Annotated in this window: 48 protein-coding genes, 1 tRNA gene and 2 pseudogenes (1 of these 51 running past the window's edge); 21 read left to right on the top strand and 30 right to left on the bottom strand. The window is 49.4% G+C overall.

Going from position 1 to position 57671, the window contains the following annotated elements:
• Positions 1-707: the 3' portion of a pseudouridine synthase gene (locus BGX12_RS00830; protein WP_109734194.1), read on the top strand. It extends 64 nt beyond the left edge of the window; only the last 707 of its 771 coding nucleotides appear in the window; the start codon falls outside the window, past its left edge; it ends in the stop codon at positions 705-707.
• Positions 708-767: 60 nt separating this feature from the next.
• Here BGX12_RS00830 and BGX12_RS00825 read toward each other — a convergent pair whose 3' ends face one another.
• The 6 genes from BGX12_RS00825 to BGX12_RS00800 all read right to left on the bottom strand — a co-directional run bounded on the left by BGX12_RS00825 (position 768) and on the right by BGX12_RS00800 (position 7182).
• Complete coding sequence (locus tag BGX12_RS00825; RefSeq protein WP_109734193.1) at positions 768-1457, bottom strand: hypothetical protein; 690 nt, start codon at positions 1455-1457, stop codon at positions 768-770.
• A gap of 19 nt (positions 1458-1476) precedes the next feature.
• A complete protein-coding gene (locus BGX12_RS00820; protein ID WP_109734192.1) occupies positions 1477-2607 on the bottom strand; it encodes a glycosyltransferase in 1131 nt (376 codons plus the stop codon).
• Positions 2589-5156 carry an NPCBM/NEW2 domain-containing protein gene (locus BGX12_RS00815; RefSeq protein WP_109734261.1) on the bottom strand — a complete coding sequence of 856 codons (2568 nt, stop codon included), beginning with the start codon at positions 5154-5156 and terminating at the stop codon, positions 2589-2591. The genes BGX12_RS00820 and BGX12_RS00815 overlap by 19 nt, the downstream gene beginning before the upstream one ends.
• Positions 5157-5245: 89 nt before the next feature.
• On the bottom strand, positions 5246-5842 hold the full coding sequence (locus tag BGX12_RS00810; protein WP_109734191.1) for a hypothetical protein: 597 nt from the start codon (positions 5840-5842) through the stop codon (positions 5246-5248).
• An 85-nt stretch (positions 5843-5927) separates the two neighbouring features.
• Entirely contained in the window at positions 5928-6755 is an 828-nt protein-coding gene (locus BGX12_RS00805) for an HAD family hydrolase (RefSeq protein ID WP_109734190.1), read from the bottom strand.
• A 22-nt stretch (positions 6756-6777) separates the two neighbouring features.
• Complete coding sequence (locus BGX12_RS00800; protein ID WP_109734189.1) at positions 6778-7182, bottom strand: hypothetical protein; 405 nt, start codon at positions 7180-7182, stop codon at positions 6778-6780.
• 138 nt (positions 7183-7320) lie between these two features.
• Here BGX12_RS00800 and BGX12_RS00795 point away from each other — a divergent pair, with 138 nt between their 5' ends.
• The 3 genes from BGX12_RS00795 to BGX12_RS00785 are packed head-to-tail and all read left to right on the top strand — an operon-like array spanning position 7321 to position 10707.
• Positions 7321-8469: a phospho-N-acetylmuramoyl-pentapeptide-transferase gene (locus tag BGX12_RS00795; RefSeq protein ID WP_109734188.1), complete on the top strand. Its 1149-nt coding sequence runs from the start codon at positions 7321-7323 to the stop codon at positions 8467-8469.
• A 4-nt stretch (positions 8470-8473) separates the two neighbouring features.
• Positions 8474-9805, top strand: coding sequence for a UTP--glucose-1-phosphate uridylyltransferase (locus tag BGX12_RS00790; RefSeq protein ID WP_109734187.1), 1332 nt, complete (start codon positions 8474-8476; stop codon positions 9803-9805).
• A 23-nt stretch (positions 9806-9828) separates the two neighbouring features.
• Entirely contained in the window at positions 9829-10707 is an 879-nt protein-coding gene (locus BGX12_RS00785) for a lauroyl acyltransferase (RefSeq protein WP_233246196.1), read from the top strand.
• A gap of 3 nt (positions 10708-10710) precedes the next feature.
• Here BGX12_RS00785 and BGX12_RS00780 read toward each other — a convergent pair whose 3' ends face one another.
• The 3 genes from BGX12_RS00780 to BGX12_RS00770 form a co-directional block, all read right to left on the bottom strand.
• Positions 10711-12780, bottom strand: coding sequence for a hypothetical protein (locus BGX12_RS00780; RefSeq protein WP_109734186.1), 2070 nt, complete (start codon positions 12778-12780; stop codon positions 10711-10713).
• A 67-nt stretch (positions 12781-12847) separates the two neighbouring features.
• Positions 12848-16504, bottom strand: a complete 3657-nt coding sequence (locus tag BGX12_RS00775) for a homocysteine S-methyltransferase family protein (protein WP_109734185.1) — start codon at positions 16502-16504, stop codon at positions 12848-12850.
• An 82-nt stretch (positions 16505-16586) separates the two neighbouring features.
• Entirely contained in the window at positions 16587-18641 is a 2055-nt protein-coding gene (locus BGX12_RS00770; protein WP_109734184.1) for a glycoside hydrolase family 3 N-terminal domain-containing protein, read from the bottom strand.
• A gap of 126 nt (positions 18642-18767) precedes the next feature.
• On the opposite strand from BGX12_RS00770, the gene BGX12_RS00765 reads away from it, so the two are divergent.
• Positions 18768-20693: a M6 family metalloprotease domain-containing protein gene (locus BGX12_RS00765; RefSeq protein ID WP_109734183.1), complete on the top strand. Its 1926-nt coding sequence runs from the start codon at positions 18768-18770 to the stop codon at positions 20691-20693.
• Positions 20694-20756: 63 nt separating this feature from the next.
• Here the strand turns inward: BGX12_RS00765 and BGX12_RS00760 are convergent, their stop codons facing one another.
• The 3 genes from BGX12_RS00760 to BGX12_RS00750 form a co-directional block, all read right to left on the bottom strand.
• Positions 20757-21500: an amino acid ABC transporter ATP-binding protein gene (locus tag BGX12_RS00760; protein ID WP_109734182.1), complete on the bottom strand. Its 744-nt coding sequence runs from the start codon at positions 21498-21500 to the stop codon at positions 20757-20759.
• A gap of 10 nt (positions 21501-21510) precedes the next feature.
• Positions 21511-23733: an ABC transporter permease subunit gene (locus BGX12_RS00755; RefSeq protein WP_158278125.1), complete on the bottom strand. Its 2223-nt coding sequence runs from the start codon at positions 23731-23733 to the stop codon at positions 21511-21513.
• A gap of 88 nt (positions 23734-23821) precedes the next feature.
• On the bottom strand, positions 23822-24202 hold the full coding sequence (locus BGX12_RS00750; RefSeq protein ID WP_146196207.1) for a hypothetical protein: 381 nt from the start codon (positions 24200-24202) through the stop codon (positions 23822-23824).
• Positions 24203-24305: 103 nt separating this feature from the next.
• Between BGX12_RS00750 and BGX12_RS00745 the strand changes: the two genes are divergently transcribed.
• Positions 24306-24785: a Smr/MutS family protein gene (locus BGX12_RS00745; protein WP_109734179.1), complete on the top strand. Its 480-nt coding sequence runs from the start codon at positions 24306-24308 to the stop codon at positions 24783-24785.
• 82 nt (positions 24786-24867) lie between these two features.
• Positions 24868-24941 (top strand) — tRNA-Pro (locus tag BGX12_RS00740).
• A 317-nt stretch (positions 24942-25258) separates the two neighbouring features.
• Here BGX12_RS00740 and BGX12_RS00730 read toward each other — a convergent pair.
• The 3 genes from BGX12_RS00730 to efp form a co-directional block, all read right to left on the bottom strand.
• The gene (locus BGX12_RS00730; RefSeq protein WP_146196206.1) at positions 25259-25798 is read right to left on the bottom strand and encodes a hypothetical protein; all 540 of its coding nucleotides are present in this window, start codon (positions 25796-25798) and stop codon (positions 25259-25261) included.
• A gap of 63 nt (positions 25799-25861) precedes the next feature.
• Entirely contained in the window at positions 25862-26248 is a 387-nt protein-coding gene (locus BGX12_RS00725; protein WP_109734176.1) for an RDD family protein, read from the bottom strand.
• 168 nt (positions 26249-26416) lie between these two features.
• Complete coding sequence (gene efp / locus BGX12_RS00720) at positions 26417-26983, bottom strand: elongation factor P (RefSeq protein WP_109734175.1); 567 nt, start codon at positions 26981-26983, stop codon at positions 26417-26419.
• 44 nt (positions 26984-27027) lie between these two features.
• Here efp and BGX12_RS00715 point away from each other — a divergent pair, with 44 nt between their 5' ends.
• Entirely contained in the window at positions 27028-28002 is a 975-nt protein-coding gene (locus BGX12_RS00715) for a KamA family radical SAM protein (RefSeq protein WP_109734174.1), read from the top strand.
• Positions 28003-28084: 82 nt separating this feature from the next.
• Here BGX12_RS00715 and BGX12_RS00710 read toward each other — a convergent pair whose 3' ends face one another.
• Complete coding sequence (locus BGX12_RS00710) at positions 28085-28672, bottom strand: hypothetical protein (protein WP_109734173.1); 588 nt, start codon at positions 28670-28672, stop codon at positions 28085-28087.
• 135 nt (positions 28673-28807) lie between these two features.
• On the opposite strand from BGX12_RS00710, the gene BGX12_RS00705 reads away from it, so the two are divergent.
• Complete coding sequence (locus tag BGX12_RS00705) at positions 28808-29479, top strand: hypothetical protein (protein ID WP_146196205.1); 672 nt, start codon at positions 28808-28810, stop codon at positions 29477-29479.
• A gap of 23 nt (positions 29480-29502) precedes the next feature.
• On the opposite strand, the gene BGX12_RS00700 is transcribed toward BGX12_RS00705, so the two are convergent.
• From BGX12_RS00700 to BGX12_RS00685, 4 genes are all read right to left on the bottom strand, one after another.
• The gene (locus BGX12_RS00700; protein WP_158278124.1) at positions 29503-30402 is read right to left on the bottom strand and encodes an FISUMP domain-containing protein; all 900 of its coding nucleotides are present in this window, start codon (positions 30400-30402) and stop codon (positions 29503-29505) included.
• A gap of 23 nt (positions 30403-30425) precedes the next feature.
• Positions 30426-31370, bottom strand: coding sequence for an FISUMP domain-containing protein (locus tag BGX12_RS00695; protein ID WP_158278123.1), 945 nt, complete (start codon positions 31368-31370; stop codon positions 30426-30428).
• Between the two features lie 34 nt (positions 31371-31404).
• Entirely contained in the window at positions 31405-31992 is a 588-nt protein-coding gene (locus tag BGX12_RS00690) for a hypothetical protein (protein WP_109734169.1), read from the bottom strand.
• A 202-nt stretch (positions 31993-32194) separates the two neighbouring features.
• Positions 32195-33436 carry a hypothetical protein gene (locus tag BGX12_RS00685; protein ID WP_146196204.1) on the bottom strand — a complete coding sequence of 414 codons (1242 nt, stop codon included), beginning with the start codon at positions 33434-33436 and terminating at the stop codon, positions 32195-32197.
• A 207-nt stretch (positions 33437-33643) separates the two neighbouring features.
• Between BGX12_RS00685 and BGX12_RS00680 the strand changes: the two genes are divergently transcribed.
• The gene (locus BGX12_RS00680; RefSeq protein WP_109734167.1) at positions 33644-34459 is read left to right on the top strand and encodes a TIGR02147 family protein; all 816 of its coding nucleotides are present in this window, start codon (positions 33644-33646) and stop codon (positions 34457-34459) included.
• A 10-nt stretch (positions 34460-34469) separates the two neighbouring features.
• On the opposite strand, the gene BGX12_RS15255 is transcribed toward BGX12_RS00680, so the two are convergent.
• The 7 genes and pseudogenes from BGX12_RS15255 to rpsT form a co-directional block, all read right to left on the bottom strand.
• A complete protein-coding gene (locus BGX12_RS15255) occupies positions 34470-35621 on the bottom strand; it encodes a hypothetical protein (protein WP_146196203.1) in 1152 nt (383 codons plus the stop codon).
• Positions 35622-35910: 289 nt separating this feature from the next.
• Positions 35911-37284 carry a BamA/TamA family outer membrane protein gene (locus tag BGX12_RS00665; protein ID WP_109734164.1) on the bottom strand — a complete coding sequence of 458 codons (1374 nt, stop codon included), beginning with the start codon at positions 37282-37284 and terminating at the stop codon, positions 35911-35913.
• Complete coding sequence (locus tag BGX12_RS00660) at positions 37284-40151, bottom strand: hypothetical protein (protein WP_109734163.1); 2868 nt, start codon at positions 40149-40151, stop codon at positions 37284-37286. The genes BGX12_RS00665 and BGX12_RS00660 overlap by 1 nt, the downstream gene beginning before the upstream one ends.
• Positions 40152-40155: 4 nt before the next feature.
• Entirely contained in the window at positions 40156-40590 is a 435-nt protein-coding gene (locus tag BGX12_RS00655; protein ID WP_233246195.1) for a hypothetical protein, read from the bottom strand.
• Positions 40591-40624: 34 nt separating this feature from the next.
• A complete protein-coding gene (locus BGX12_RS00650; RefSeq protein ID WP_073230454.1) occupies positions 40625-41044 on the bottom strand; it encodes a roadblock/LC7 domain-containing protein in 420 nt (139 codons plus the stop codon).
• 403 nt (positions 41045-41447) lie between these two features.
• Positions 41448-42011, bottom strand: a pseudogene (locus BGX12_RS16055) (ATP/GTP-binding protein); the annotation flags it as partial.
• A gap of 228 nt (positions 42012-42239) precedes the next feature.
• Positions 42240-42500 (bottom strand): 30S ribosomal protein S20, encoded by a 261-nt coding sequence (gene rpsT / locus BGX12_RS00640; RefSeq protein WP_109734160.1) that lies wholly within the window; start codon positions 42498-42500, stop codon positions 42240-42242.
• A gap of 102 nt (positions 42501-42602) precedes the next feature.
• Between rpsT and BGX12_RS00635 the strand changes: the two genes are divergently transcribed.
• Genes BGX12_RS00635 through BGX12_RS00615 form a run of 5 tightly spaced genes read left to right on the top strand, consistent with a single transcriptional unit; the run spans position 42603 to position 49077 of the window.
• Positions 42603-43727: a DegT/DnrJ/EryC1/StrS aminotransferase family protein gene (locus BGX12_RS00635; RefSeq protein ID WP_109734159.1), complete on the top strand. Its 1125-nt coding sequence runs from the start codon at positions 42603-42605 to the stop codon at positions 43725-43727.
• A gap of 41 nt (positions 43728-43768) precedes the next feature.
• Positions 43769-45103: an MATE family efflux transporter gene (locus BGX12_RS00630; RefSeq protein WP_109734158.1), complete on the top strand. Its 1335-nt coding sequence runs from the start codon at positions 43769-43771 to the stop codon at positions 45101-45103.
• 57 nt (positions 45104-45160) lie between these two features.
• Positions 45161-47284 (top strand): DNA primase, encoded by a 2124-nt coding sequence (gene dnaG / locus BGX12_RS00625; protein WP_109734157.1) that lies wholly within the window; start codon positions 45161-45163, stop codon positions 47282-47284.
• A gap of 27 nt (positions 47285-47311) precedes the next feature.
• On the top strand, positions 47312-48058 hold the full coding sequence (gene sufC / locus BGX12_RS00620) for a Fe-S cluster assembly ATPase SufC (RefSeq protein ID WP_109734156.1): 747 nt from the start codon (positions 47312-47314) through the stop codon (positions 48056-48058).
• Positions 48059-48069: 11 nt separating this feature from the next.
• The gene (locus BGX12_RS00615) at positions 48070-49077 is read left to right on the top strand and encodes a SufD family Fe-S cluster assembly protein (RefSeq protein WP_109734155.1); all 1008 of its coding nucleotides are present in this window, start codon (positions 48070-48072) and stop codon (positions 49075-49077) included.
• A 97-nt stretch (positions 49078-49174) separates the two neighbouring features.
• Here BGX12_RS00615 and BGX12_RS00610 read toward each other — a convergent pair whose 3' ends face one another.
• Positions 49175-49966, bottom strand: coding sequence for a fibrobacter succinogenes major paralogous domain-containing protein (locus BGX12_RS00610; RefSeq protein ID WP_146196202.1), 792 nt, complete (start codon positions 49964-49966; stop codon positions 49175-49177).
• A 231-nt stretch (positions 49967-50197) separates the two neighbouring features.
• Here BGX12_RS00610 and BGX12_RS00605 point away from each other — a divergent pair, with 231 nt between their 5' ends.
• The 6 genes from BGX12_RS00605 (at position 50198) to BGX12_RS00580 (ending at position 55313) form a co-directional block, all read left to right on the top strand.
• Positions 50198-50404, top strand: a complete 207-nt coding sequence (locus BGX12_RS00605; protein ID WP_109734259.1) for a helix-turn-helix transcriptional regulator — start codon at positions 50198-50200, stop codon at positions 50402-50404.
• Complete coding sequence (locus BGX12_RS00600; protein WP_109734153.1) at positions 50397-50717, top strand: HipA N-terminal domain-containing protein; 321 nt, start codon at positions 50397-50399, stop codon at positions 50715-50717. Before BGX12_RS00605 ends, BGX12_RS00600 begins: the two co-directional genes overlap by 8 nt.
• The gene (locus BGX12_RS00595; RefSeq protein ID WP_233246194.1) at positions 50714-51742 is read left to right on the top strand and encodes a HipA domain-containing protein; all 1029 of its coding nucleotides are present in this window, start codon (positions 50714-50716) and stop codon (positions 51740-51742) included. The genes BGX12_RS00600 and BGX12_RS00595 overlap by 4 nt, the downstream gene beginning before the upstream one ends.
• Positions 51743-51853: 111 nt before the next feature.
• Complete coding sequence (locus BGX12_RS00590) at positions 51854-53431, top strand: nodulation protein NfeD (protein WP_109734152.1); 1578 nt, start codon at positions 51854-51856, stop codon at positions 53429-53431.
• Positions 53432-53481: 50 nt separating this feature from the next.
• Positions 53482-54453, top strand: a complete 972-nt coding sequence (gene floA, locus BGX12_RS00585) for a flotillin-like protein FloA (RefSeq protein WP_109734151.1) — start codon at positions 53482-53484, stop codon at positions 54451-54453.
• 20 nt (positions 54454-54473) lie between these two features.
• Entirely contained in the window at positions 54474-55313 is an 840-nt protein-coding gene (locus tag BGX12_RS00580) for a hypothetical protein (RefSeq protein WP_109734150.1), read from the top strand.
• Between the two features lie 53 nt (positions 55314-55366).
• Here BGX12_RS00580 and BGX12_RS00575 read toward each other — a convergent pair whose 3' ends face one another.
• The gene (locus BGX12_RS00575) at positions 55367-56491 is read right to left on the bottom strand and encodes a type IV pilus twitching motility protein PilT (protein WP_109734149.1); all 1125 of its coding nucleotides are present in this window, start codon (positions 56489-56491) and stop codon (positions 55367-55369) included.
• A pseudogene (locus BGX12_RS15400) lies at positions 56491-57671 on the bottom strand (hypothetical protein); the annotation flags it as partial. The gene BGX12_RS00575 and the pseudogene BGX12_RS15400, both read right to left, overlap by 1 nt.

Below are 57671 nucleotides of genomic sequence, written 5' to 3'. Positions count from 1 at the left end.
GGGGCTTTTGCAGCCGTAGCAAGGCAGAGGCTCTTGTTCGTGAAGGATGCGTAAAACTGAATGGGCGCCAGGTACTTGATCCCGACGCCCCCGCCCGAGAACAGGACGAAATTACCGTCAACGGCCAGAAAGTCGAGGCTAATCAGAAAATCTATTTCATGATGAACAAGCCCCGCGGCGTGGTGACTACCGCAAACGATGAAAAAGGTCGCAAGACCGTCATGGAAGTTTTTGCAGAACAGTACATCAAGATGTATCCTGGAAAAAGTGTTCCCCACACTTCCCCTGTAGGTCGTCTTGACGCCGCCAGCGAAGGCTTGCTGCTTTTTACCAACGATACGGAATGGGCCAACAGCATTATGGAGCCTAGGCAGGACCGACCTGCAGAACATTTAAAAGTTTATCGGGTGCAGACATCGGGAAAACCCTCTCCCGACGACTTAAGAAAAATGGAGGACGGTTTTACCGTCCCCCCGAGAGTCTTTGGAGAACAAGCGGAATTCATGCATGCGGTATCAGCAAAGATGCACCAGGAAGGCGAAAAGAATTGCTGGCTGGAAATCGTGCTGGACGAAGGCAAGAATCGTCAAATCCGCAGAATGCTGGCTCACTTAGGTTTTGAAGTCCAGCGTCTTGTCCGCATTCAAATTGACCAATTCATACTAGGCGATTTAAAACCCGGCCATATTCGTTTAATAGAACTTTAGGTCTGGATCCTTCGCGGCTTCGCCGCTCAGGATGACGTTGGGTTTTTACTCAGGATAGCTTTACTTCTTCTTGTTCAGGCGGAGAATGCCGCCCTTGTTGAATTCCGGAGAATCCTTGGGGAACGGGATCTTGGTTTCGGAACGAAGCACATAAACTTCGTCATCACCCAGATCCACTTCGGAACCGGACTTGGCAGGAATACCATCGCCAAACAGGCTATCAGCAGCCAGAAGCAAGGCTTCCTGGGCTTCTTCAATGGAAGAGGAAATGCTCAAATCAGGCAGGGCAAAGCAGGCAAGGCCCAAGGTATAAATCAGGTCACCGTGTTCCACAAAGTTAATCCACGGATCCATGGGATATTCCCCATCGCCCAGTTCATCGCGGAATCCATCCACGCTCCAGGCGGCGCCGGACTGCTGCATATACACGCCCTGTGCGCCAGCAGAGAACAGCTTGAGGATGGCCATATTTACCTGAGTCACATCTTCGATGGACTTGGCTTCGCCCAGCAGGAACAATAAGGATTTGTGCTGTTCAATAGCAGCGGCGGCTTCGGCAGAAATATCCTGGTGTTCCTTGAAAATATCCAGCAACTGAGGGACCGCATCCTTACGGACCACATTAAACATCACGCCGCAACCGGGAATCATGACGGATTTTGCGTCGGCCGCAATGGAAACGTTTTCGTTAATCACAATATTGTCGGCAACGCCAACATTCATAGGAAATGCGAGAATAAACTGAGGCATGATTTTTCCTTTTCTCTAATTAAACTTTCTTTTTTCTAAAAGATTGGACGACGGCTGTTTTAAGCAAGTCATTATTTTGTGCGGCAGGAATCTGGACATCACATTCGTCAACAGAATCCAGCAAGGAATCCTTATTCAGTTCCTCTTCCCCAAGGGTAACCGCCTGATGGGACTTGCTAAGATCTCTCGCAAGAACCACTTGTTCATACTGTCCCGGCGTAGGTACAAGCACGCATTTCGCGCCTAGTACAGCCATATCCATAATGGTACTGTAACCGCCACGGGAAACTATCCATTTCGCGGACTTGATCACATTCGCAAACTGATCATCAGGCAAATGGGTGAAATAATCCGTATTGCCTTCCGTCCACGTCTTGATACCCGCAGAGGGACGCCCCTGGATAATGGCGTGCCTTCCAGGAATACTTCCAAAAATATCCGCAAGACGTTTTTCGAAACGGCCTCTCGCAGGTTCCACTCCGGAGACCACTGCCACGAACTGGTAAGGCCCCTTAGGCTCGTTCACAGAAACCGTTTCCAGAGGGTTGGCCGTTTGACGTGCATCCTGGAATCGGGACAAAAGCCCCACGTACTTTACAGGCCTGGGGCAGAATTTCACATGGGACATGTTCCCTGCATAACCGGGTGCGCCAGGAATATCAGGAACCCAGACCTCATCAAAATGACGCATAATGGAACAGTGCCACATAATGCCCATCGACTCGAAAGCGGAAAGCATAGGCGGGAACGCAATGCGTCGCTGGTGAGTCATGTAGATGGACTTTGCCTTATGGCTGTAAAAGCCAAAGCGATTGTCCGACACCAGCACGTCATAATGGTGACGTTCCACCATCTCTTCCGCAAAGCGATGCTCAAATCGAATGACCTTATTCAGGTGGGCGCCATTTTTGACAAGCCACAATCCCATATTGTATCCATGCTTGGGATACACAATATTGTAGGAAGGAACTAGACGTTGACGCAAGTTTGGAAATGCACCGCGGAAAAATGCGGCATTGGATTTCACCACCGCAATTTCAACATGGGCTCCTTGACGCAAATACTCGCGGATAATAGGCACACAGCGAGTGGCGTGCCCTAATCCCCAGTCCAAAGGTGCGATCAGAGCTTTTAGCGGGCTTCCAACCATATATTAGCCCAATCACCATGGTCGCAGTCCTTATCACCGCCCATGTCGATTCGCAATTCCAATACGTTCACACCACTAATGTCCACATCAATATTCTGGACATCCATGGAATACATGCGCTTACTGCGGAACAGTTCACGACCATCACCCGCCACAATAAAGCTAGCGCCATCACCGCAGACGCTTTCGTCATCCAGGCCAATGGTTCCGTGGAACGTCTTGAACGGAGAAGGCAGGCGGTAAACCAGGCTGGAGTTCGCATGAGAACCGATGCCATAACGATAGGCCGTTCCATTCAAAGTCAAGCGACGATGTTCCACCGTGGTATTGACTTGAGGTTCACCCCAATCCTGAGTAAAGCCGGACATCCTAAGTTCGGACAGGAGAAGTACACCTTCCCCATTCACGAAGAAGTCCTTGATCACATGCAAGGTATCACTATCCGGCATCAGGCAATCAATATTTGTCCTGTTCATGCCCTTAACAATCTTGGTGGAATCCAGGTTCAAGGTATCCACGTCCAGAGTCAGGTGCAAGTCTTCCTGCAATTCCCCATTGAGAGAATAAGTACAGGACAGTCCTTCCGGGAAGTTCTTGTTCACAACAAAGGCGTTGTTTTCCATATCGCTAACATAGAACTTCTGTTGATAATCCGACACACCGCGTTTGGCATTAATCTTGTACATCGCCAGCGGATAGCCAAACAGACGCGGTTCCCAAAGGACACGTTCGTGCTTATAATCCTTGAGAATTTCATCCATCTGGTCGGTGGTCTTGAAACCAACCACACGGCTCTTGCGGTTCAGTTCGCCATAACCGTCCTGACCGCGGACTACATAAATGTTTCCGCCGGAGGTACGCATTTTCTGGGCGAAAGTTTCCAGATCCCAGCCAATGAAAGTACGTTCACTGTAGGAGCTATGACCGGAAGCAAGCATCTGCCAGGGACGAGCATAAATGAAAATGGAATTTTCCGGGTAGTTTTCCAGAGCTCGGTCCAGATAGTCTTCTTCGGCAAGGAGCTTATTCCTGTAATAAAGCATGTTGTTGCGGAAGCTATCCCCATGATAAACCATCAGTCCCAAGGAAAGCAAGCAAGCTACTACGGCAACAATATTACCAGCGGCATCCACCCTCATCTTGGTAGCAAACTGCAGTGCATCATAAAGGCCCAACGCCATAATCAAGGCAAACAAAGGCAAGGCCACAAGCACGTAGCGCTGATTGATATCGATGGTGAAAGTACCAGAAACATTCAAAAGAATGACGAAAATCTGGATACAGAACGCAAGTCCCAGAACAAGGCCTCGCCAGTATTTACGCCAGACAATGGTACGAATCAGCAGCCAAACCGTGGCTATCAGCAGAATGACAGTGAAACTGGTGTAGAAGGGATTCTGCATGATGCCGCCAAAAGCGGGATCCTTGTCCAGATTCATCATCACTTCCAGATTGGTCTTCATATTGAATATGAAGTTATCCAGGGAATGAGCCGCATGTTCGCCCCCCTGGAAATCATAGCCTCGGTAAGCGGCCATAGTATTGACGGAAGGCCAGCTCACAAAGACAACCGCAGCCACAAAGGCGGGCAGTCTGTAGAACTTCTCCAGGAAGTACTTATGGTAATACAAGGCAAAAGGAATAAAGGCGAAAACCGTTTCCTGACGTGTCTGGGCAAAGAATCCAAGCAGAGGCACGGTCAGGAGGAAGTGTTTCCAGGTCACCTTGTTGGCAGGCACAAAGGCATACCAAGCCATAAGAGCGGAAAGAAGGAAAATATACAGTACTTCCGTGGAAGCAGATCGAGCCTGGAGCAGATAGATAGGCATGCCCCCCAGGAAAACGGCTGCGGCAAGTGCAGCCCCCTCGTTAGGCACCATCTGTAGTTTCTTTTCGGTGGTAAGCTTCCCGCCTACAGGACTAGTCGGAACGTCGACCCACTTCTTCCGCTTAAACCACTGGGCAAGCGCCAGGAAGAAGAAGAACAGGCTGAACACGTAGAACGGGTAGTTCACCAGCAAGGCCGTATCGCGATTAGGCTTCGCCACGTTGAACAGCAAGGAATAGACAAAGCCAAGAGCCTTGCCCTTGAAGTTGTTCACTTCCGTCACGCAGTTCAGCTTGCCATCCAGCCATTCACCTTCGTTACAGATACCGCCAGAATGCTGGAAATACATCTGCAAGCCCATGGACTCCCAGCTGGTTTCATCGCTGAGGACTCGGTGGGTATTGCCGATATTGTTGAACATGAATACGGAGAAAATCAGGGTCACAACGGCAAGGACACAAATGGATTTGCCGCTGGGCAGGAACCCCTTGAGATTTTTGGAAATGAAGGGGATGTTAAGTCCTACACCCACCAGCAGAAGAATAAACGTAAGAAGGATGGAATAATACCCCAGTTGAATATCGATTCGACGGGCAAAAGGTACCGAGGAGAACTCAAAAATTAAAAAAGCGACAACAAGAACCACCAAAGTAAGACCAAAAGAGGTCAAAACCGTCTTTTTGTCAAAATTATTCGCGAGAAAATCCTTCAATTTATTCATGGAGCCAAATTTAGCAAAAAGCACCTACATCAAAAAAAGGGAAACCCGAAGGGCAACCCTTTTTCAAACGCTTTACGCATCCAGGAAGATTAGATATGGATGTGGATGTCCACGCCCTTCTTTTTCTTCTTCTTTTCGGGAGGAGGAGGAGGAGGAGTCATTCGCAGTTCGCAGCGATCACCCGGACGGATTTCAACGGGAAGACGGCCATGGCTACTCAGGTCAAAATGATCTCTATGGCCACCAGCCTTAACCTTCAATTCTGCACGGTCATAGGGACGATCGCAATGGAACTTATAATCGCGAGAGCGTAAATCCTGCTCAAATTCGCAGCAAATGCCGTTATCGCACATACGTTCCTTATAAATACGAGGAACTGCACGGACGCGCAAATCAACACGTTCACCCTTTTCTACGGTATAGCGAAGACGACCATTACCTTCGTCAACACGTTCGGAACCATTCCTTACATGGACGGAGACTTCCTTGGGGTGTTCGTTACATTTCAGTTTATATTCGGATTTTTCATTCAGGTGAAAATCGCAGCAGGTGGAGCCATCACATTCGCGCAGGTCCAAACCCCAACCATCCTTGTGCTTTTTCTTTCCATCGATATGGATGGAAATGCCTGCATAGCTCATTGCAGCGCAAATTCCGCACAGAGCAATAATTTTGGAAAAATTCATAAATAGACTCCTTAACGGTCAATTATCGAAAAAAGATATAAATATTTTCAGTGGAAAAGGTCAAACCTTTCAAAAAAAAACGAGATTACAGAACAAATTTCCGGATAACTTCCGCGACCCCGCCATGGTTGTTATCCCGTTCCGTCACGTATTTTGCGGATTTTTTCGCAATCTCGGAACCATTGGACATGGAAACGCCTAGACCTGCAGCCAAAATCATGGGGCAATCGTTTTCCTCGTCGCCACAGGCGATCGTTTGCTCCAGGGGAACGTTAAAATACTCGCTCATGAAGCGAACGGCATCCCCCTTGTTGGACAACAAGTGTGAAAATTCCAGCATTTCAGGCTTACTGAACACGTCAAACAGTTTTCCTTCGGTGTTTTTACGCATTTCGGAGCGGAAATCCAGAAGGGTGGAATGATCCCCCGGGGTAATGATATTCACCTTAATGGGTGGCTTGATGACCACGTTGATGAACTCGCCGAAATATTCCCGAATATCCTTTACAACAACGTAATCCATTTGCATTTGCTTGCAGTAGGTTTTTAGCTGTTCCGTTTCGTGTTCGGAGACCACCAGATCCCCAGCGTAAGTGTGGGCATGGAAACCGCGGGAAAAGGCAGCATCCATAATGGACTTGACCTCTTCCACCGAGATGGGACGGGTAAGAATAGGCTGTTCTGCAGCGCAGTCAAAGATTAAGCCGCCGTTAAAACTGACCAGGAAAAAGCCCGGCTTGTAGAAGCCATACTTCTTGGCCAGAATCTTGGCGCTGGCCAGAGGGCGACCTGTGGTAATGACGAACTTGTGGCCCTTGGCAAGCATTTCGTCAATAGCCTGTATATTCTCTTGAGGGATGGTCTTGTCATCCGCCAGAAGAGTGCCGTCCAAATCCGAGAAAAGAATCTTCATGATTCGACCTTACGCACTCACCTTATAGACGATCCAGGAAACTTTCGGCATCCAGTTCGTCCAATTCCTTCTGGAGACTGGCCAGGGATTCGTCCGTAAGAGGAGCAGGCTTTTCGGCATGTTCCTCCACAATTTCAGAGGCACGTTCCTCGGCGATTTCGTTGGACTTGTCCAGCATGGTCCTTAAGGCATCGGCCACAGGGGCCAGGTTACCGTCGCGGCTGACGGCCGCATCGATTGCGCGGGTCAGCTTCTTGCGAAGGTTTGCGAATTCATCCTTATCCAACTCCCCTACTTCACCATGACAATACATCAGGGGAGTTCCACAGCGGGCGCAACTAAAGACCATCATGTTGGCCTTTTCGCCCTGAAGTTCCAGATCAAAAGAGGCTCCACAATGGGGGCATTCAATATGCAAATTACTCATACATCCCAAATGTAGAAAAACCTTGTGTATTCAGGCCTTTTTTTCAAATACGAAAGCCAATCCTCCCGCTTATTTTTAAATTAGACACGTCAATTTTTTGTAAAACCATCATTTTTAACAAAAACCGTTTATAGAACTATGCTTTGTCAGTGGCTTTTCCATTTTACAAACATTGAACTTTTTGACGGCCGTCTGTTCCGCGCAGGCGTTGCCGCCATGCTTTCTATCATCATGGTCCTGTTCTTCATGCCTAAATATATTAGGCTGCTCCAGGGATTAGACGCAACCAGCGACTTCGACAAGGATGGATCCAAGAAATCACCTCCCATTATGGGCGGCCTACTTTTGGTCATCGTCGTAGAAATTGTCTCCCTCCTGGTATGCAAAATGAACGGCTATACAATTTCTACCCTAGTGGTGCTGGGAGCTTTCTCCGCCGTAGGCGCCATTGACGACATCGCCAAGGTTCGCGCCAAGCGCATGGTCATGCAGGGCAAGCTGAAGGCCGCAGACTATATGGACAAGGCCGACGGCATTTCCAGTTCCCTCCGTCTGTTCCTCTACTTCCTCTTTAGCTTAGTGGTGGCTATTTTCTGCTACAAGTTCATTCCTGAACTTCAGGGCAAGTTGACTGTACCTTTCTTCCCCCACGACGTTTTCCAGATTCATCTGCCTAACTGGATTTTCGTAGGATTCATGACTTTCGTGATTGCGGCTTCTGCCAATGGAACGAACTTTACGGACGGTCTGGACAGTCTTGTTTCCGTACCTATTTTGACAAGTATGGTGTTTGTAGGCCTAGTGGCTTACGTCAGCGGCAACTTCATTTTCAGCCAGTACCTCAGCGTACCCTACTTGCCAGGCTGCGATGAACTGTTCCCCTTGGCCATGTCCATTGCAGGTTCCCTGCTTGCCTACCTGTGGTTCAACAGCCCTCCTGCAGAAATCTACATGGGTGACGCTGGTTCTGTCGGCTTCGGTGCCGCCATCGGCATTATGTTCATCCTGGTTCAGGCAGGTCTTTTCTACCCCATCGTCTGCGTCATCATCATTGCAGAAGCATGCTCTGTACTGCTCCAGATTTTGTGGTTCAAGGTGACCAAGAAGGCTACAGGAACCGGAAAGCGCATTTTCCTCTGCGCCCCCCTCCACCACCACTACCAGAAAAAGTGGGATGGTCGATTCCCCAGCAAGCCCCTGATGAACTCCAAGATTGTATGGAGAATGCATCTAGTCAGCATCTTCGCGCTGATTGTTTCCATGGTGATTTTCTTTGGCATTAGGTAGTGGTATGATTGAAAAGTTGGTTGCAGCGGGTCAAGGAGACTTGGCTTACTATTTGGAAAGCTTAAGCGGTGACGCTCGTAAGAGTTTGGAACGTGATATCGCCAGTCAGGACTGGGAGGAGCTGAAGGCCCTTCATGCAGAAAAGTCCACCGCAAGCCTGTCCGACAATGTTTCTTCTGACTTGAAGCCTATGCCTTTCAAGATCGGTGCAGATGACCTGCGCTATGAATTCTGGAAGGAGACGGGGGAAATTCTTTTGGGTAAGGGCCAGGTAGCTGCATTCCTGGTTGCCGGTGGTCAAGGTTCCCGTCTGGGATTTGAAGGTCCCAAGGGCATGTTCGACATCGGTCTCCCCAGCCACAAGAGCCTTTTCCAGCTCCAGGCAGAACGTCTCCAGAACCTGGCCGCCCAGGTGGGACACGCCATTCCCTGGTGCATTATGACAAGCCCCCTGAATCACGAGGCCACCGTCAATTTCTTTACCGAAAATAACTTCTTCGGTATGGACCGCACCAACATTCGCTTTTTTGAACAGGGCACCATCTGCGCCTTGACTCCCGACGGAAAGGCAGTCCTTGATGGAGAAGACCATCTGGCCCTGGTACCGGACGGAAACGGCGGTTGCTTTAGAGCTTTGGCCCAGAGCGGAACTTTGGCTTGGCTGATTGAACGTGGCGTCCGCTACGTGTTCCTGTACAGCGTGGACAACGCCCTCTGCCGCGTTTGCGACCCGGCATTTATTGGAGCCCTTGCCAGCGAAGGACGCAGCATGAGTGCATCCAAGGTGGTCCATAAGGCTAACGCAAGCGAAAAGGTGGGTATTTTCGCTTTCCAGAACAAGAAGCCCGGCGTGGTGGAATACAGCGACCTTCCAGAAGAATATCGCGATATGACCAATCCCGACGGAAGCCTTACTTTTGACGGCGGAAACATCGCTATTCACCTGTTCAAGATCGAGGGTTTGCGCAAGTTGCAGACCAGCAAGCTCCCGTGGCACACCGCCCGCAAGACCGTTTGCGGTATTGAAAAGTGCTGGAAGTTTGAACAGTTCCTCTTTGACGCATTCCCGCAGCTGGGTTCCATGATGCCCTTCGGCGTGATCCGTGAAGAGGAATTCAGCCCGGTGAAAAATGCCGAAGGTAACGACAGCCCGAAAACGGCACGTACCATGATTGGCAAGCTTCATCGTGAATGGCTCCGTAAGGCTCATGTAGAAGTGAACGAAAACAAGCTTTACGAAATCTCCCCCACTTTGAGCTACGCTGGCGAAAACCTTTCCCGTCGCGTATTCGAGCGAGAACTGGGCAAGAGCATTCTGGAATTCGACGAAGAGTAATCGGAATCAACTTCAGGTTTTCAATGAATAAGAGCGGTATGAAATACGTCTTCTATAAGGCGCTACTTCATGCCCTTTTTTATTTGCCGGACCGAATCTACGAGGATTTATTCAACAAGGCCTACCCCGTCTACAAGGCCCTCCATAAGGACCGAGCCCACGGTCGCGTTGTACAGCACCTGAAAAATGCGGTTGCAGCAAACCCTAGTTCCGTACTGAAGAAAACCACACCCCGCAGCGTTTTCCGAGGAATCTACTGGAACGCCATCGATTCCTACCGAGGCCTCGCCCGCATGCCCGAAGTAACGGACCGAGTCGTTTTTGAAAATCCCGAAATCATTCGAGAAGCATTGCGACATGGTCCTATTGCAGCCATAAGTATCCATCAAGGATCCTTCGAGTTGCTGCACCGTAGCCTGTGTCATTTCAGCAATAATGTCCATCTGGTAACGGACACCCTAAGGAACGGCGAGCTAAGGAAGGTCATACAGGAACTTCGTAGCGATCCTTGCCTGACAGAATACAGTCCCGACCATTCCCGTGAATTGATTCGCAATTTATTCAAGTCGGATGGCATTCTCGCCATGGTATTCGACCAGGGGAAAAATACCAAGGGAAACAAGGTCCAGCTTTTTGGACAAGACTCTACCCTATTCCTGAGATTGCCCCAACTGGTAAACCAGATGGGGGCAGGAATCGTTACCTTCAGGACCTTTACGAAGGGAGGCCTGCGGGGAAAGATCGTCATCCGTTTCGAGACGTACTATCCACCAAGATACGACTCCATGAAAAAAGCAAGCGATACTCCCCTGGTGGAAAGTATCGCTAAAGAAGTTGAAACCTGGATTGCCGAACATCCATCCCAATGGAGCTGGAACTACCACGGCAATTTTAAGGCATAAAACTTATTTGAAATTTTCAATCTGGCGACCCAGAACAGTATAAATTCGTCCAGATGCATTATTCTTTTTCATCACCAAAGCCTTTGCTCCCGAAGAAACTACGGAATACTTGGAACTAGACGGTTCCTGCAGATTCTTTTCTGCAATACGGAGAGGCGAATCCATGGGGAAATCATCATCCGGATTGGTAACAGGTTCCTTCTGAGTGGGAGCGTAAACCATCAAGGTGTCAAAATCAAATACGGGATAGCCGTCCCTGCGGATCCAAATCTTTTTGTCAGCCTCGGAACTTCCATTCAGCACCGCAAGGAATTCGTCGTTCTGCATTGCACCAGTATAGCTTTTGTGTAGTCCAGCCAATTCATCCACTTCATCATATTCCTGCAGAACCACTTCAGAAGCAAGCTCCCCATCAAGCAGAAGAGAATCCAGATACAGATGCTTTGTACCGAGGATTGTGCGCATACTTCCAATCAAGCCGCCAACAGACTTTCCCTCAAGTTTAGATGTTGCGCTGTAACCATAGTTCAGTTCCGAATAGATGTAATAAATCTTTCCTGCCAAGCCACCCACATACTGGTACTGACGTTCGGGAGAATCGGCCACTACTTCGCCGCGGTTATACACGTTTTCCATCTTGATGAAATTGGCATAGCCCACAATGCCGCCAATTTCAAAACGGGAATACTTATCTCCAGCGCTTTCGCTTTTCGCAGTAACGTTACCGTAGTTAAAAGCCTGTTGCATAAAGGTAGCGTCCATGACATAGCTCCCATTTGCCTCAAGAGCACCTGCAACGCCACCTACGTAGTGGTCACTCAGAGAATTACTCTTGATTTCACCACGGTTACCCACTTGATAGGCAAGAGCATTTTCGTCATTGTTAAAGGCATAACCCAAAACGCCACCTACATAGTTCACTCCAAATTCAGCCGTAGAGGTTGCATCCACATCACCAAAGTTCATCGCGCTTAGGAACGCTCCATTGCGGCTATCCCCCACAATACCACCTACACGAACAGAGTCTACGGACGTCACCTTGACTGCGCCGAAATTGTAAAGTTTTTTGGAGCCGTTTCCAAGAGAAGTCTGGCCACTTTTCCAGGACTTATTCATATAGCCCACAATGCCGCCCACAGTAGCAAAATGGAGATTCCCTTCAACGGTAATTTTCCCTGCATTCTTTCCATACACAATGGAACGATAGGATTCGCCAGCAATACCGCCCACATCCACATTACCGGAACTCTTTACGGTGATATCACCTTCATTTACCATGGAATCCAGAGTAAAGTCGCCATCGGATTCGTAAGGGGTGTAATCTCCCACAATGCCGCCCACGTAAGTAATGGAATTGGAGAGTTCGCTTGCGGTAGAATCATTTACAACGATTTCGCTGGAGTTAAAAGCGTTAGTCAAAGGAGCATAGGCATAGCCCACAACGCCACCCACCTTAATACTTCCAGAAATGCGGTTATTCACGCTACGCACATTGCGCATGATCGATTCATGGCTATTGTTGTAGGAATGATATCCTGCAACACCTCCAGTAATACCCTTGGACTGAATATCACAATTACGGACTTCGATATTTTCAAGAGTATTTCCGCCATGGGAAATCATGAAGCCACCCGCTGCAGTCAAAGTATCGCTACCCACCTTGCAATTGGCAAGTGTTACATTGGCAATACGAGCACCATCCTCATAAGTATTCACGGATGTAAAAAGCGGCATGTCAGAATTGAAGCCGTAAATGGTATGACCGGCACCATCAAATTCCACGATAAAATTCTGACGCAAGGATAAGTCGTTCTGTATCCACGGAATTTCAGAAAGACTGGACGTATCCTTACCAAAAATAATATCGTTTTTCAGCCTTGCATAAAGGAGCGCGAAACTTGTATCCGCCAGTTGTCTAAATCCCACCAGTTCTTCCGGGGTGGTAATTTCATAAACATCCTTATAGCCTTCCGCCACCGTTTTCGGCAAAACGGAAGTACCATCCCAAGCAGCAAATACACTGGCAGCGGAAACTAGGAAAGACGAAACAACAATGTGGGGAAAACGAAACACAAATCCTCCTTTTTTACCCAACTCAATTATAGAATTTTTGAGTAAAAAAAGGTTGCGTTAAAATAACCTAGTTCACCTTCACGTTGAAATATTCGATTTCCGGATGGCTGATGTAGAGGCCGCTAACAGAAGCCTGCGGGTACATAGCGCCGTTTTCAGTAAGGCTAATGCCTACACTGTCGAAATCGATAAGCTTTGCCACGTTGAAGATTTCCTTGATGTTGGGAAGCACCGGATAACCCACAGCCGGACGGATACCCTTCCAGTTACAGTTCTTATCCAGTTCACGACTCAAGTACTCTGCGCCCGCTTCCGCAAGGCGATCCGCTACCGTCTGCATCAAGAGAACATCGTAGTCACTGCCACCTTGTTCAGCCTTCAGCTTTTCAAGACGTTTCACGAAGGCATCGCTGACGGTAACAGCAAAGGCACCCACAATATCGCGGAAAGCCCTGTCCCCCACCATCGAAGCGTAAACGCTATCGGTCTTGGCATCGGCGGGAGCCACATAATCACAGAGGGCAAGGCATGTTCCTTCCGGATTCTGCTGACGGGCGGTATTGATTTCCACAATGTCTTCGGCGGTGCCTGTGCGGCCCGTGTTGAAAAGGACTGCAGTTTCGGTACCGGCGGCAGGATAAAACGCCTGTACTGCGCGGAGGCTGTATTCCGGCTTATTGAGGGTATCGAGAAGCGTCTCGGCGTCGGCGCGGAGCTTCTGAGCTTCTTCGCAATCAGCCTTTACCTTCCAGGTATAGAAGAAGTATTCCCAGCTAATGAGAGGGATGACCCTATCCAGGGAAATGGGCGGCAGTTTACTTTCCCCAAAGAAGGGAGGCTGTACCGGACTATACTTGGACCAGTCGCAAGCGAAGCGACGTTCCACGGGAGTCTTTTCTGCAGCGGCCATGGCTTCCGCCTTTGCAGCAACCTTGCCAGATTGTTCGTCGCGGATTCGCTGCTGTTCCTTGCGGTTTTCTTCGATAGTGGCTTCGCGGGTTGCAGGATCCAGAAGTTTCTGGGCCAGGCCAGGATTGCTTGCGGCGTCACGAACATGGAACACGGGACCGTCGTAGCAAGGAGCTATCTTTACAGCAGTATGTGTGGGAGATGTGGTAGCGCCACCTACAATAATGGGAATGCGAAGTCCCGCTTCCTGCATCTTGATTGCAACCGTGCACATTTCTTCCAGAGAAGGCGTAATCAGGCCGGAAAGACTTACTATGTCAGCCTTATGTTCAATGGCTGCATTTACGATTACATCTTCAGGAACCATCACGCCTAAATCCACCATCTCGAAACCATTACAGGCCATGATGACGGAGACAATATTCTTGCCAATATCATGAACGTCACCTTTAACGGTGGCGATAACGATCTTTCCGCGGGAGGCTGCACCTTCTTCCTTGCCGGCTTCGATGTAGGGCTGTAAAATTTCCACAGCCTTCTTCATGGTTCGCGCAGTTTTCACCACCTGCGGGAGGAACATCTTACCTTCACCGAAAAGACGGCCCACTTCATTCATGCCATCCATCAAAGGTCCGGAAATAATACTCACAGGACTGTCACCGCGGTTAATCAGTTCCATCAGATCCGGCTGAAGAGTGGTTGAAGTTCCCTTCAGGAGAGCTTCCTGCAAGCGTTGTTCCGGAGTGGTCTGGACGGCAACGGCTGTGTTGCCGGAGTCCCCAGCACTTACTGCACCTGCACCAGCACTTAACGCAAAAATGGCCTTAGGATCGTACTTCGCCCCAGTTTCCTTCGCCTTTGCGGCAGCCTCGTTCATGCGGCTTGCAATTTCAATCAGTTCTTCACTAGATTCCGGATGTGTATTCAACAGCACTTCCGTAATAGCCATGCGAAGTTCCATAGGAATGGACTTGTATTCCACGGCCGCAGCAGGGTTCATGATGGCCATGCCCATGCCATTGGGAGTTGCCAAATGCAACATGGTAGAGTGCATGGCTTCGCGGAGGTAATTGTTTCCGCGGAAGGCAAAACTCAAGTTGGAAAGACCGCCAGAAATGCGGACGCCCGGCAGGTTGTCAATAATCCAGCGGCAAGCGCGGATAAAGTCGTGAGCATAGGCATTGTGTTCCGCCATGCCGGTAGCGACCGTCAAGACGTTGGGGTCAAAAATAATATCCGAAGGATCAAAGCCACACTTTTCCGTAATGAGCTTATAAGCACGAGACGCAATAGACACGCGTCGGTCGTAATTGGTAGCCTGCCCTTCTTCGTCAAAGAGCATCACAATGACTGCAGCGCCCAAACGTTTCACGGTCATGGCATGTTCAATGAAGGCTTCCTCACCCATCTTTAGGGAGATGGAGTTCACGATACACTTACCCTGAGCGCACTTCAGGCCTTCTTCGATGACTTCGAAGCGGGAACTGTCCACCATGATAGGCACGCGACTGATTGCCGGGTCGGAAGCAAGCAAGTTCAGGAAGGTTCGCATTTCCTGCTTTGCATCCAGGAGGCCGTCGTCCATATTGACGTCCACCACCTGGGCACCATCTTCCACCTGCTTACGGGCAATATCCAAAGCTTCTTCGTAGTTCTTCTCGTTAATGAGACGGAGGAACTTCTTGGAGCCGGCCACGTTACAGCGTTCGCCCACCATCACGAAATCTTCCGCATTGCAGTTGTCCGCACCATTACTGGGGCGAACCTGATTTACCATCAGAGGTTCCAGCCCCGCCAGGCGAAGCAGCGGAGAGGTGACAAATGCGGGAGCAGGCTTACGACGTTCATAATCGGAAGGCAGGGCATCCAGCATTTTACGCATGGCAGCGATATGTTCCGGAGTGGTACCGCAGCAACCGCCCACCATATTCACCAGATGTTCATCCATATAAGGCTGCATCAGGCGAACCATATCTTCCGGGGTATCGTCATAACCGCCAAACTGGTTGGGCAGGCCAGCGTTAGGATGGCAGCTGATGTAGCAGGGGGCAAGTTTTCCCATACGGCGAAGATACGGAATCATTCCGTCGGCACCGAGACCGCAATTCAAGCCAATGGACAAAGGTTTCGCATGCATCACGCTAATGGCAAAGGCTTCTACCGTCTGACCAGAAAGGGTACGGCCAGAGGCATCGCTTACCGTCATGGAGAACATGATTTCGATTGGCTTAAGGGCAGCAGGATCTTCGCCTCTTGCAGCAGCGTCAGCCTTTCGCTTATCAAAAACCTTCATGCAGGCACTTGCTGCAGCCTTTGCATTCAAGGTATCGAAAATGGTTTCAATAAGGATTGCATCCACATCTTCTTCAACGAGAACCTGGATCTGTTCCAGGTAAGCGTCTTCCAGTTCGTCAAACGTAATGGCGCGATTTGCAGGATCATTAACATCATCGCTCATGGAAAGCATCTTGCTGGTGGGACCCACGTCACCTGCAATATAAACCTTACGTCCGTATTTTTCCATGGCTTCTGCAGCTGCCTGCTTGGCAATCTTTACGGAAGCACGATTCATCTCGGCAATGCGATGTTCCTGATGGTATTCGTGCTGACTCACTCGCTGACTGGAGAACGTATTCGTAGTCAATACATCCACGCCCGCATCCACATAGCGGCGCTGAATATCCAGAATCACGTCCGGACGTTCAATGGAAAGCATGTCGTTGTTGGCACCTTTAATGCCATAAGTCTGAATGACAGAACCCATACCGCCATCCAGCAACATCATCCTACTTTCAAAAGCTTCGCGAAGAGTCATTTTCAATTTATTCCCATGAGCCTAGACCGCCATCGGCAGTTTATGCATATATACATTTTTATGCATATATAGAAAATTGAAGCTAGTAAGTCAAACCAAATCCGTAGGGGAACAGGCCTTTCTTGCCATCCCCGTCGTTAATGGGAATCTGCTTGGAATTCTTAGGCCAGGTATGAGGCAACTTGCCCGATGGCTTCACATCCCCGAAGAGCACATCCGCTACACCGGCGCCTTCGCTACCCGGAAGCCAGGCGGCGACGAAACCATCTGCAGCATTAATAATGCTCGTAATGGGCAAAGGACGTCCAGAAACAAGAACCACGATGACCTTCTTACCAGCGGCCTTCCAATCCTTAATTTGCTTGAGGTTTGCATCGGTGCTTTCGAAATGGGTCGTATGGGAACGTTCTGTAGTAAACAGCTTGTTGTCGAAATTCTTTTCTCGGAAATCGCCGAACCATTCTGCGTAGGGCGTTTCACCAATGACGTAGATGACCGTATTTGCGCTATCCAGATTTTCGGTACGAGCACCTGCGGCAACCTGGTCGATGCCACCTTGAATGGATGTTGCTCCCGGAACTTCACCGCGGGTTCCCTGCCAACCTAAAGTCCAGGCGCCACACTGCAATCCCGTCTGATCCGCATGAGAACCAGTAACGAAAACAGGTGCAGTCTTTGCAAGAGGAAGCACCCCTTCGTTCTTCAGCACCACAAGACTCTTCTGAACTGCTTCACGGGCCAGGGCACGATGTTCCGGGCTACCGATATTTTCAGTTTTCCCCACGTACTTTTCAGGACCCATGGGATTGTCCAGACGACCTGCGCGAATCTTCACGCGAAGGATACGACGAACTGCATCTTTTACGCGATCTTCGGAAACCTTCCCTGCTGCCACCAGTTCCTTCAGAGTTCTCATGAACGCTTCTGCGGAGGACGGTACCATGGCCAGGTCAATACCTGCGTTAATTGCACGGCGAATAGCTTCTTCGCTGGAAACGTTTGTCTTCTTGCCGGAATAGTCACCAGCATTACCCGGCGTAGTGGAATGTTCAATACCTTCCCAGTCCGCAATGACAAAACCGTCAAAGCCAAGTTCAGTCTTGAGCCAGCCCGTTAGACGGAGAGAGTCCACATGCTGGTGAACCCCATGAACCGTATTGAAGCTTGCCATGACGCTCTGGGCACCTTGTTCCACAGCGGCAATGTACGGAGGCAGATGAAGGTCGCGAATTTTCTTGTCGTTGATTTTTACATCACCACGGTCCCAGCCCTTGTCGGTACCACCATCACCAATAAAATGTTTGATAGTACCCGTGACTCGCCATTCTGCATCAAAATGGTCCCCCTGCATACCGCGAAGGAATGCAGAACCCAAATCAATTGCAAGTTCCGGCTTTTCACCAAAGCCTTCGTAGGTACGGCCCCAGCGTTCATCCTGAGGAACACTCAGTGCAGGAGCAAAGTTATAGTCAATATGGGCAGCCCACATTTCTTCTGCAACGGCCTGACCGATCTTACGGACAAGAGCAGAGTCACGAGTTGCGCCCAGACCGATATTATGAGGATAGACAGTTGCGTTAATGACGTCAGCAACGCCATGCACGTTATCCTTACCATAGCTCACGGGAATTTTCTGGTCCCATGCCTGCTTGTAGAATTCAGCCGCATAGGCCCCACCACCCTGCAGAGCAGAACCGCAAATGCTTCCGCCACAATTCACATTGGGAACCATGGCCTGGGTCATCTGGGCAACAAGATCATCTATGGTCATGTTCACCATTAAAGAATCAATTCGTTCTTCAATAGGATCCCGCTTCAAGGTTACCTTGGCAGCCTTCCCCATTTCGTTCACGGCAGCCACGGACAATGTTTCCGGAAGATATCCAGTCTTGCGAACAATAAGAACCTGAGGATCGGCAAACTTGTCCTTCATGCGGAAATCACCCTTCCCATTGGAAAGGGTTCGTGCATCCGGCAAAAGATTGGGCATGGTCTTAAAGCTGACCACGGCATCCTTAATCGGAGCGCCTTGGGAATCCACGACGGAACCATTTACGGCAGAAAAACTAGGGATAGCCATTGCAAGCATAGTGGCAACAGCGGCGGAAATAAGTTTGTGTTTCTTAATCTTTTTCATACAACCTTAAATTTAAGCAAAAACAGCCTAAGAAGCCAATAAATCTGGAATTTCAAGTGTACAAATGAAAACAACTGTATCAGCCGACGCAAACTTTGGGTATATTATGTACAAAGGGATGAATGTATGGTTAGTTTAAAAAAGCTGATGGCGGGCGGTTTTATTCTCGCCCTGTGTGGAAACGCCTTCGCAGATATCGTGTACCAGGGGAAACGCATGCAATCCTGGCCTGCAGATGCGATTACCAAATTCGATAATTCTCGCGGATCCAACATGAGATTCGCCCCACCCAAGGAAGTCAGCCACTATTCCGCCCCCAAGGGAAAAATTTACGGCCTAACTTTGCTGGTAGATTTTTCTGACCAGCCCGCTCCCGTCACAGTTGACGAAGTTTCCGACTGGCTGAATAAGGAAGGCTTTAATCGAGACGGTTGCAAAGGTTCCGTCCGAGATTACTATCTGGACGTTTCCAACGGTCAACTGGACTTTACCAATGAAGTCTTTGGTTGGTACCGCGCCAAATATCCAAAGTCCTATTACGAGGGACTGGATGGCTATTCCGGATCTGATGTGCTAGTAAAGGAAGTCTTTGAATACTTCGATTCAAAGGTGGATTATTCCCGCTATGACAACGACAAGAACGGAGTGACGGAAGCCATCAATATCGTCTACGCAGGTGAAGGTCAAACATGGGGACAGGGACTTTGGCCCCACGCAGGATGGTCCAACGAAACTCGTGATGGCGTTCGTCTGCAAAACCATCAGATGACGGATATGCCGGGAAAGTTTTCCATCTACGTTTTCGTCCATGAATGCGGCCATATGATTTTCGGCTGGCCGGACCTTTACTGGTATGGGGATTACTGCACCATGGGCAACCGCGCCAACGATTGGAACCCCATCGCCATTAACGATTTCTACCGCGCCGACCAGGGCTGGATTCCCTTCGTTGATGTTTCTGCGGAAGATATCGGAAAAGCTTCCTCGGAGGCTGGGGAAAAATGCTATCGCTTCAAGAATCCCAATCGTCCCGACAAGGAAGGCTTGGCCTGGTCCTATGTGAAAAACACCGGACGAAATGCAACTCTCAAGGGAAACGGCATTTTAATGCAGCATTACGATTTCTCTATCGATGGGAATTCTTCTGCCAATAAGCTCGGGTTGAGAATCGTCCATGCGGATTCCAAGGGAAAGACAAGCGATCCGGAAAACGACCAATGGCCCTCCCCCGGCAGCCGCGCCACCGCCTTCTTTAGCGGAACATACAATGCTTTTTCCGACGCACTCTATCCCGCCATCCGCTGGTATAGCGGTGCAGAAACAGGATTGAACTTTACCGACGTGAACGTAAACGGAAGCACATTAAGCTTCTGTCTCGGCGGAAACTGCACCGTTTCCTTTGACGACGGTAACTCGGGCTCCTCCGACGAGCCAATGACCATCACGGAAATCAGCTTTACAGCGGACCTGTCAATCAGCGACGACTACGCTCCCGTTTCCATCGACTTGCAGGGTTCAAAGGTCGCAGAAATTCTCGGCATCAAGGAAAGCGAAATTGCCTCCAAGGCTAGTTTTTACGCGGTAGAACCGGATAGTTCGTTGAACAGCAACACCACTGGCGAAGGAACCGGTCATTGGTTCGATGCCAAGGGTTCTGTCGTAACCTGGAATACCAACGGCACTAGCATAGTTTTCTCCAACGTCGATCTTTCCACCATGACCACCAAGGTGGGACACATGCCAGGCAAGGTAAAAGCAGGCGACAAGTTCACTTTCAGGCAGGCTCTAGTTTACGGAAACAAACAGGCCACTCTGGCATTTAACATTACAATCAAGGACGATTCCACCGCACCGGATAGCAGCGCGGATTCTTCCACTACAGCAATAGTTCAATTGCATCAAAGCACCTTGGATTTAGCCAGAATTTCCGTCCAGTATTTCGATATGAACGGCAATTTATTGACATCCAAACCCACACAGGCAGGCAACTACCTAATGCGCATAAAGAAAAACGGAAAGGCCATCAGCCAATCCGTTATTCGAATCAAATAGCAAGATTCTCGCATTTACAAGAATGATGCACGAAAGGTCGCGCATTTTAACGCGCGGCCCTTTTTATTTCTTGATGGCAGCCAGGAAGTCCTTCAAGCGTTCATCCTTGGGATTGTCAAAGATTTCTGCGGGAGTTCCCTGTTCCTTGATGACGCCATCGGCAAAGAACAGCACGCGGTTCGCCACTTCACGGGCAAAGCCCATTTCGTGAGTCACCACCAGCATGGTCATGCCGGACTGTGCAAGGTCCTTCATAATCTTCAGTACTTCGCCCACCATTTCAGGGTCCAGAGCGCTGGTGGGTTCATCAAACAGGATTGCCTCGGGATTCATAGCCGTGGCGCGGGCAATAGCCACACGCTGCTGCTGACCACCGGAAAGTTGAGCCGGGTAATGGTCGGCACGGTCTTCCAGACCTACACGCTTCAAAAGTTCCAGGGCACGCTTATGACCTTCCGCCTTGCTCAACAAGCCAAGCTTCACCGGAGCGAACATGATGTTTTCCAGCGCAGTCATGTTCTTGAACAAATTAAACTGCTGGAACACCATTCCCACGCGGGCACGAATCGCGGGCTTGGAAACCTTTTTATCCAGAATGCTCTTGCCGTCCAGCAGAATGTCACCGCTGGTGGGCTTTTCCAAAAGATTCAACTGACGAAGGAAGGTGGACTTACCGCAACCAGAAGGTCCGATAATGGCCACCACGTCACCCTTGTGGAATTCCACATTGATGTTCTTCAAGATCTGCTTGTCACCGTAGGACTTGCAGAGGTTCTTCACTTCAATCATTACTAGCTTTTCACTCATGACATCCTCCTTAACGCTCGTTCTTCTTCAGTTTCTTTTCAAGACGAGCCACGCAGGTAGAAAGGCCTGCCACAATGATGAAGTAAACAATAGCCACAGAAATCAACGGGAACATGGCTTCGTAGGTAAGGCTTCGGATAATATCGCCACCGCGGGTCAAATCGGTAAGGCCGATGTAGCCGCAAATAGAAGTTTCCTTGATGAGAGAGATAAATTCGTTGGTGAGCGCCGGCAAGGAGTTCTTGAAAGCCTGGGGGTAAACCACATGAAGCATCACCGTCTTGAACTTCAGGCCAAGGCTACGGCCAGCTTCAATCTGACCCGGATCCACCGCCTTGATACCGCCGCGGATAATTTCAGAAACGTAGGCGCCGGAATTAATACCGAAGGCAATAATGGCCACAAGCAGCTTATTGATATTCACAGAAGAGAACACGATGTAGTAGATGATCAACAACTGTACCATCATCGGGGTTCCGCGAATGACGGCAAGGTAAGCCTTGCAAATCCAGTTGGCGATTTTGTACTTGCCATTGAATTCATGGTTTACGCGGACCATAGCCACCAGGAAGCCAATCAGGATGCCCAGAGCGGCGGCGCACAAGGCAATAATCAAGGTGTTGCGGAGACCTTCGGCAATGTACTTCCAGCGGTTATCCTTGATGAAGTTCTTATGGAACTTTTCTCCAAAGGATTCTTCAGAAGCTTCCTTCATGCCCGTACGGACCAGAACCACCACGCGATTGTCCACCAGCTTGTCGGTGAAGTTAATGGACTTCTTCCGTTCTTCCGTAACGGTAAAGCCAGAAAGGCCAAGGTCGGCCTTGCCGGAACTGACAGCGTTAATCACAGCGTCAAATTCAATGTCCTGGATTTCCAGCACACGACCCATCTTGTCGGCCAGGTAGTAAGCCAGTTCAATTTCCAGACCAACGATAAATTCGCCTTCGTGATATTCGTAGGGCGGGAACTGAGCGTTGGTGGCCAGCACCAGATGGGGACCTTCCTTCACCTTCTGGGCGTAATGGTAGGAACCTGTACCGTTGATGTAAGTGTTCATCAGGGAATCAAAGATTCCGTTCTCGTGCATTTCCTTCAACACCAGGTTGAAAGTATCCAGCAGGCCTTCGTTACCCTTGGCAATGACACCTGCGTAAGTTTCTTCCACGAAGGCTTCGTCCAAAACACGAAGAGTCGGATTCTGCTTCACAAAGTAAATTGCCGGCTGGTCATCCAAAAGAACAGCGTCAATCTTGCCCTGCTTCAGAGCCTGGACAGCGTCAGCCAACTTGGTGTAACGTTCCACATCAATCTTGTTGGTATCGCCACCATACTCGCTGGCGTAAATGTCGGCGGTGTTACCAATCTGGACCCCCACCTTCTTCTTGCCAAGGTCACTAACAGCAAAAACCTTGTTGTCCAGTTCGTCAGCCTTGATGTCGCTACGAACCATGACCACCACCTTGTTGTCCACCAGCTTGTCGGTGAAGTTAATGGACTTCTTCCGTTCTTCCGTAACAGTAAAGCCAGACAGGCCCAAATCAGCCTTGCCGGAACTTACGGCGTTAATCACAGCGTCAAATTCAATGTCCTGGATTTCCAGCACGCGGCCCATCTTGTCGGCCAGGTAGTAAGCCAGTTCAATTTCCAGACCAACGATAAATTCGCCTTCGTGATATTCGTAGGGCGGGAACTGAGCGTTGGTAGCCAGAACAAGCTTCGGGCCTTCCTTCACCTTCTGAGCATAATGGTAGGAACCTGTACCGTTGATGTAAGTGTTCATCAGGGAATCAAAGATTCCGTTCTCGTGCATTTCCTTCAACACCAGGTTGAAAGTATCCAGCAGGCCTTCGTTACCCTTGGCAATGACACCTGCGTAAGTTTCTTCCACGAAGGCTTCGTCCAAAACACGAAGAGTCGGATTCTGCTTCACAAAGTAAATTGCCGGCTGGTCATCCAGAAGAACAGCATCAATCTTGCCCTGCTTCAGAGCCTGGACAGCGTCGGCCAACTTGGTGTAGCGTTCCACATCAATCTTGTTGGTATCGCCAACATACTCGCTGGCGTAAATGTCGGCGGTGTTACCAATCTGGACCCCAACCTTCTTCTTGCCAAGGTCACTAACCTTGTGAACCTTGTTTGCCAGAGGATCACCTTCATTACAGCCCACAAAGACCGTAGCGGAAAGAGCCAAGGCAACAGCCACAACCATCTTAAAAATGTTACGAACCATGCTGAGATTCCTGTTGAAAAATATGGAGTAAAATATAGGTATATCACCATCCATTTTTTTTAGGGAAGCCAAGAACATCAAATGATTATCATTTCAAATCATCAAGAATTACAGATCCGTTTTCCATACGAGCCTTAACACGATGTTTACCGATAAATTCATTTTCCTGAAAAGAATACGTATACCATCCGTCATCATCCAACTTAATATCCAGAATCTTCCAAGTCCAGACATCATTGGCCCCTTCCCGAAAATTCCATACTGCATAACAAGGGCCATTATCACATTCGTAATCATAGTCCGCTTCCAGTTTTTTCAACAAATTACCAGAGCAATGGGCCGTCAAAAAAGGATAACTTTCAAATTTGTTTTTTTCCAGCATATCCCTCAAAAATTCAATAATAAGGTCAGACTCATCTGCATGAGCCATGCCGCACATAGCCAATCCCAAGCAAATCCTTTTTAACATGAATCGCTCCCTAGAAACGCAATCTTTATAGAAAAAATAGGAAAACTATTTTACCTAGAACGTTTTTTTCTAAATTAGCGCCGTTAATTCGGAAGAGGTGTTTATGGCAGCAGAATTGAACGAAGAAGAAAGCTTCCAATTGGAATGGATAATGAACCATCGTATGGAAGACAAGGACAAGGCTCGCCAGCAAGCAGAAGAAGCCGAGGCAGCAGCCCGCCCCCAGACCCGTGGCCCCCGTGGCAAGAAAATGCGTCGCAGTCCCTCCAGCTGGGACCTGCCCGTTCCCGAAGACGAAATTGACCTTCACGGCTACACCTCAGAAGAGGCCGCAGCCGCAGTGGAACGCCGCATCGATGACCTTCTGATCGCAGGTTTAAGCGTTCTCCGCGTCATTCACGGTGGCGGAAACCCGGAATACGGCAACGTGAAACACATTATCGACCGTAAGGCCCGTACCGAATGGAGCAACCGCATTACCCTCTACAAAGTTGAGCCCGATAACGCCGGTTCCAGCATCATGAAATTGGGAAAACCAGGCCCCAAACTCAATTCCAAGGGCAAACCCAGGGCAAAGAAATAGACAAAAAGCAAAATTTTTCATTTTTTTGTCACTATCCCCTTTAAAAACGACCGATTTTTATCTATAATTGGTCTCACAAAAACGGAATATAGCTCAGTCTGGTAGAGCGCTTGCTTCGGGAGCAAGAGGTCGTGAGTTCGAATCTCGCTATTCCGATACAAAAGAAAACCACCCAACAGGGTGGTTTTCTTTTTGTTTGTGTAAGTTGAGATGCGAAAACTCGCGACCGGAGGTCGTGAGTTTGAGTACCGTGCAAGGTGAGTGTCGCGGAAAAATGCTCGCATTTTTCCATGACCGAGCCGCAGCCGGTGACGCCCGTAGGGCGTCCATCTCGCAAAGTTCCACCGCGGACGCAGTGAGTTCGGCTGCGAGCAAGCCGAGCGCAGCGCCGAGGAGCTCGCTCATCGGCATTGCCGAGGCGTAGCCGCAGAGGCCACATAGTGGCCTCATCTCGCGAAGCTCCCCCGAACAACCTAATTCCCGCCAGACGATTCTAAAACAGAATGTCTTTTCTGGTAGTCATACATCTGTTGCTTGTAGGAATTTGCCCAAACCCCGTACGACCTGCCAACAGTTCCAAACGAGAATTGGAAAATACTAGCAGCAAAGCCGGCCCCCAAGGCCCCATAGCCACCCTTAGTCAATAAATCATGGCTTCCAACACCACCCAAACCAGCAGCTAACATGCCTGCACCCAACGCATACAAGCCAAAGGACGTCCACATGGCAATACTGGAATATCGCTTAAAATCGCTAGCTTTTTGCGCATTATACTGATAGCCCTTCATGTATATATTGAGACTATCCACAGGAGACGTTTGCGCCTCATTCCAATTTATAACAGGATCCTGCGTCTCCCCCACAAAAGGAGGCTCCACACTATCCGCAGGTGCGGCGACAGAAACCGTCTCATTAGACGCCTCGCCAGAAATAACCATTCCCTCAGGAACAAGCTGAGCCTGGGCAGCCCCGAAAGCCAACAGCAGAATCAAACCCCAAAATAATCTTCTCATAGACTTAAACATACAAAATATCCAACTAAAAGAAAAAGCCTGGCACACGCCAGACTTTTACCATTATCTCTCCACAAGTTCAGTTCCAGAGAACATGTCTCCGAGACGCTTGCCTTTTACAATATAAACCAGCGCTTCAATCCAACCGAGCAGCCAGAAGACATTACGGCTTACTCGTTGCACCACGGTAGCATCCCCCTTAGTCTTGGCATCAATCACCTTCAGTTTCATGATGCGCTTGCCAATACTCCCCTTTTTAGGAATATCGCGAACCACCATGTAAATCATGGCTACCATCGCAGCAGCAAACGCATTGAACATGACAAGTTTTGAGTCCATGGCCCGTCCCGAAAGAACCGGTTTCATAGCCATAAAATAAAACGGCACCGTATAAATCGCAGCCGTAATAATAAAGTCGATTGCAAAAGCAACCAGCTTCTTATCTTTCATTGTCTCCACCTTTTTTAAAACCCAACCCAAAGGTAGAAAAAATGCAGACAAAATAAAAGACCCCTAGTTTTTCACTAGAAGTCTTTTATTCAACAAAGAATTATCCTTCAAGTACGCGCTTCTATCCAGCGTAAGAGCTAAGTAGTCACACGTTCTTGTCTGGACGAATTACTTAGCTCTTTCGAGATAAGAACCGTCGCGAGTATCGACGCGGATCTTGGTGTTGTTTTCGATGAACAGCGGAATCATCACCTTAGCGCCAGTTTCAACGGTGCATTCACGGAGAACGTTACCGCTGGTGTTACCCTGGACAGCCGGAGGAGCGTCAATGATCATGAGGTCGACGAAGGTCGGCGGAATGACTTCGATAGCCTTTCCATCCCACCAGGTCACTTCAACAGTAGCACCGTCGAGGAGCCACATTTCAGCGCCGTTCAGGTTTTCCTTGGGGATTTCCACCATTTCCATGGTTTCGGAATCCATGAAGAACCAGTTGGTGCCATCATTGTAGCTGTAGGTCATTTCGCCGTAAGTAACATCGGCTTCTTCGACGGTATCACCGCTCTTCCAAGTACGTTCGAGAGTACGGCCGGTAACCAGGTTCTTGATACGAACGCGGTTGAAAGCCTGGCCCTTACCCGGCTTCACGAACTGGTTTTCAATGATTTCATACGGCTGACCGTCAACCATAATCTTAAGCTTCTTACGGAATTCGTTGGTGCTTACAGTACCCATATTATCCTCTTTTTGATATTTATGTTGCTAAATTTAGTAATATAATGGAAAACCCCACGCTCGTATTCACGCAAATTTCCGACTTTTTGGAGTATTTAGGCCCCGATTTTAGGGCTTTGATTGCAAATACCCCCTATTTAGCCAACACGGACCTGGCCCCCACGTTCCCTTTCTGCTGTTCCAGGCACTATGCAGACCTGATCAAGCAGGCAAAGAACCCGGCAGCCCTTTTGCGTGAAGTTCTCCCCACAAAGGAAGAATACCTGGATGTTCCCGGTTTTACCGACGACCCAGTTGGCGATATTCCCGCAGGCAAGAACGAATGCGTCATCCAGAAATACGAGAAACGCGCCCTCATCATGACAACCGCCACCTGTGGTGTCCGCTGCAGGTTCTGCTTCCGTAGGAACTACCCCTTCCAGAATACACCGGGCATCGACGTCATGGTGGGCAGCTGGCTGGACACCCATTCCGACGTGTGGGAAGTGATCTTGTCCGGAGGTGACCCCCTGACACTCGCTCCCGCCAAATTGGAGAGCCTTATCGAGGCCATCGGGGACCACAGTTCCGTTACCACACTTCGCATACACACCCGACTGCCCGTCATGCGCCCGGACCTGGTCCAGCAGCACATGGAACTCCTAAAAGAACTGCCTGCCCGCTTCGACTGCGTACTGGTCTCTCACGTAGACCATCCCGACGAGCTGGACGAAGAAAGCCAGATTATTTTTGGCCAGCTGAAATTTGCTGGCTGGACGCTTCTCAACCAGAGTGTCCTCCTGAAGGGCGTGAACGAAGACGCAGACACCATGACAAAGCTTTGTCGCAAACTTTTCCAGCAGGGAGTCCTCCCCTACTACATCCACCAGCTGGATCACGCCAAGGGCGTTGCCCACTACGAAATCAGCGATGACCAGGCAAAAGCCCTGGTTGCAGAAATCCGCACAAAACTTCCCGGCTATCTGGTTCCCCGCCTAGTTCGCGAAATCGCCGGCGAAAAAAGCAAGACGCCGGTGTAAAACCGACGTCTGATTTTCTAACTCGAACTAAAAAATCATTAGTTTATCTATTATTGTTTCAAAAATTCACAACCCAAAAATTCTAGAATCTAAAGCTCACGCCGCCCGAATAAAGACCTCGGTAACCAACACCCGCTTCTGCGTAAAAACCCACCGTGCCTACATATTCAATGCCAATGGGGCTGAACTGGAAATTCGGCAGTCCAAAGCCAACCTCATAATCGTCCACCTTTGTAATCTCCAGGACTCCGCCTAAACCTAGACGAGAGTATATCTGCACATGGTCAAGAAAACTAACCCAGTCCACCTTTGATTCCACAGCCAGGTGAACAATATGGTTATCCTTGATGTCGGCGTATTTCAAATAGCCTTTCTCGTTATGGTAGGGGTGAACCTTGGAGGCGTAATATTCGTAGCCGGTGGCAAAGCCAAGTTCCAACATTTTTGCGAGCTGGTAACGGGCGCCGAGGTTCACCACAATGCAATTGGTGCCACCATCAATTTCATCCTGCACTTCTTCGCTGTCGAAGTCTCTCATTCCCAGACCAAGGTCCGTAAACGTAGACCAAAAGGCAAAACCGCCACCCACATCCACAATCCACTTGTGTTTATTTTCTTCTGCGGCGGCAAGTGTGCAGCAAAGGCAAATTAAGAGAATAATCTTTTTCATACTAAGAATTTATAAAATGCATTCTCCACGAGAAGGAACTTTTATTGCGTTTTTTGAACTATTCCTTGATAAAACGGGAAGTTTAGTAATATAATGGAACAAGCATTTCCCGTATTCACGCAAATATCCGACTTTTTGGATTATTTAGGCCCCGATTTTGCAGATTTGATCGCCAAAACGCATTATCTTGTAAACTTGGACCTCGCCCCCTCGTTCCCCTTTCTCTGTTCCAGGCATTATGCCGACCTAATCAAGAATGCAAAGGAACCGGCAGCACTACTGCGAGAAGTTCTCCCCACCAAGGACGAATACCAGGACGTTCCTGGCTTCGTGGACGACCCTGTCGTCGACCTGCCCGCAGGCAAATGTGAATGCGTCATCCAGAAATATGACCAGCGCGCCCTGATTGTCACCACTGCCGCCTGCGGTGTGCGCTGCAGGTTCTGCTTCCGTAGAAACTACCCCTTCCAGAACACCCCCGACATAGACACTCAGGTCGGAAGCTGGCTGGACACACACTCCGACATTTGGGAAGTAATCCTTTCCGGCGGCGACCCCCTGACACTCGCTCCCGCCAAATTGGAGAGCCTTATCGAGGCCATCGGGGACCACAGTTCCGTTACCACACTTCGCATACACACCCGACTGCCCGTCATGCGTCCGGACCTAGTCCAGCAGCACATGGATTTCCTCAAGGAATTGCCCGCCCGTTTTGACTGCGTACTGGTAAGCCATGTGGACCATCCCGACGAACTGGATGAAGAAAATTTCCTGATTCAAGCTAAAGAAGAATTAGTTTATACATAAAGTATCGTTTAATAATATTCTTCTCATTCAAAATCCTTTATACAACGGACGGATATTCGCCAATTAGGATTTGCAGACTCGTCATCGAAGAAATTGTCACCCCAAAAATCCATAACCCAGGATTCTGCCACAATTTTACCACGGTAGTTATCATTTGACCAAAAACGGGTTAACTGTCCTAGAAGATAAAGTTCGTCGGATTTTTCTAAATAACTACCAGCAGGAACGGCTTTGAATCCGTAGCGGTTCGTTCCAACAAGCGCATCTTCGTTCCCCTGAACAATGTTTGTACTGGGCTTAAGATATTCGCTCCAGAGGCTATCCGTTTTCAAGCTGGCCCCTACATTTTCACAACCATTATCCTCGGTAACAAATAACCACATTTCCTTCCATTCTTCAGAAGTAGGAATGTGAAATCCTTCGGGGCAGGCTGTCTGAGCATCCTTCCAGGTATAATAGCGACCCACTACGTTAAACAGCTCACCATCGGGAGCAATGGATTTTTCCGTCTTGAAACGGAGATTCTCGGCAAACCATGTCTGCGAACCAATCCTTGTCAACCGATAAACATAACCATCCCGAGGATCAGTGAAGAATTCGTATTCAAACGGCTTTATGGGCGGTTTTTCTTCACAAAGAATTTCTGTTGATGAAAGCCACTGATGCTCGCTGCAGTAATAGTCTGCATTTTCACTTGCAACAAAGGTTGGAACGTCATCCTTTCCGATATAGTCACAAGGTGGTAAATCGCCCAACGTGGCAACAGTATCGACTACGGGATCGTAAAGGCAATCATCGTCACATTCTAAGCCATCGTCTGTACCATAGGCACAGGCAATATGCTGCACCGACCAGAAGCAAGCCAACACACCCGAAAACACCTTAGACTTGTCCGTCCAAAAAAACGCCGTAACAAAGGCCATTAGTTTTCGGATGATATTTCTAATCATGTGTTTTTTACGCACCTTACGGAGAAGCCATAATTCTTAACATGGGATTCGATTATAAGGGAATTGCTTTTTATCATCAGGCAGGAACCGTCTTCATTCCAGAAGTTCGTTTCGTCCCCCAGCCCATAGAAAGAATCACTGTTGTACTTTTTGGTTCCTGCGGGATAAGCGGAGAAATCAAAGTCACCTGCAGCATCAACACCAGACCATCCTGTAGAAGAAATCAGGTAAGGCACACCATCCTTCCATTCTTTCGAACCACCATCACCAAGGACTTTGTCTAAAAGCTCATTCCAGTCATCTTCCGAGGGAAGCCTCCACCCTGCAGGGCAGGCACTCTTTGCGGCATCAAAAGTATATAGGCGGCCATATTCTGCGCATTTATCAAGATCACCGTTATAGCACCAGGATTTACCGACCAGTTCAGGAACAGCGGCGCTATCCCCAAAATTCAAGTTCTCGCTCATCCAGGTTTTCGTCCCAATTTCTACCGTCTTATACTTGGCTCCGTCACGAGAATCCGTGAAGACTCCGTACTCCACTTTATCTGTAGAACTTACGGGATCTTTCTTATCGAACCACAAGGTATCGCTCTCGCAAACCAAGGTATAGACCTTGCCATCCAGAATTTTGAAAGAGCAACCGGAATCAGCCTCAAACACATAGACAGAATCCATGATGACTACCGTATCCTTCTCATCGGCAAAAGTCATGCGAACCCAGTTATGATCATTGCAAAAGAAGATCGCCGCCGAGTCCGTCACAAAAACGGTTTCGCCAAAAATATCCGGAGAACATACGCCAAGTTTTTCACCAGCGTCCAGCTTTCCAACAGTCTGATTTAGTTCAGTTATATATGAAATTTTATCGCCGCCACAAGCTATAAGCATGGAAAAGCTTAAAGCAGCAAAGCATCCAAACATCCATTTTGAATAATTCATCAAAGAAACCATCCTTTTGTGAAATTCAAATTTATCAGAATCTAAAGCTCACGCCGCCCGAATAAAGACCTCGGTAACCAACACCCGCTTCTGCGTAAAAACCCACCGTGCCTACATATTCAATGCCAATGGGGCTGAACTGGAAATTCGGCAGTCCAAAGCCAACCTCATAATCGTCCACCTTTGAAATTTCCAGGACTCCGCCTAAACCTAGACGAGAGTATATCTGCACATGGTCAAGAAAACTAACCCAGTCCACCTTCGATTCCACAGCCAGGTGAACAATATGGTTATCCTTGATGTCGGCGTATTTCAAATAGCCTTTCTCGTTATGGTAAGGGTGCACCTTGGAGGCGTAATATTCGTAGCCGGTGGCAAAGCCAAGTTCCAACATTTTTACGAGCTGGTAACGAGCACCGAGGTTCACCACAATGCAATTGGTGCCACCATCAATTTCATCCTGCACTTCTTCGCTGTCGAAGTTTCTCATTCCTAGACTAAAGTCCGTAAACGTGGACCAAAAGGCAAAACCACCACCCACATCCACAATCCACTTATGTTTATTTTCTTCTGCAGCGGCAAGTGCGCAGCAAAGGCAAATTAGGAGAACGATCTTTTTCATACTTGAACTATTCCTTGTTAAAACGGGAAAAAAAATTCTTTCTATATGATTCATAGCGTATTATATGGATTTTACGCATCAAATTAGATTCCATATATGACAAACATATATTTTTCAAATTCTTTCGACAACCTAGTAGGTGTATTTTAACAACAAATCAATAAATTAAAGACCATCTAGAGTTTAGACACGAAAAAACTTCTTATTCCACACAATAGTTTTTCAGTTCCAGCGCGCGTTCGTACAAGTAACGCCTTGCAGAAACAGAAGGCACAAAGTTTCTATCGCAGGTCCAATATCTGATGTCATCACTCTGCAGATGTTCTGTCAATACTCCCTCGTTTTCTGCACATTGACTACTAAATTTCGGGACATATTCTTCATCAATTGATTCGTGGTGATGGGAGAAAATTACAAGGCGTTCCACAGAATTTACGGACGGTCCTTTCATGAACAAATATTGTTGGAAAGTAACTATATCAAATCCATCCGTAACATCATAAACAAGAGCAATTTGTGGTTCGTTCACATAAACAACACACGAGCGCCAACCATCCGCGCTATAGTATTCATGAACAATGGTTCGTTCTTCTGTAAAGTCAATTTCATACCAAAGCACTCCGCGATTATCTCGACGAGCAAAGGAATCGACCTTTACATCAGGCTTATACGACTCAAGAATTTGTTGCGGAGCCATGGAGTTTTCCTCTGCGTAAATTTCTTCCATAGAATATGATCTTGAAGAAGAACTGTAGGGTTCCTTTTCTTCATAAAATAATTCCTCACTGGAGGAACTTTCCATCGGTTCATATCCGCTGGAAGCGCCGGAAGATCCTGTATTGGGAAGTACGGCGGATTCAAAATGTCCAGACGTCGGTTTCCCAGAATTCGCGCCAGCCAACTTGTCGCAAGCAGAAACAAAGCGTCTTTCAAATTCAGAAAGTTCATGATCGAAATTACGTTCGCCAGTCCGTTCTACGCGACACAAAACATCAAAGGATTTTTCACTGCAGTTTTCATTTTCATCCAGCAAGATTGCATCGTCAGCAAAGCATTCCTCAGAAACATCCTTCCATAGGGAATTGCACATGTCGTAAGACGCAACCGACTGGGCACTTGAATAAGTAAGCACGCCCCTGCCTACAATTTTAAACGCAGCAGTAAAGACGATTTCACCCACGGTACATGTACCTTGCGCACCCTGTTCTTCTTGATAAACACGCACAACTGTTCTACCGAGAAGATTTTCGCTAGACGGTTTTGTGGTGAAGATGATCTCATGAACTTCTGAAGAACTTTGCGGCACCACCGCCACAGAACTAGACGATTCAATCTCGCCAATCGTATTGGGTTCCGTGGCATTGCCCGCCGTTTCCTTTTCGGAGCAGCCAAACGCTACAAAAAACAAGGCTATCGTTAAAACCAGTGAATAAAAAATCTTCATACCCTAAATTTAGGCTTTTTGAGTACATTAAACACGGCTGTAGCTCGCTCATTCTTCGCCTTCTTTACCCCACTGGCATTTTCCACCTTCTATATGATTCATTGTGAATCATATAGAAAAACGTTTTTCAAGAATTTATTCCAAAGTCAATTTCACTACACATTTTCAAAATCCGAATTGACAAATCAAAAAACTATATTCAAATACATGAAACCCATCTTTGGATACAGTGACTATCGAGATTTCATCAGGGATTATTTTGAGGAACGCAAGAAACATTCCGCTTTCTCCTGGCGTGAATTCAACAGATTAGCAGGATTTGCCTCCCCCAACTACCTGAAGCTTGTTTGCGACGGAAAAAGCAAGCTAAGCAAGAAAAGGGCGGGATTCGTTGCAGCCGTAATGAATTTGTCCGCCAGCGAACAGGAATTCTTTGAGCTGATGGTCGCCATCGACAACACCACTAATGAAGCTCATCGGAAAACATTGACTTTAGAATTGCGCAAAAAGGCACGCAAGTCAAAAGCCCGCATTATCGATGCCGATGCCTACGTTTTTTACGAATCCTGGAAGTACCCAGTCCTTCGCGAATTGGTTCCCTTGATGCCTGGAGCAAGTTCTAAGAAAATCGCAGATGCCTGCCACGAAAAAATTTGCGCTGAGGATGTTGAAAATACTCTGCAATTTTTGGTGAAAGCCGGCTTCCTGGAAAAGGATAATAAGGGACGCTATACGCAAACCGATGCAAATGTGACCGGTTCCAAGGAAAGTCTCCCCCGCGCCATACGCGAAATGCAGCGTCAAATGGCAGCTCTCGCCGAAAAGGCCATCGGCAAGTTTTCAAAGGACGAACGCCACTTTCTAGGAATCACCTGCGGCTGCGACGAGGAAACCTACAAGAAAGTAACCGCCGAACTAGAGGATTGCCGCGACCGAATCACAGCCATCACTTCCGCCGCCAAGAACATCAACCAGGTTTTCCGAATCAACCTGCAGATGTTCCCCCTGACGAAAAAAGTGTAGGCTTTAGAATTCACCTAGTCACATCAAATAGTGCCGACGGAAGAACACTACGTTTTTTTGCAACCAGGACCTCTAAATCGATAAGAACCTTAATGGAATCGGATTTAAAAAGTTCGCGAGACGATGCGTCTCTCAAATAAACAGACCGATCTAAGTGCATCGTTTTCAAGACTCCAGACATACCGGCAAACTCGTCGGTATAGGTATAAGTATTAGTCGTTGAAGAGTCCCCCGAAACATAAAAGATTTTCATGACGCGTTCTTCGCAGGTGGAGTAATACAGCGTAGGAGTCTTTTCATCAATAGGAATCAGTTTCCACAAAGAATCCTCCAGAACCGCACCGGAATAGTCCGCAGCAGTTCCTATCAACGGCGTAAAGTCAGCAAGATTTGTTTCTGCATCGGAACTAGGCAAGCGATTTCCTGTTCTCATGTCAGTAACTTTCACACGACCATCGTTCCTTACTGTTTGCGTGTTGGTAAGACTAGATCGAGTCGTCATTACTGACTTTGTAGGACCTGCAGTAAGAACGCTAGTTCTTAAATCCATACTGATCAAGCCTCCGGAATTAACATGAATATTCATGACGTATTCGCAGGTATCCGGGAAAAGAGCCTTTTTCTGATTTTCAAAGACTTCTTCCAAATTCAAGGATGCGGGTTCGGGTCCGCAAATTTTGGGAGCAATACTAGATGATGATTGTTCCTCTGAAGAGGAAGAAGATTCAACAGAGGACGACGAAAAGTTCTGTTCATCGACGGAAGACGACGTCGGTTGTTCCGTTGATGACGAAATCTGTTGCTCTACAGATGACGAAGATATCGATTGTTCGTCCGCAGATGAGGATGATTCGGATTGATCATCTGATGATGACGAAATTTGTTCAGAAGAAGAATACTGTACTGAAGACGATAAGAATTCTGAAGAAGACCAAAATTCACTAGAGGAACTTGACGGGAAATCAGAACTAGATAAAATACTCTGGCTAGAAGAAACCGGTTTTTCGAAAGAGTCTTCAGAGGAACTGGATTCAAAATTTTCAACTGAGGACGAAGAATTATTTTCAGGGATAACATCCGTTGCTTCAGTGCCACTTTCTGTATCTCCGCAGGCGACAATTATTGAAGCAACAGCGCAAGCAATAGAAAACTTTTTAATCATGACAACTCCATCAAATAACAGACCATTTTACAATTTAGGTATTTGAATATGATTAAAAATCAAGAAATTTAAGGCTATTTACAGAAAATCAATTTTTAAGGCAATCTTAGCCCCCTCTTATGATTCATCTTGAATCATATGGAAGATGACTGACTTTCACCACCACGACCAAGAATCAACCTCATTTCACAAATGATTTTTAAAATTCGTGAAAACAAGCCAAAAAGATTTGTGTTTTTCGTGATTTTTGCTAAAGATTTTTATTTTTCGTGAAAAAATAGGTAAAAAACTAGAACAGCGTCTTCACGCCAATTCCGATAATTCCGTCCATATAGTTTTCGCCATTTCGCAAAGCGTAATAAAGGTTCACACTCCAGTTCTTGCGGTACTGGGTAAAGGCAAGGCCATATTCATGCTCTTCCTTCCAGCCATGATCATCCTGCAATTCGCGGTACAGGCCCGGCTGATAGAAAGCTTCGATACTTAAGTTGTAACCATCCTGCCAAAGGAGTGCAAATTCAGAATAGCCGTAGGCACGAGTCCGCAGGAAACGATAGTCCATCCCCTTGAAATCGTTCATGCCCCCAAGCGCAAAATAATCCGAGCGGTCCAATAAAGCGTCGGTAGCAAAGATGCCGCCTGCCTGACCGCCAGCACGGACAATCCAGTTCTTGTATACGGGAACATATTTCGTCAGACCTGCTTTTACACGCAGGAAATGATCCAGGGAATCGGGACGTGCCATGTTCCAGATCGCGGATGCCTTGATTCGAGTTCCGGAGCGAGGCAAGGCGAAACGGTCCAGGGAGACGTAAGCAATTTCCAGGGAGGACGTTTTCTCGTTATCCCCCACACCCACAAAGACTCCAATGGAAAAGTCAAAGCCAATATCCCGTGTAATGCCGATTTCGCCATAGGCTTCCCGAGTGGAAGAATCCTCGTCAAAATAACCGCGGGCAACCAGGTTCCATTCCGTCCCCAAAATCCAAGGTTCCTTGTAGGAGCCTTCCAGACGGCGGGAATCCTCGGAGGTAAAGCCATCGATTTCCAGATCTCGGGCGGTTCCCAGAATGTTATACAGCGAAACGTTGATGGAGCCTTCCCACACGTTGTCCTGGCTGGAATAAGTCAGCAGGGCCTGCGCCTCGGATACAGCCGCCCCACGCATACTGAACGCAGGGACAATTCTATTTCGGGTGGGATCGCGGAACATGACTGCTGGGGCGGTCTGCTCGAAATATCCCAAGCGGGCAAGGCGATTTTCCGCACGTTCCAAATCCAGAGGCCGCACGAGGTCGCCTGCCGTTAATCCCGCCAGCTTGCGGAACACTTCGGGCATCGTTCCCGAGGAGTCCAGATTTTCACTGCCCGCCCAGACGAACGCCGGACCGCGACGGAATTCCACAGACAATACACCCGCAGAATCCACAATCCCATCAACTACCGCAGAAATAAAACCCTGATTTTCATATTCGGACACAAGCTTTTCCGCCGTAGACTTCCAGGAATCGCAAGGCATACCTACCACAATATTCATGGCGGCGTCATCAGCATCCGAATGATCTCCCGTCCAGACAATGCGTTCAATGCGGCAACCTTCGGAAGCGAAGGCTGTCACGACCAGAGTCGCAAGCAACAACGTATACATCCAGACATTTTTCATTAAAAACTAGCTCTTGCCTCCATACTCAACTTCTGGAAAATGTTCTCCTCGGAATTTCCAAATCTTAGGATGTATCGACCACCCATGGAAATAAAATCATTAATGTCCACAGATGCGGAAAGTTCCAGTCGATAGGTCCGTCCATCACTATATCCATCCATCACCTGGTACGGAACCATGTCGCCGTGACTATCCGCCTGGATAACAGAGAAAAGTGCGTAGGCATCCGCCTTTTTCTGACGGTTGTAGCCCAAGCGCAAGGAACCTTCCCACAGTTCTCCATTGAATTCCAGATTCATTTCATCCTCACCGGAACCCGTACGGTAACGGCCTGCCGGCTGAACATAGAAACTTTGGAAAAAATCCATTCTGTATTTTAAAGTACCGTCGTAGACACGCCAGTCCCACGCCGTCATGGCAGACAGTTCCTCATCCTGTATCAGGAAAGATCCGCTTACGTAATGGTCCAGCGCAATTGTGACACCGCCTTCCAGCAAGTGACTGCGAATGGTTTCGTAATAGGAAATAGAAGACAGCTTCTTGTCCAGTTCCAGGCTAGGCTTGTAGGAAAGATTTGCTCCCGCAGGATGTTCCCATTCCACCAAGCCTTCCACAAAAATCTTTCCCGAAGTCAGGCGGTCCAGACGACTCTTGGTCAAAGGCGGGAAATAAAGTTTCTTCCCCGTCGTATCGTTAGCCTCCCCTTCCCAGCTTCCCCCAAGAGTAATATCCCGCAAGATACCGTTCCCGATTCCAAGGAAACGTCCAGGATTCCAGCGCAAATCCACGCCGAAAGATACATCGGAAGAAAGCACCGCCCCAATGGAATCGTTACGTCCCATGCCTTCGTAGACAAAATCCCCGTTATCCACGCCTTCGATGTAAGCACCCGTCAGGCTGTCATAGCGAACGTCGCCGGTACCAGGCGCCACCGCCTTATACACCGCCGTATAGACTTGTTCTTCTGTCAGGCCTACCTTATAGGAAACATTTCCCGTAAGGCCTACATCCTCATCTCCCAACTGGGCATCCAGATTTCCCGCCCAGTTATTTTCCTTGCCGGAACGATTTTCCTCCACCTGTTCAAACTGCAGCAAATGAGTTACGTTGACGTAACGATGATGATAGGAAGCTTCCTGAAGCCAGGTGGCAGCCCGCAGGGAATCCTCCCAATGATTTCCATAGGATTCTCCCTTCCGCCTTGCCATGCGGCCGCCTACGGATTCCTTCACCAGGCCGTTTTCGAAATACAGCCCGAAACCGCCAGAGCTTTTACCATAGGCGACTTTATCCTCACCGTCAATAATGGTGTAGCGGCCATCCATAGAACCAAACGGCCTAAACACGCCCTGAAGGAATTCTCCATTGAGCAATGCCTGGAAACGTTCCTTGGAACTTTCCTGCTGGCTAGCCACATGAATCAAGGACAACTTACTTGCGGCAAGTGAATTGCGATGAATCAATCCGAGAGCCGCCCTGGAAGAGTTCCAGCTTTCATCTTCATCCCGACGGTAGCCCCATTCCGCAGAACCCATCAGATTTGTTCCAAGACGGAAGCGGAAACCAAGTTCATCATAAAGCAGGTCATCCGCCAGAGAGAAACTATCCTTAAGATCCAAGTCCCATTGGTCCCGCAAGTAATAGGAATTCCATCCCGAATAAGAACCCTGGAATTTGGAGATGTCGAAGCCTTTTTGAATTCGACTCCCCCCTACGTCTAAAGCCAGGGGGAACGTTTTCAGATTGCTGGAGGAGTCCGAAGTTACAAACCAGCGCAAGGCTAGTCCCTGGGGGCCATCCACCTCATGGGAAACCGTATTGGTATCTTCACGGCTGAAGGCGAATTCCACATCCGCAAAAAAACGATGGTCCAGCTGGGTACGGATTCTTGCGCCGCCGCGATCCGTTCTTCTTGGGCGGGAAAGTACACCCAGACTATCTTCACGGACAAATTCATCCCCGCGGTCGGATTTCAGCATCTTGTAGTCTTCATCCGTCCAGACCCCCCGACGAAGGCGGTCCACATCATTTTCCAATCTGAAGCCGGACACATCCAGCCACAAGTTTTCATGACGGTAATGGCCCTGGGCGCCATAGAGCGTGTAGATGTTTTCATCTTCGTAGGCATCAAACTCTATCCGGATTTCATCTTCTGCAGTCAGCATGAAGCCGCCGGTAAAGTCCAGCAGGCCGCCCGCATAATTCACCCGGTAGTCTTTTTCCCGGGACAGTTTGCGTCCATTGAGCCACACGGTTTCGGACTGCGGTACCACCTGGATATAACTGCCAGAGCCATCCATGGAATAGCCTTCACGTTGGCCGCTGACGCCGTTAAACACCTTGGTAAAATGTTCCACCTCGTCAGTACCGAAAACACCGCTGGCTTCACCTTTTCCACCCAGGAGGTTTCCTCGCACTCCCGCCATGGCACCTAGGGAACTGCGTTCCAGTGAGTACAAACTAAGGGATTCATCCTTCCAGGTCAAATCCCCTAGATGTAAAAATCCAAAGGGAGCTTCCACACGGAAATAGATCTGGTCTACTTCACGTAAGGTCGAGGTTGTCTGGTCCCCCGCCTTACGTCCCACGTCGGATAAAAGAGCGTCTATATAGACGCTATCGGTCAAGCGTCCCGTAATGGACAATCGCAGTTCCTGATCCACCTGGGTACCGCCATCGCCCACCGTAATTTCCATGGTCTTGTAGCCATGAGTTTCAAGGGAGTCCGTCCTTCTGGACGTATCCTCTATTACGGGCGTAGACTCCTTGCTGTCTAAAACAGAAGGATCCCATACCGGTATGGACTGAATATTTCTTGCAGAGGCCGTAAGCGCAAGAAGCCCCCCGAGGACCGCTGCAAGTTTCATGAGCCTACCTCAAGGAAGGCGTTACTTTAAACTGCCTAGTTGCAAGGAGCTTGCGATCAGCCACAAAGTCTACACTCCATTCACCTTCCTTCATCAGTTTCGGGTCAATAGAGGTGAAGCAAGTTTCGCCGGAAAGGTGGCAGGGAATTTTCTGGACAGTATCGGCACCGTTAAACCATATATGGATCAAGGTATCCTCGTCCGCAAGGGTTGCAACGGCCACGGTTGTATAGAAAAACACGCGGGAATCCACGTCAAAGACGCTGTCCACGCCAAAGGGGCTGCCATTCACAATGTGGCTGCAGACCACCCCCTGTGCAACGATCAACTCCGAATCTGCGGAATCCTGAATGGTAGAATCATCCATGCAGAGCACCACAATGCGATGGATAAAGAAACCTAAAAAGACGGCAATCACAAGGATTGTCGTCTTCCGCAAATTTCGAAGCGGTTGAACCTTTGTCACGAAGCGCCTATCGGACTAAGCGACTGGTATTCTGGGTAAATGCAGGTACGGCATCCACGAGCTTTTCAACCAACAGGCGGTTGAAGTCGTCGATGCGGTTCGGCAATCTATTGCCCGGGAAAATCTGGACCAACAGCAGGGCCTGGTCTACCGGAGCGATGTAGATGGAACGATTGTCGCCCGCATAAGAAACGGAGTTGAAGTTTTCGCCACCCAGCATGAGACCCACCTGACGGGCGGAGTCAAAGGATGCAGTGCTCAACACTGCAAGCGGAGTAGCATCCAGGCCGAGGGAGCCAACTTCTGCAATGATAGAACCGTCACGATGGCAAAGCACGATATATTCGGCTTTAACACTTGCCTGGTAAGCAGACATCAGGCGGCGGACCTTGTCCGCATCATCTGTATAAATGGTAAAATCACTCACGATGCAGCCTCCTTAGCGGTTATTTCTTCTTAGGTACATACGGACGCAATTCGATTTCGTCGTCTGCAACTTCGTTAGTGGGCTTGGCCACGTCTCGTCCAAAAGTAGGCATGCGAGGCGGAATTGCGGTAGCAGCCTTGGGACGACCGAAGGGGGAAGATGTCGCTCCCTTCTGGAAAAGACCTGCACCGGCGGACTGGGGCTGAGCAGGAGCTGCGGCACCCGGCTTTGCAGCGAAAGACGGCATGCGGAACGGAGACGGAGCAGCACTCTGAGGAGCAGCTGCAGGAGCCGGATCCTTCACGGAAACGCCGTCCTTAGTCAGGGATACGTCGTGGACGCCAGTATTGTTGACATTAGCGGCTGCCTGATGGAGGAAGCCCTGTTTCACGTTGAACTTTTCGATGACCAGCATTGCGATTGTCTTCAGGGTGGTCACCACGCCCTTACCGTTATGGGCGGTTGCCGGGAAGAAAGGAATGCCGCGGGGATTAAGTTCGGCGTTCAGTTCGTCCAGGGTAAAAACGTTGTCCATGTCGCGCTTGTTGTACTGAAGCACGAAAGGCATATCGTCCAGATCCATGCCGTAGTCCTGCAGGTTCTGGCGGAGGTTCTGCAAGCTTTCCAGGTTTTCTGCCTGACGGGAGCGCTGGGAGTCGGCCACAAACACAATGCCGTCCACACCGCGAAGCACAAGCTTACGAGTACTATTATAATAGACCTGACCAGGAACTGTGTAGAGCTGGAAGCGGGTCTTGAAACCCTTGATGTCGCCCAGATTCAGCGGCAAGAAGTCAAAGAACAAAGTACGGTCGCCTTCTGTAGCCAGAGACACCATGTCCGTGCGCTTGTCCTGAGGCATCTTCTGATGGATCACCTGCAGGTTCGTGGTCTTACCACTCAAGCCCGGTCCATAGTAAACTACTTTACAGCTAATTTCTCGTGTAGCAAAATTAATTGAAGACATTACTAATCCCTAACAATACTAGCGCAAATCTATAAAAAAAATTCCAGTCCATTCTCCAATATATACGGCTTTTTGGTCTAAATCGTAATAAAAATGAAAATTTTCCGTTTTTTCCAGACAAATTCCATTTTTCCATACAAAACACAGACGACCGAAAACCAGTGCGAGGACATCGCACTGGTTTTCGAGAAAAAGCGCAGTTTAGCTTTTTAGGCTTTGCTTAGATAATTAAGCGAGGCTATTAACGACCTTAGCGGCCTTAGCCTTGTAGTTTGCTGCACGGTTAGCGCAGAAACCTGCACGATGCTTTGCAGCAGCCTTGTCCAGCTGGCTAAAGAGGTTGGGAAGTTCCTTCAGAGCTTCTTCCTTAGTAGTAGCGGAACGGATAGCCTTGAGGCTAGTACGGATTGCAGAACGTGCGGAACGGTTCTGAGCATTGGCCTTTTCGGCCTGAATCAAACGCTTTTTGCAAGACTTGTGTTGAGGCACCTTAATATCTCCGGGTGAAAACCTACTTAAAAATGTTGGCTCAAAGTTAGTAAATATTTGAAAGATTTCAAGGGGTACCAAAAAATTTCTACTTTTTGGGTCATGATTCCCTTCGTAAATCTTGTAGGACAACGAGATGCCTATAGGCAAGAGCTCGAAAAAGCCGAGAAAGAAGTGCTGGATAGCGGATGCTTCATCGGCGGTCCTCAGGTTAAAAATCTAGAAAAAGAGCTGTCGGACTTCGTAGGACGGTCCGCCATTTCCTGCGGAAGTGGCACTGACGCACTGACAATCACCCTCATGGCAATGGATTTAAAGCCCGGAGACCAGGTGATCGTACCGGACTTTACCTTTATTGCCCCGGCGGAAAGCGTCTCTTTTCTAGGCGGAATCCCAAAATTTGCGGATATTGACCTAAAAACGCTTCAAATCGACACTGCAAGCGTCCAGGCGCTAGTAAACGAAAAGACCCGCGGGATCATTGCAGTAGACCTTTTCGGACAGTGCGCTCCCTTCGAAAAACTTCGTGAAATTGCGGAAAAAAACGGTTTATGGATTATCGAGGACGCAGCGCAGGCATTTGGCGCCACCCGAGTCATCGACGGACAAGTCCGTAAAGCCTGTACCTTCGGGGACATTTCCATTACCAGCTTCTACCCTACCAAGCCCCTGGGCTGCTACGGGGATGGAGGCGCCCTCTTTACGGAAGACCCCAGGCTGGAAGAAAAAATCCGGATGATCGCCAATCACGGCAGTCCCGGACATTACGACCATCAGATTCTTGGCGTAAACAGCCGACTGGATGCGGTCCAGGCGGCCATCCTGCGGGTAAAGCTGAAACATCTGGACGACGAACTGAAAGTTCGTGAGGCAAACGCCCTAAAGTATGACCGTTTTTTCCTGGATGTATGGAACAATACGAGCGGATCTGACCTGCAGGTCTTTCCCCAGACTCTGGACTCGGGAAATTTCAGCACTTACGCCCAGTACACCTTGCTCGCCTCAAATCGGAACGCCTTTATCCAGATTCTAAAGCAGGCAGAAATTCCCTTCTGTATACACTATCCGGAAACGTTGCAGAACCAGCCCTGCTTCGCTGGCCTGGAACCGAGCGCTACCCCTAACGCCAAGAAGGCAACCCAGATGGCCATTAGCCTTCCGGCCTGCGCCTTTACCGATGTAGACCAGATTATCTCCCGTATACAGGCGCAAACAAAACAGAAATAAAAAAGAAGCCAGGCACCCCTAGCAATTGCTACCATTGGGCCATGGCTACTAAGCAGGTCAAAGACCGTTCTCTTCTCAGCCTTTCATGGCCCCTCATATTCACTTTCGCAGTGAACATGATCCAGCCCATGATGGATAGCTGGTTCCTTTCCCGTACATCCGAAGAAGCTGCCGCAGGCGTCGGCGCACTGATGCCTGTCCTTGCAGCCTTATTCACTGCCATCAACGCATTCTCCCAGGCTGGAGCAAGCATCGCCTCCCAGTATATGGGGGCAGAACAGAATAGCCACGCCCGTTCCACCAAGACTATGGTCCTCTGCGGAAGCCTGCTGGTGGGTTTCCTGATGACCGCCGCCGTAGTCCCCCTGTCAGGCCTCATTCCCCACTGGATGGGGCTTACCGGCAATCCCGTCATTTACGCGGAACAGTTCATGTCCGTGGTGGCATTCGGCTTTGCCTTCAGGGCTTTGCAGTCTTCCCTTACCGCCTTTGTGGCGACCCATGGTTTGACGGTCTGGAACCTTATCGGAAACATCATCACCATCGCAAGTAACGCCGCCATGAACTACATCTTCCTGGAAGGCCTGTTCGGCTTGCCCAAGATGGGAGCCAAGGGCGTGGGCCTTGCCACCGCACTTTCCTGGCTGATTTCTTCTGGGATCCTCTGGTGCGTTCTGCGCTACAAGATCCAGCATAAGACTCACCGTCGCGACTTGAAGCGATCCAAGATCATCCTCCCCGACTGGGTTCGCATTGGTCTTCCTGCGGCAGCGGAACCCATCAGTTTCCAGCTGTTCAACGTGTTCATTACCGCCATGGTGGCCCATCTGGGAACCCTGGCCATGACTGCACGCGTCTTCGCAGGAAACTTCGCTGCTTTGTCTGTAATTTTGGGCATCGGCTTAGGCAACGGAAACCAGATTCTCGTCGCCCACTTGGTTGGCGCCAAGGAATACAAGACTGCCGACCAGCGCGTCCATCAAACAATTCTCATCAGTTGCATTAGCGGACTTGTCCTATCCATCATTATGGCTCTTTGCGGAACCCATCTGATAGGTGTCTTTACGGACAATCCAGATGTTATCGCTTTAGGCCAGATGTGCCTTTGGTGCGATGTTGCCGTGCAGCCCTTCAAGGCCGTAAATTTTGTTATTACCACATCCCTACGCGCTTCCGGAGACTCCAAGTTCCCCGCCTTCGTGGGCAGCGGAATGATGTGGACTTTAGGCGTGGGCACCGCACTTTTCCTGGCGTTCGTATTGGATCTTGGTCTCCCCGGTCTCTGGCTGGGCATGGCAGCCGATGAGTTCTACCGTTCTATAGCAAATTACTATAGGTGGCGCAGCGGAAAGTGGCAAAGCAAGGCCGTCGTTTAAGCCTCGCGAGATGTCACTGAGCAAGTCGCGGCACTCGACTTTTGCTATCTTTGGCCCGTGGCTTTTTATTCCAATGAAATCATTCAGCAGCTAAAATCTCAGACGGACATCGCCGCCGTCATTGAGAGTTTCCTGCCGTTGAAACGCTCCGGAAACGGGCGTTATCTTGGAGTATGCCCTTTCCACGATGACCGCTCCCCCTCCATGAACGTAAACCCCTCACTGGGTATCTACAAGTGTTTTGCCTGCGGAGCTGCCGGTGACGTTTTCAAATTCGTGCAGGAGCACGAAAAGATGGACTTCAAGGGAGCCGTGGAATGGGTGGCAAATTTTTCCCACTTTACGTTACCTCAACTTGGCGCTCCAGAAAATGCGGAAGCCATCGAGGAACGTGAACAGGTCCGTAAGCTCAACGAATTGGCCTGTCAGTGGTTCGAGCAGCAGCTCACCATGAGCGAAAAGGCAATGGCCTATCTGAACAGCCGCCATATCACGGCGGAAACTCGTCAGAGATTTCACATCGGCTATGCTCCTGATGGTAGAGAAGGCTTTATTAGCTTTGCCGTCAAGAACGGTTTTTCTCCAGCAGACTGCGTGAAGGCAGGCCTTGCGGTAGAAAAGGAACACGGAGGCATTTCCGACAAGTTCCGTGACCGTCTGATGATCGCTATCCAGAACATTTCCGGCATGATTGTGGCCTTCGGCGGTCGCGACCTGAGCGAAAACAAGGACCCCAATTTTAAGCCTGCAAAGTACATGAACAGTCCGGAATCCGCCCTCTATCACAAGAGCGATATTCTGTTCGGGCTTCATCACAGCCGCCAAAGCATTGCAAAGGAGAATGCGGTCATTATTGTGGAAGGCTACTTCGATATGATTAGCCTCTTTCAGGGTGGCGTCACCAACGTGGTGGCAGCATCCGGCACCGCCCTGACGGAAACCCACGCTAGCATTCTCGCCCGCTATGCAAAGACCGCCTACCTGGTATTCGACGGTGACGCCGCCGGACAGAAGGCAACCATGCGCAGTCTGGAAATCGTCTTACCCAAGGGAATCGCCCCTCGAGTTTTCGCGCTTTCCCGTCCGGATGGAACGAAAATCGACCCTGATAACTTCGTAAACGAACAGGGACCCGAAGCATTTAGGAACGCCCTGACCACAGCGGACGACTGGCTGAACTATCTGGCAAGCCGCAAGGACCTGCGCAGTCCCGAAGAAAGGGCCAGCTTCGTCAGTTACGCAAAGTCCCTGGTTAAAAGCATTGCGGATCGCGAACTCCAGAATCAGTATCTGAAGTTGATTTCTGAACGATTCAACACGGACCGGTCTCTAGCCCAAGTTCGCCCCATCAAGCAGGAAAAGCGCCTTCAGCAGGCAGCAGTCCCGCAAGTGCAGGAAGCGGCCATCCAGTGGCACGCCATCCCGCCTATCGAGATTCGCTTTGCCAACCTGCTGCTGCGAAACCCGTCCCTGATGGAACGTGCGCTGGAATACTTCGACATGGACTGGGCTGCCAGCGGCATCCAGATGTTCGAATCCCCCATCGTAGACGAATTCGTCAATACCGTCGTGGCTCTCTACGCTGAAACAGGGACCCACAACCCTCAGGTACTTTACGAAAGCGTTTCCAAGGAAATGCAGAGTTTTATTGAAGGTCTTCCCGATGAACAGTGGAAGCCCCCTCAGGAAATTTACGAGTTCTACCAGACGCTGACGGTTCTTTCCACAAAGCTTTGCGACCGCCAGAAAAAAGAACTCCCCCTGGACACCATGGAACGTGTGAACGCACGCATGAAGATGACAAAGTTCACCCAGGGAATGCAGACCATCAACAATCTGCTCAATGCCGAAAAAATTCAAATCGACGCATTTGCCGACCAGGTTGTTCGAAGCAAGGCCCAGCTCATTCAATTCCAGGCAGCCTTGCCAGATTCTCAAGGATTCCAAGCGGAATCACCGCTTGCAACGGAACCTCAACGCAATTTTGATTCCCCACAGGAAATCAGTCAGCCTCAGGAATTCGGGCCTCCTCCGGAATTCGATTCCGCCCCGCCTCCTGAAGAACCACCCGAGGGATTAAGCGAAGAGCCGCCAGAAGAATTTGGCGAAGAACCGCCCGACGAAGAAGAATACTCCTACAACGCCGATGAGTTCAACAACGACGATGATATGGGATTCTAGGGAATAAGTTTTAAAAACGAGGAAAACATGTTAAGCATCAAGAATCTTAAAGCAAGTATTGAAGACGGCACCCAAATCCTTAAGGGAATCAACCTGGAAGTAAAGCCCGGTGAAGTCCACGCCATCATGGGTCCCAACGGGAGCGGCAAGAGCACCCTTTCCAAGGTGATCGCAGGCCACCCGGCTTACACCGTAAACGACGGCGTTGTAGAACTTGACGGCAAGAACCTGCTTGACATGGAAATCTGTGAACGCGCCAACTCCGGCCTGTTCATCAGCACTCAGTACCCCACCGAAATTCCCGGCGTGAACAACGTGGAATTCTTGAAGATGGCACTGAACTCCAAGCGCAACTTCCTGGGCCTCCCGGAAATGAGCGACGCCGACTTCAAGAACCTTTGCGAAGAAAAGATGCAACTTCTGGAAATGGACAACCGTTACCGCGACCGCGGCGTCAACGAAGGTTACTCCGGCGGCGAAAAGAAGCGTAACGAAATCCTCCAGATGGCTATTCTCGATCCCAAGGTTTCCTTCCTGGATGAAACCGACTCCGGCTTGGACATTGACGCACTCCGCATTGTGGCAAACGGCATCAACCACATCATGAGCCCCGAAAAGGCAGTGATTCTGGTGACCCACTACCAGCGTTTGCTGGACTACATCAAGCCCACCTACGTTCATGTGCTTCGTCACGGCAAGATCATCCTGAGCGGTGGTCCGGAACTGGCCTTGAAGCTGGAAGAACAGGGTTACGACTGGATCGAAGAAAAGTAATTGAGGCAGTCATGAGCTACATGAATTCTGAATTAGCACAGGCCGCCCAGGCACGCATCAATGCCCTTGGCATGCCCAAGCGCAATAACGAGCTGTGGAGTTTTTTCCCGGTCAATAAGATTCCGAATCTTTTAGACAGCCAGGAAGGTTCCGCCAGTACTTTTGAAAACGAAATGGACGTTGCCGCCCTTCTTCCCATTGCAAAATCCGCCCCGACCATGAAGAAGGATTTTGCCGATGGCGAAACCGAGATGGGACTCATCAAGAGCCGAGATGATTTCGGCCACAGCGTCTTTAACGTAGGCAAGAACGCCAAGGTTTCCCTCGAAATTCTAGACAACAAGGTGGCTCACGAAATTGCCGCCGAGCGCTTCGACATTGATGTTGAAGAAGGCGCCGAACTGGAAATCTTCTTTGCCAATCCCGCCAACGAACTGCCTCTGGTTTTCAGACATTTCGTAATCAAGCAGGCAGCCAATTCCACTGTTCACTTTTCCAACATTTTGCAGGACGCAGGCATTGGCCGCATTAGCATTGACGTGGACTTGAACGGCGAAGGCGCCAACTTCGATTACCGCTCCTTGTCTGTGCTAAAGGGAAACGCCAGCAAGCACCAACGCCTGACCATCCGTCATAACGCACCCAACACCGTAAGCTCCCAGTTCGCCCGCAACCTGCTGGACGAAAATTCCTACGTAAGCTACGACGGAAGCGTTATCGTCGGCGAAGGCTGCAGCCAGGTGAACTCCAGCCAGCTGGTAAATTCCATCCTCCTGGGTGACGAATCCAGCGTCTCTGTGAAGCCGGTGCTAAAGATCTATCACGACGACGTGGAATGTACTCACGGCAACACCTGCGGCGAACTAGATGCCGATCAGATGTTCTACTTAGAGAGCCGCGGTATTCCCGCTGAAACCGCCAAGAAGATGCTGATGAAATCCTTCGCCAAGGAGCTGTTCCTGCCCCTGCCCGAAGGCCCCGCCAAGAAGCGTTTGCTGCAGGTTCTGGCAAGCTTGTAAGACATAAGCCTACAAAAACGCCCCGGGGGTTGAAAAATCCCTGGGGCGAATGAGATTAAAAAGGAATGGACCTGGTTAGAACGAGGGCGCCATCGCTTTAATCCTTGAGACAACGCAAACTTTGACCGATGTACTTGTTGCTGCCGTACTGGTTTGCGCCGTCGAGATCGTGGTGGTAGTGGAAGTACTGGCACCACGCGTAGTAGCTAAGGTCCTCAGTGGCAGACCACAAGCCGGCGTAGCTGCGCTCACCGCCGAAAAGGCCACTGTCGAGCCTGCGACCGGCGGGGAGCACCGAGAAGCCATACTTGTCGGAACCGTTGCCGCTACCAGCCCAGCCGCTGGTGGATTTCAACAACGGACCAGCGGTGCTGGAACCACCGATGTAGGTGTACAGAGTGCTGTACTCCTCGTTCGTGGGCACATGCCAGCCTTCTGGGCAAATGCCGCGGTGGGGGCTATTGGGGGTACAGGTCTTGCCATAGCCACACATGGTTCTTGCATTTACATAGAACTTGGCAACACTATCCATCACTGCACTCCAGGTATAAAGGCGACCGAACTTGTCGCAGTTGGAAGCCTTGTTTTCGTAGCACCAGCTGGTGGAATCGGAAGTGTAACTGCCGTAATTGTACTTCACGCCAGTGTATGCGTAGTTCAGGTTTTCCGCCATCCAGGTCTGGGTGCCGATTTTTATGGTCTTGTAAACCTTACCGTCACGGGAATCTTTGACAGTTCCTTTTTCAACTTTTATAGAAGGAGACGTGACAACAGAGCTGCCGCTACCATCACCATTTGACCCGCTGGGGTTACCATCACCGCAGGCTGCAAGTCCAAAGGCTAGCATAGATGCTACAGCAATGCCTCCAAACATCCTTAATATTTTCACTTTATTTCTCCTTCGTTTCGATAAAATTCGCCCACACCACAAACGTAACCAAAAAAAAAACACACAAAGTCAAGTATTTTGCAGAATTTCGCCAATTTTTGGTTCATTTAGTGAAAATTGTCACGAAAATTGCGAAAAACACAAACAGATTACGCAATATACTGCGCATTTATTGACAAAACCCGTGCACTTTTGTATTTTGAATCCGAATTAAGCAATATATTGCACATTATGGATGAATTTTTTGAGATTTTGCAAAAGCGACGGGAAGCCCTTGGGTTAAGCCAAAAGGATCTTTCGGAAATGTCCGGCGTTTCACTACGAACCATCAACGCCATCGAAAACGGTAATGCCAACCCATCCATCGAGGTCCTTTGCAAACTTTCTAATCAACTAGGGCTAAAGCTGTCTTTAACCGAGAGAGTCGTCAATGGCTAGGCAAGCATCGGTTTTCTACAACGGAGCTTTGGCAGGAACCTTGACCAAGGCTAAGGGCGAATTCATTTTCACCTACGACGAAATCTACCTTGCGTCCAGGCGCCCCGCCATTGCACTGACATTGCCCAAGCGCCAGGAGCCCTACAAGTCCAAGGAGCTGTTTCCGTTTTTTGAAGGTTTGCTGCCCGAGGGCGAAAATCGCAGACTTTACTGCATGAGTCTGAAAATCGACCCCAAGGATTCCTACAGGCTGTTGCTGAAACTTGCGGGAAGTGAAACCATCGGCGCCATCACCGTGATGGAGGACGTATGACAGGCGCCACCTCCCCCACCATGCAGAACCGCTGCCATAGTTGCCTCAAGGAGACCCCTCGAGATTTTTGCCCCGCCTGTGCCAAGCGTTTGTTCTGTCTAAAAAAGTTTGGCGCCACACTTGATTTTTCCTTACCCGAAATCAAGTCCAACAACGGTTCCATCCGTCGGATTTCCATTTCTGGCGCACAGCCCAAGTTTTCGCTAATAGTAAACGACGGGCGACTAGAACCTACTGAAAATGGCGGCACCTTCATCTTAAAGCCTGCGGTAGAAGGGCTGTTCGACAACACAAAGGATATGCCCGCCAACGAGCACCTGACCATGCAAATGGCCAGACAGATTTTCAAAATCGAAGCGGCAGACAATGCGCTAGTTTATCTTAAAGACGGAACACCGGCCTACATTACCAAGCGATTCGATGTTCTGCCCGACGGCAACAGGATCTGCCAGGAAGACTTTGCCCAGGTGGCTGGCCTCACCCCAGGCGAAAAAGGTTCCAACTACAAGTACGACTTCAGCTACCAGCAGATCGCCGACCTGATGAAGCAATATGTAAGCACTTACCCCACCGACGTTGAAAAATACTTCAAGTTGATTCTGTTCAACTACCTTGTTTGTAACGGTGACGCTCACGTCAAGAACTTTTCTGTCTACTCCCCAAATGCAGACGGGGTTTACAAGCTAGCCCCTGCCTACGATTTGCTGAATACATCCCTGCACGTTCAAGAACTTGGCCGAACCGCATTGGAACTTTTCAGCGAAAACGCACCAGCCGACGATTCCCGCGCAGACTTTGAAACGGATTTTTTCAAGGCAAACGGGTTCTACGGCAAGCCGGACTTTATGGAACTGGCCCGCCGCATCGGCATCAAGGAAATCCGAGCCCAGCGTTTTATTGCAGAAACCTGCAGCCTTTTAGGGGAAATGGACGCCATGATCGACCAAAGTTACTTAAGCGAGCCTAGCAAGGCGTTGTTCAAGGCGCAGGTGAGAGACCGGGCCAAGGCCATGGAGATGGGGTGAAAACGGGTCTGCAGAAGGCCAAAACGACCGTTCAAAATAAAATAGAGACTTTCTATCAGAAATCCCGCACTTTGACACTCTTTTGACACGAAAACTTTATACATTGATGGTATGAAGTTTTTATCTAAAATTCTCGCATTTTTGGCAATCTTTGCCGCATTCTCTTTTGCAGATTCAAACAACGTTCAAGCAACTGTAGAAAAAGCAATTATCGCATCAGAAACACCCAACGGTCCTGTTACAGACTCCGCCATTACGGAATCCGCAAAAAAACAAGCTGTCTGGATTAAGCTGGAAGGTGACGTAGAACCCTCCATGTACGATTTCTGCGCTCGTGCCATCGGCGACGCCATGAAGGAAAATCCGGACTACATCATTTTCGAGATTAACACCTTCGGCGGTCGCCTGGATGCAGCCTTTGACATCGTGGACACCATCATGGCTGTTCGCGGACCCCAGACCATCGCCTTCGTGAAGAAGAAAGCCATTAGCGCAGGAAGCCTTATCGCCCTTGCCTGCAATAAGCTTTATATGATGGAATCCACCACCATCGGTGACTGCGCTCCCATCCTGCAAAGCGCCGGTGGAGCACCTCAGATTATTGGCGAAAAAGTTCAGTCTCCCCTTCGCGCCAAATTCCGCAATCTGGCTCAGAAAAACGGCTACCCGGAATTGCTGACCACCGCATTCGTCACCCCCGAGCTGGAAATTCTTGAACTGACCGCCAAGCTGGACGCAGGCAAGAAAACCGCCCGCGACACCACCATGGTCATTGAAGCCGCCAAATATGCAGTCATGAGTGAAGCCGAAACCAAATTCTGGGGCGCCCCCAAGATTCTGGTAAAGGAAGGCGAACTCCTGACCATGACGGACAAGGAAGCTATGGAACTGGGTTTCTCCCAGGGAACTTTCGCTAACCGAGACGAATTTGAAACGGCACTTTCCATTGACCGCAAAAATGAAATTGAAACAACCGCCGGCGAACAATTTGCCAGCGCCATCGCAGCCATTAGCGGACTCCTTCTCATTCTTGGTTTCGGAGCCCTCTACATCGAATTCAAGACTCCCGGTTTTGGCTTCTTTGGCATTGCAGGCATTATCCTCATCGGCATTGTTTTCCTGGCCCAGTTCGCCCCCCAGCTGGACGGCATGCTTCCAGCAATCCTCCTGATTGCAGGCGTCATCCTCTTCCTGGTGGAAATATTCGTGATGCCAGGTACCTTCCTTTTTGGCGTCGGCGGCATCATCTGTATGATTATTGCACTTGCCACCAGCTACGATCCGGGCAACATCCCTGAATATGTTCCTGAGGCAGCCGAAGAAACATTTGACACACTTCCCTGGCTGTTCGGTCTATTCTACATGATGTGCTGTGCGGTCATCGCGCTGGTATTCCCCATTGCGGCTACCAAGTACTTGATCCCCCTTCTGCCCGAAGGATGGACGCCCATGCTGAAAACCGACCTTGAAACCGCCTCCTCCCCCACGGAATCCATCCAGGAAATTTCCGTAGGTACCATTGGCGTTGCAAAGACGTTCCTCCGCCCTGTTGGACAGGCTTCTTTCACTGCCGCAGACGGTACCGTCAAATTACTGGATGTACAGACCCGCGGCGAAATCATTGAAGCAGGTCAATCCATCAAGGTGGACGCAGTCCAGGAAGGTCACATTTTCGTTTCCGCAGTCTAGCGACTCGGTTTAACACAGTTCAGAATTTTTAAAACAACCAAGAGGTTCAAATGGATACACTCGTAACAGTAGGCATTATCATTGCCGCCATCGTCGTCATCGTCCTTCTCGCCTTCGTAGGCAAGTTCTTCAGCCTCTGGCTCCAGGCATTGTTCTCCAAGGCAAACGTGAGCATCTTCCAGCTCATCGGTATGCGCCTCCGTAAGGTTCCGCCCCAGGTCATCGTGGAAGCACGAATCCTCAGCTGCAAGGCAGGCCTCCCGGTGGACACCAACCTCCTGGAAGCCCATTACCTTTCCCGCGGTAACGTTCTCCGCGTGATCCAGGCTTTGATTGCCGCCAACAAGGCAAACATCAAGCTGGACTTCAAGGAAGCAGCAGCCATCGACCTGGCCGGTCGTAACGTTCTGGAAGCCGTGCAGATGTCCGTGAACCCCAAGGTCATTACAACCCCGAAGGTTTCCGCAGTGGCTCTGGATGGTATTCAGCTCCACGCCGTGACCCGTATTACCGTACGCGCCAGCATCCAGAAGCTGGTGGGTGGCGCAGGCGAAGAAACCGTTATCGCCCGTGTTGGCGAAGGCATCGTTTCCTCCATCGGTTCCGCACAGAGCCATAAGGAAGTTCTCGAAAATCCCAACATGATTTCCAAGAAGGTGCTGGCATCCGGCCTGGACGCAGGTACTGCATTCGAAATTCTTTCCATCGATATTGCCGATGTGGACGTTGGCCAGAACATCGGCGCCATCCTGGAAACCGACCGTGCGGAAGCTGATAAGAAGATTGCACAGGCCAAGGCAGAAGAACGCCGCGCCATGGCATTCGCTGCTGAACAGGAAATGAAGGCCAAGGTCATGGAAATGAAGGCTAAGCTGGTGGAAGCTGAAGCCCAGATTCCCATGGCTATGGCAACCGCCCTTCGCGACGGTAAGCTTGGCGTCATGGACTACTACAACATGAAGAACATCGAAGCCGATACCCAGATGCGTAAGGAAATCGGTTCCGCTCCGGAAGCTAAGTAACCACCCAAAGGTTTATCCCTATGGAAGGTTTAGTAATACTTATTGCCATCTACGTTCTTGATGTGGTCATCAAGAAGGTTCTTGCCAATAAAAAGGAAAACCGGAACGTCCCACCCAAGGAACCGCGCGATGTTCAGGAACAGCGCAATCCCCAGCAGAGTTCCCCAAGCAAAGCCGGCAGCCTGCAGGATCTGATTCGACAATTCGAGGAAGCCCAGCGTCAGGCTTCCCAAGGGACCCTTACGCCAGAAACGCCACCCATAGAAGATCTTGACGAAGACTACGAAGATGACGAGGATGAAGTGGATTTACCTACGGTAACTCCAGCAAATCCAAATCGAATCACCTTCAGGGAAATCGCCGAATCGGTCATCCAGTGGGAAGAGGTTTCTGTGGAGTACTTGCAGGAGGCCTTCGGTTTCTCCGAAGGCACGGCACAGCAGGTCCTTGCCGAGTTGCAAGCCCACCACATCGTGGGTCGCGACATGGGCGAAGGCTTCTGCGACCTTCTGGTTCACGACAAGACAGAACTGGAAAACCTCTTCAAGCGTGAACAACGGGAAGCTGAGGAACTCCAGGCTGCCCAGGCCCAGGAAGCCGCACTGCACGCACGCCGTGAGGCCGAACTGAAGCACCAGCAGGAATTGGCAGAACTGGAAGAACGAGCCCGTCAGCTGCGTGAACAGGCCGGTCAAATCAATGACGGATCCGAATCCATCGGAGCCCCCTGCCTCTCCAATGCCGACCATCGTCGACATACCCGATCCTTCAACAAGGCCGAGATCCGTCGAGGTTTTGTCTGGGCAAAAGTTCTGGACGAGCCCCGCTTCAAGAAAAAATGGAATTCTCGAATTAGATAGCAGAAAGGCGCTCCAAACGGAGCGCCTTTTCCTTATTCCTATACCTCGGACAATTACATCCAGCCGCGTTCGGAAGTACCAGAAATACCGCGAATCTTAAGATCGAAGTCATCCGGGTTAGTGGCGGCAGCCATAGCTGTTTCCAGGGAGATCTGTTCCTTGCCATACAGTTCCAGCAGGGCCTGGTCAAAGGTCTGGCTACGATACTGCATGTGACCATCAGCGATAGCCTGTTCAATCAGGTCATTCTTATCCTTGTCCTGAATGTATTCGCGGACTGCACCCGTGTTCACCAGGATTTCTGCAGCAGGAACTCGTCCATTGCCATCCTTAGTGGGCAGCAAACGCAAAGAAATAATACCAGCAAGAACTTCACCCAAAAGCAGGCGAATTTCTTCGTGCTGGTGAGGCGGATACATGGAAAGCACACGGTGAATGGTTTCCGTCGCATTGGTGGTATGGATGGTTGCAAACACCATATGGCCCGTATCAGCAGCAGTCATGGCAATCTGCATGGTTTCAAGGTCACGAATTTCGCCCACCAGCAATACGTCAGGGTCCTGACGGAGAGCTGCACGAAGAGCATTTGCATAGGACAAGGTATCCACCCCAATTTCACGCTGGGAAATGATCGCCTTGTTATCCTTGTAAAGGTATTCGATAGGATCTTCAACGGTAATGATATTCACCGTTTCCGTCTGGTTAATGTAATCCAGCATGGAAGCAAGTGTAGTGGACTTACCGGAACCGGTTGTACCCGTCACAAGAATCAAGCCACGCTTGGTCAGGGCCAAATCGCGAATCACTTCGGGCAAGTGCAATTCTTCGAAGGGAGGAATCTTTGCCTTAATATGACGGATAACGATAGCGATAGTACCACGCTGGCGGAACACGTTCACACGGAATCGTCCCATATCGCGGGCGCCCACAGCGAAGTCACATTCCTTATTATCTTCAAAACGCTGCTTCTGTTCGCGGTTCATGATATCATCCAGGAAGGAATCCATCATCATGCCATCCACACGAATATCAAACAACTTCTGCAAAGAACCGTTGATACGGTAAACCGGCGGAACACCTACGCGAATATGTAAGTCAGAAGCCTTGTGGTTTACCATTTCACGGAGAAGCTGTTCAATACGAAGAGTTCTCTGCTGCTGTTGAGGCTGTTCTGCCATTACCCATTACCTCCAAACTTTTCCCTGTAGAGTTTTTCAACTTCGGCCATACGGTCGACAATTTCCTGATTTTCAGGTTCCTTCTGAGCCAGGTCCTTATAGATGTCCAAAGCCTTCCCGTACAGGCCCTGATCGAAATAAATTTCGGCCAGAGTCTTAGTATTCAAACTTTCATCAATTTCCTGACCACCACGATTCAGCGGAGCGTCAGGATTATTGATAAGACCAGCAGAAACTTCATCGTCGGAATCGCCAGACATCAGGAAGTCTACGCCACTATTGGAAGGCTTGTCCTGATCCATAGCCAGTGAATCATCGTCCATTTCAAACAAACCCTTGAAGGCACCGGAAACTTCAGATTCCAGGGAATCCAAATTTTGCATAACAGGTGCTTCCGGAGCAGTTTCTGCAGCAGGAACTTCGCCAGCATTTTCAGTAGGCAAAGCCAAATCATCATCATTGCCAAACAGATTGCTGAACGACTTGTCTAAATCAGATTCCAGCTTGGTTTCGGAAGCTTCTTCGAAAGCAGCACCGGTAGCCTGCTGGTCATTTTCAGCAGCAAACGTTACTTTGTCTTCACTCAAGCTCGGAAGATCCAAGTCATCCTGGTCACCGAACATAGAAGCAAAGGCTCCACCCATTTCCTGAGCAAGATCGGAAGTATCATCCTTCTGAATGGAAGGCAATTCCAATTCAGCCTCGGCCTGATCTACCTGTTCCGCCAAGGAAGTCGTATCGGCAGCCGGAGTTTCAGAAACAGCTTCTACCGGTTTTTCTTCGGGCAGGTCATCGTCATCGCCAAAGATAGAGCTAAAGGCACTATCTACGGTAAAGCTAGCTTCAGATGCAGGAGCTACTGCAGGAGCGGATTCTTCAGCAGGAGCAGCAGGTTCATCATCCAGTACAAAATCCATTGCGGAAGTGATTGCCGGAGCAGAGGGGGTTTCCACTTCTTCGACCATAGCTGCAGGTTCTTCTGCGGCTACAGGAGTCGGGCTCCATTCGCCATCCAGCTTCACTTCTTCATCTGCAGGAAGTTCAAGGCTATCCTCTGCGGCAGGAAGCTCAAGGCTGTCCTCTACGGCAGGAAGTTCAAGAGAGTCTTCTGCAACAGGTGCTGCGGTTTCTACCGGTTTTTCTTCGGGCAAATCTTCATCGTCACCGAAAATAGAATCGA

Source organism: Fibrobacter sp. UWR4, from assembly GCF_003149045.1.
Classification (GTDB): domain Bacteria; phylum Fibrobacterota; class Fibrobacteria; order Fibrobacterales; family Fibrobacteraceae; genus Fibrobacter.
This window is presented reverse-complemented; position numbering and strand designations above follow the sequence as displayed.

Coding starts and splice junctions, on each gene's coding strand:
- BGX12_RS00815 (WP_109734261.1), bottom strand. CDS start 5,156: ATGAATAAATTGAAGGATTTTCTCGCGAATAATTTTGACAAAAAGACG.
- BGX12_RS00820 (WP_109734192.1), bottom strand. CDS start 2,607: ATGGTTGGAAGCCCGCTAAAAGCTCTGATCGCACCTTTGGACTGGGGA.
- BGX12_RS00690 (WP_109734169.1), bottom strand. CDS start 31,992: ATGAAAAAGATCGTTCTCCTAATTTGCCTTTGCTGCGCACTTGCCGCT.
- floA (WP_109734151.1), top strand. CDS start 53,482: ATGGATACACTCGTAACAGTAGGCATTATCATTGCCGCCATCGTCGTC.
- BGX12_RS00695 (WP_158278123.1), bottom strand. CDS start 31,370: ATGAATTATTCAAAATGGATGTTTGGATGCTTTGCTGCTTTAAGCTTT.
- BGX12_RS00615 (WP_109734155.1), top strand. CDS start 48,070: ATGAGCTACATGAATTCTGAATTAGCACAGGCCGCCCAGGCACGCATC.
- BGX12_RS15255 (WP_146196203.1), bottom strand. CDS start 35,621: ATGATTAAAAAGTTTTCTATTGCTTGCGCTGTTGCTTCAATAATTGTC.
- BGX12_RS00665 (WP_109734164.1), bottom strand. CDS start 37,284: ATGAAAAATGTCTGGATGTATACGTTGTTGCTTGCGACTCTGGTCGTG.
- BGX12_RS00765 (WP_109734183.1), top strand. CDS start 18,768: ATGGTTAGTTTAAAAAAGCTGATGGCGGGCGGTTTTATTCTCGCCCTG.
- BGX12_RS00635 (WP_109734159.1), top strand. CDS start 42,603: ATGATTCCCTTCGTAAATCTTGTAGGACAACGAGATGCCTATAGGCAA.
- BGX12_RS00715 (WP_109734174.1), top strand. CDS start 27,028: ATGGAAAACCCCACGCTCGTATTCACGCAAATTTCCGACTTTTTGGAG.
- BGX12_RS00660 (WP_109734163.1), bottom strand. CDS start 40,151: ATGAAACTTGCAGCGGTCCTCGGGGGGCTTCTTGCGCTTACGGCCTCT.
- BGX12_RS00790 (WP_109734187.1), top strand. CDS start 8,474: ATGATTGAAAAGTTGGTTGCAGCGGGTCAAGGAGACTTGGCTTACTAT.
- BGX12_RS00775 (WP_109734185.1), bottom strand. CDS start 16,504: ATGACTCTTCGCGAAGCTTTTGAAAGTAGGATGATGTTGCTGGATGGC.
- BGX12_RS00630 (WP_109734158.1), top strand. CDS start 43,769: ATGGCTACTAAGCAGGTCAAAGACCGTTCTCTTCTCAGCCTTTCATGG.
- BGX12_RS00700 (WP_158278124.1), bottom strand. CDS start 30,402: ATGGCCTTTGTTACGGCGTTTTTTTGGACGGACAAGTCTAAGGTGTTT.
- BGX12_RS00755 (WP_158278125.1), bottom strand. CDS start 23,733: ATGGTTCGTAACATTTTTAAGATGGTTGTGGCTGTTGCCTTGGCTCTT.
- BGX12_RS00605 (WP_109734259.1), top strand. CDS start 50,198: ATGGATGAATTTTTTGAGATTTTGCAAAAGCGACGGGAAGCCCTTGGG.
- BGX12_RS00795 (WP_109734188.1), top strand. CDS start 7,321: ATGCTTTGTCAGTGGCTTTTCCATTTTACAAACATTGAACTTTTTGAC.
- BGX12_RS00750 (WP_146196207.1), bottom strand. CDS start 24,202: ATGTTAAAAAGGATTTGCTTGGGATTGGCTATGTGCGGCATGGCTCAT.
- sufC (WP_109734156.1), top strand. CDS start 47,312: ATGTTAAGCATCAAGAATCTTAAAGCAAGTATTGAAGACGGCACCCAA.
- BGX12_RS00710 (WP_109734173.1), bottom strand. CDS start 28,672: ATGAAAAAGATTATTCTCTTAATTTGCCTTTGCTGCACACTTGCCGCC.
- BGX12_RS00725 (WP_109734176.1), bottom strand. CDS start 26,248: ATGAAAGATAAGAAGCTGGTTGCTTTTGCAATCGACTTTATTATTACG.
- BGX12_RS00805 (WP_109734190.1), bottom strand. CDS start 6,755: ATGAAGATTCTTTTCTCGGATTTGGACGGCACTCTTCTGGCGGATGAC.
- BGX12_RS00745 (WP_109734179.1), top strand. CDS start 24,306: ATGGCAGCAGAATTGAACGAAGAAGAAAGCTTCCAATTGGAATGGATA.
- efp (WP_109734175.1), bottom strand. CDS start 26,983: ATGGGTACTGTAAGCACCAACGAATTCCGTAAGAAGCTTAAGATTATG.
- BGX12_RS00810 (WP_109734191.1), bottom strand. CDS start 5,842: ATGAATTTTTCCAAAATTATTGCTCTGTGCGGAATTTGCGCTGCAATG.
- BGX12_RS00685 (WP_146196204.1), bottom strand. CDS start 33,436: ATGAAGATTTTTTATTCACTGGTTTTAACGATAGCCTTGTTTTTTGTA.
- BGX12_RS00595 (WP_233246194.1), top strand. CDS start 50,714: ATGACAGGCGCCACCTCCCCCACCATGCAGAACCGCTGCCATAGTTGC.
- BGX12_RS00730 (WP_146196206.1), bottom strand. CDS start 25,798: ATGAGAAGATTATTTTGGGGTTTGATTCTGCTGTTGGCTTTCGGGGCT.
- BGX12_RS00785 (WP_233246196.1), top strand. CDS start 9,829: ATGAATAAGAGCGGTATGAAATACGTCTTCTATAAGGCGCTACTTCAT.
- BGX12_RS00760 (WP_109734182.1), bottom strand. CDS start 21,500: ATGAGTGAAAAGCTAGTAATGATTGAAGTGAAGAACCTCTGCAAGTCC.
- BGX12_RS00580 (WP_109734150.1), top strand. CDS start 54,474: ATGGAAGGTTTAGTAATACTTATTGCCATCTACGTTCTTGATGTGGTC.
- BGX12_RS00825 (WP_109734193.1), bottom strand. CDS start 1,457: ATGCCTCAGTTTATTCTCGCATTTCCTATGAATGTTGGCGTTGCCGAC.
- BGX12_RS00770 (WP_109734184.1), bottom strand. CDS start 18,641: ATGAAAAAGATTAAGAAACACAAACTTATTTCCGCCGCTGTTGCCACT.
- BGX12_RS00800 (WP_109734189.1), bottom strand. CDS start 7,182: ATGAGTAATTTGCATATTGAATGCCCCCATTGTGGAGCCTCTTTTGAT.
- BGX12_RS00590 (WP_109734152.1), top strand. CDS start 51,854: ATGAAGTTTTTATCTAAAATTCTCGCATTTTTGGCAATCTTTGCCGCA.
- BGX12_RS00680 (WP_109734167.1), top strand. CDS start 33,644: ATGAAACCCATCTTTGGATACAGTGACTATCGAGATTTCATCAGGGAT.
- BGX12_RS00600 (WP_109734153.1), top strand. CDS start 50,397: ATGGCTAGGCAAGCATCGGTTTTCTACAACGGAGCTTTGGCAGGAACC.
- BGX12_RS00575 (WP_109734149.1), bottom strand. CDS start 56,491: ATGGCAGAACAGCCTCAACAGCAGCAGAGAACTCTTCGTATTGAACAG.